Source organism: Acinetobacter sp. GXMZU3951, assembly GCF_054457875.1.
In genome coordinates this window covers 461,373-519,043 of the sequence record NZ_JBTLFO010000002.1, presented here as the reverse complement: position 1 = coordinate 519,043, position 57,671 = coordinate 461,373, and the positions used below count along the sequence as shown (strand labels likewise).

The following is a 57,671-nucleotide window of genomic DNA, read 5'->3' as shown; positions in this document are numbered from 1 at the left end:
TTGGTGCAAGTGCCAATTGATCATCCCCAACCACACAATCCTTGCTCTCAATTTTCAGCCACAGCTGTAAATAATGATTGGCGAGCAAATGTTGATGGGTAATGGTTAATGACCAGATTGCATCATAGAGTAAAGGAATTTTTTGTAGTAACAACTCATCGGGAATTATTCGCACCAATTCCAATAAAGTATAAAAACGCCCTTCTAGGATGAGTTCACGACTCACAGCACTCAGCAACTCTAAAACCAGATGCTGATCTTGAGCATGTTGTGCGTGATAAATCGCTTCCATGAGGTAATGTTGCTGTTGATACCAATACGCAGCACGAATATGTGCTGCTTTGTAAGCATCCAAGTTGATATTTTTAAAACGGTTTTCCAAAAATTCGCGGAATAAATGATGAATACGATACCATGTCCGCTGTTCATCTAAAGCCTGTAAAAACAGCCCTTTATGATTCATCAGCTCGAGCAATTTAGCCGATGCTGGGTTCTGTGCCACTTCAGAAATGTTCGCTAAACAGATTTTCCTTAATACACTGATGTTTAATAAAAAATCCTGCATTTCGTCTGAAAGCTGAATAAAAACCTGCTCACTCAAATAATCTACTATTTGATTATGCGCACCACTTAAACTTTGAATGACCGCACCCGCATCATGGTGATGCTTCAAATACAAATTGGTCAGTTGGATGCCTGTGAGCCAGCCTTCGGTTTTCTCGATTAATTGTTCTGCCAATTCAGGCGTTAAGCTCACGTGATCAAAATTTTGTTGTTGAAGGAAGTGTATTAACTCTGCACTATCTTCCGCCTTTACGCTGAGATGCCCTTCTGTGACTAGCTGTAAGCGCCCTGAAAGATATTCTTTGGTAAAACTCCAATTCGGCTTCACTCTGGATGCAATGACCATATGACAGTTAGAAGGTAAATACTGATACAGCCACCAGAGAATATTTAAACACTCTTGATTTTCAATGGTCTCGAATTCATCAATAAAGAACACAATTTCTGTCTTCATTTCTGAGATTTTTTGGCACAGTTCTATAATATTGGGTTTGTGCACCTGACCATCAGGCACCGAATTGAGCTGATCCAGCCCTAAAAGGGCTAGCCATAAATATTGGTACAGGCGGATAGGATCATTATCATCGTTATCTAAAGTCAACCAACGGACACTTTTTTCTTGGGCAATCAACGCTTCGCTGAGTTGATACATCAGAGTAGTTTTACCATAACCCGCCGCTGCATGGATAAAAACCAGAGAAGATTGACAATATTGCAGCATATGCCCTAATAGCTTAGGACGCTGCATAGCCGTGTCTCCGATTATACTTGGACGGCTGAGTTTAGTTTTTAACACTTGCATTTCAATACATCCAATCTTTCTTATTCAGTTCCATCAGTAAATTTCGACTCCTTGAAATTTAACATCGCATTAACATCACGGTTCAAACAATGAGGTTAGTGCCTTTAACGAAAGTATGTACAAGTTAAAGCAAGGCATAGCCTGCCTACAATATGAAATTAAACCAAAATCATGATTTCTAATACATCTTTCACAGAATTAAAGTGTCTAATTATCGAACAATTGCAAATCCATTCTTTTGAATGGTTTGCTAATTCTGAAACATTGCTATGCTCAAGTACATGGAAATAACAGATAAACGTAAAGTTTGGCGTTCTGATATCTCATTATCAAATAAAGACATACATGGAGTTTGTCATGAGTATTGCACAATCAATTAAGCATCAAGATGTACTTTTAACAGTGAACCTAAAACGTGAAGGCGAAGTCGTTAACGCTTTACCCGGTGTTCACGTAAGCCCATGTTTTTTAGATGCAGACAAAGGTATCTGGGTACTTTATGCGCGCTTTGATGCGGGTACACTTTTACCACGCCACTTCCACACAGGCTCGGTGCATTTCTTAACAACTAAAGGCTCTTGGCATTATGTAGAATATCCTGAAGATGTTCAAACTGAAGGCAGCTATTTATATGAACCGGCCGGTTCTATTCATACCTTCTATACTCAAGAAGGTACTGAAGGTTTCATGTACGTTGAAGGTGCAAACATCAACTTAAACGATGATGACTCATTGATGTTTATCATGGATGCAGGTTGGATTGAGCGTACGATTCACGCAGTTGCTCAACAAACTGGTCAAAAAGTGCCTCGTTACATTAAACCAGGCAATGGCGCAGACTTCAGCCAAAAATAAGTGTATAAGAACCTTTAGCACCCGCTACGGGTTCTTTTTCATTATTAAAATAACAGCTACCAAGGATGAATGAAATGTTTGGCAAAATGATGCATCAATCTTTGTTGATTAGTAACTTACTAGAACATGCAGCAAAGTATCACTCTGACACCCCTATTATTTCACGCGAAGTGAATGGTCAAATTACGACAACCAACTGGTTGCAAGTACAACAAAACAGTAAACGCTTAGCCAATGCATTTACGACGTTTGACCTAGACGCTGGTGACCGTCTCGCAACCATCGCATGGAACAACCATCGCCATTTAGAAACTTGGTATGCTGTTTCGGGTAGTGGTTATGTTTGCCATACCATTAACCCTCGTTTATTCCCAGAGCAACTGGTCTTCATCATTAATGATGCTCAAGACAAAGCGATTTTCTTTGATTCAACATTCTTACCACTGATCCTTGCAATTCAAGGCAAAGTTCCAACGGTTGAACGCTTCATCTGCTATGGTTCACGCGATGATAAAATCGTAGAAGCCTTACCCGATGTACTTTTCTATGATGAATTGATTCAACATCAATCGACCGAATTTGATTGGCCACAATTTAGCGAAGAAACCCCAAGTTCACTTTGCTACACATCTGGTACAACAGGTAACCCGAAAGGCGTGCTTTACAGCCACCGCTCAACCTTATTGCATACCATGGCCATTAGCCTACCAGACTCATTAAATCTGTCTGCTAAAGACATCACCATGCCTGTGGTTCCAATGTTCCATGTAAATGCATGGGGCGTACCTTATGCTGCGGCAATGGTGGGTTGTACCATTGTACTTCCAGGCCCTAATTTAGATGGTGACAGCTTAGTTAGCCTCATTGATGATTACAAAGTAACTGTAGCACTTGGTGTACCTACGATTTGGCAAGGTCTACTCGCTGCGGCGAAAAAACGCGGTACCAAATTAGAAAGTATGACCCGCAATGTGGTTGGCGGCGCAGCTTGCCCACCTTCAATTATTCGTGACTTCAAAAACAACTACGATTGCGACACGATTCACGCTTGGGGAATGTCTGAAACCAGCCCATTGGGTACAGCGAATCAGCCTAAAGCCAAACACTCCGCTTTAAGTGCTGAAGAATTTGAAAAATTACGCTTAACCCAAGGTCGTCCACCATTTGGTGTTGAATTACGCATTGTCGATGGTCATAGCACCACTGCTCTTCCAAATGATGGTCACACTCAAGGTAATTTACAAATTCGTGGTCCATGGATTGTCGATCATTACTTCAACCAAGAAAAAAGCGCATTAACTGCGGATGGTTGGTTCGATACAGGTGACATCGCAACAATTGATGCCGATGGTTATATGAGTATTTGTGACCGTGCCAAAGATTTAATTAAATCTGGCGGTGAATGGATTTCATCTGTTGAACTTGAAAATATTGCGGTTGGTCATCCAGAAGTTTGTATGGCTGCGGCGATTGCAGCCCGTCATCCAAAATGGGATGAACGTCCAATTCTGATTGCGGTGAAACAAGAAAATTCAGGTATCACCGAAGAAGAAGTGCGTGCCTATTTCGAAGACAAAATTGCACGTTGGCAGATTCCTGATGTGGTGATCTTTGTTGATTCACTACCTGTCAATGGTACAGGTAAAATTGTAAAAGCTGAGTTACGTAATCAGTTCGGTGATGTGCTGCTAAAAGATGAAGTTGCTTCATAACAACTTTAGCTTACGAGGATTTTAACATGACAAAAAATTCAATGAAAACAGCTTGGGTCACTGGCGGTAGTAGTGGTATTGGACTCGAGTTGACCAAACGTCTCCTCAAAGACAAATACCAAGTTTGTATCTTTGCCCATGCTGGTATTGAACAAGCCGTAACAGCGCTACAAAAAATCGCACCGGCTGTGGCTGGCTTTGAAGTTGATGTACAAAACGAAACAACCATGGAAACCAAGTTTGCAGAAGCAACTGCGACCTTTGGCACCCCAGACCTTGTGATTAACTCAGCAGGGATTAGTATTGCCAAGAATTTCGATGAAATGACTTCGCAAGAATTCGAAAGACAGATCAATATTAACCTTGTGGGTAGCCGTAATGTCGCACATGCCGCACTACCACACCTCAAACAAGCCGTACAGCAAGGCAAGCGTCCTAAATTTGTCTTTATTGCTTCTGCTGCTGGTTTAGTGGGCTGCTATGGTTACACTGGCTACTGCTCATCTAAATTTGGTGTGGTCGGTTTAGCTGAAGTCCTTCGTATGGAATTACGTAGCCAAAAAATTGATGTTGCCGTGGTTTGTCCACCAGAAGTGGAGACCCCATTGGTGGCTGAAGAGCGTAAGAATGGCTCACCAGTTACAGCAGCATTAAAACAACTGGGTGGCAGCATGCCAGTAGAAAAAGCCTGTAAAGAAATTTATGAGGGAATTTTCTCTTCTGAATTTATGATTATCCCAGGTACACAAGCGCGTATTCTCGCAAAACTTTCACGAGTATTGCCTGATCTTTATCGCAATCAAATCGATAAAAAATTAGACAAAATCATACAAAGATTTGCATCTTAATTGATGTATTGGTTCAGCTATGAAATGTAGCTGAACCAATCCCCTAACAATAATGAACTCAGTACTCGTCATGGGTAAGAGTCTGCGAAAATCTGCTCATATAACGACAGACACGCAAAATTCAGATGCATGTTTGAACGATGTACCGCTATAAAATTGACGTGCCCTTCAATTTTAAATGCCGATTTTTATAAAAATGTCAGAATAATACAGATGCTCAAATGGGCAACAGAAAAAAATGTTCTGAAAAACTGAATTTAAAACAACACTCATAAGGATAATGAGATGACAATCAACACGTCTAAAACCGCATGGATCACTGGTGGTAGCAGTGGTATTGGTCTTGAACTCACTAAACGGTTACTGAAAGATCAATATAAAGTCTGTATTTTTGCCCACGCAGGCATAGAACAGGCGGTCAAAGAATTAACAAAAATCTCGCCTTCAATCTCTGGCTATGAAGTTGACATACAAAATGAAAACACGCTGGACGAAAAGTTTGCAGAAGCCGCTGCAACCTTTGGCACACCGGATCTTCTGATCAATTCAGCAGGTATTGTGGTGGCTAAATCATTTGAAGAGATGACTTCCGAAGAATATCTGCGTCAAATTCGAATTAACCTGATTGGTAGTCGTAATGTGGCTCATGCGGCGTTGCCTTATTTAAAACAAACTGTTCAAAAAGGCAGACGCCCTAAGTTAGTTTTTATTGCTTCGGCAGCAGGCTTGGTCGGCTGTTATGGCTATACTGGCTATTGTTCCTCAAAATTTGGGGTGGTCGGTTTAGCCGAAGTCCTTCGCATGGAATTGCGTAGCCAAAAAATTGATGTTGCCGTGGTTTGCCCACCAGAAGTGGAAACCCCAATGGTGGCCGAGGAACGCCAAAATGGCTCACCAATTACAACGGCTTTCAAACAAATTGGTGGCAGCATGCCTGTAGAAAAAGCCTGTAAAGAAATTTATCTTGGTATTCATTCAAATGATTTTGTCATTATTCCGGGTACGCAAGCGCGCATTTTGGCCAGAATTTCACAACTCCTTCCTGCAACTTATCGCAGCCAGATTGACAAAAAACTTGACCAGATCTTGCAAAAATTAGCCTCTTAAAAGACGACTACTTTAGTGTGTGAATGCATGCCCTAAAATAAAAAAACCGAACACTTAGGTTCGGTTTTTTATCACCCTGAGATGGTGAAACTACATTTCCGCCATCACCCCCATAATGCCATTAATAATCATATCAATCGCAATGGTTCCGATCAGCAGTGCAGACAAACGCCCGACAATATCGACATAGCGGTCAATGTACTTGGCATGTTTATACCTTAAATGATCATGTGAGAACTTCATAAGAATCATTAAACTGCACGTCAGTGCCAGCGTGAAAAAAATCACCAATGCTGCACCACCCATGGGTAAGGACATACCCGTAACCACAGCCGCACTAATTGTTCCTGGTCCAATCATAAAAGGCATGGCAATGGTGCCTGCCAGATGCTCTGGCGCACCGCGCATTTCACCAATGGTATCGGCTCCTTGAAACACGTAGCGATAGCCAATCACCAAGAAAATAAGGCCACCAAATATTTGAAAGGCTTCAAAACGCACATTCAAATATTTACTGAAGATGGTCTCACCTCCCCATGCAAACAACATAAACACCACATAAGCAATCAGACAACCCTGAATTAAAGCCTTGTTAAAGACTTTCGCCTCAGAATTCCGAATCATGCCAATCATATAAATGCTCATCAAAAATGGATTGAGCAGAGAAAAGAACAACGCAAAAGCATGTAAATATGATGTATACATAATTTCCCCCGATTAGCCTTGAGGATCTGGGAACAAAGGACGGTTTCCTGGACTGATGCGATTAATATGCAGGAAGGTCATATGTCGTTCATATCTATCCAGAATATCATTAATCACCTGCTCTTTGGTGTACCCCACCAAATCATTTCCTTGTGAGCCTTCATACAAGTAGGTTTCCAAACGGAAATAAAAGCGTTTACCCAGTTTGCCACGTTCACTAAAGGTTGGTGCAATGTAACGTACAGGCCAGATCTGATAGACAAAGTTCTGCTCTTCTTCCAGATGAATCATGACATCTAAATGGTAAAGATTTGGATCTTGCTCCAAAGCCGTTTGCTGCACATCAATATTGATACCGCGTTTTCGCATTTCATCCGCAACGGCCATCACGGCTGGCTGACAAATCTCATCGAGCATGCGTCTGGTATCTGTTGTTCCGGGGTGATGCATGACTCGAGATAAGCGTTTTTTCCAATTCAGAATATCCACATTACCGACCACGGGTGCAGCATTCAAACTGCTACTGGCTTGACGATAATCTTCCAGTCTTAAAGACTTATACAGTCCCGCCATCACCAAGAACATGACAAAACTAAAAGGAAGTCCCATGATAATAGTGGCATTCTGCAATGCCGTGATGCCATTGGTCATTAACATGGCCAAGGTTAGCAAACCAATTGCCACCGCCCAAAATACACTGAGCCAGCGCGGTGCATCATGATCGACATTGGTAAATTGGGTGGTGAAATTCCCCAGAACCAAGGCACCTGAATCGGCAGAAGTTACATAAAATAAAAGACCCGTAATCGTGGCCACACCTGCAATAAAGGGGAACCATGGATATTGTGCGAGTAGGTCATAAAATCCATGGGCAGGATTGGCAATCACAGTTTGCGCTAATGCGAGATTTCCATCAAAGATTACATTGTGTAGTGCACTATTTCCGAAGATGGACAACCAGGTTAAGGTAAAAAATAACGGAATAATTAAAGTACCGCTAACAAATTCCCGGATGGTACGTCCACGAGAAATACGTGCCAAGAACAAGCCCACAAAAGGCGACCACGCTACCCACCATGCCCAGAAAAATAGCGTCCAACTGTTCATCCATTCTTTGGGTTGCTGAAAAGCAAAACTTTCGAGCGTCATACTTGGGAAACGGCTGATATAGTCGCCAATATTTTGTACAAAGGTATTCAGTAGAAACTCTGTATTGCCGAGGAACAAAATAAACAGCATTAAGCCCACAGAGACATAAATATTGATTTCCGAGAGAATACGCAAACCTTTATTAACACCAGACGTCACTGAAATAATGGTCATCACCACGGCAACGCCAATAAGCGCGGCCTGCATCCATATATTTTCAGGTAAATCAAACAGCACATGCAGACCATAATTCAGCTGTACGACACCAATACCGCAAGTGGTGGCAATCCCGAAAATAGTACCAATCACGGCGGCGGTATCTACACTATGTCCAATCGGACCATGAATTTTTTTACCAAAAATCGGGTAAAGTGCTGAGCGAATCGTGAGAGGTAAATTGTAGCGATAACTGAAGTATCCGAGTGCCATACCAATTAAGGCATACATGCACCACCCAGTCAGACCATAATGAAATAAAGTCCAAACCATACTCTGACGGGCTGCCTCGAAGGTCTGCCCCTCACCCACGGGTGGATGCATATAATGCGATAAAGGCTCAGCCACCGAGAAGAACATTAAGTCAATGCCAATCCCTGCGGAGAACAGCATCGCAGACCAACTGAGCAAGCTAAATTCAGGCTTGGAATGTTTCGGTCCGAGCTTAATATCACCATAACGTGAACAGGCAATAAAAATTACAAAGACCATATACAGTGTGGCAGCCAGCAAATAATACCAACTGAAAGTCGAACTGACCCAAGCCAATACTGCATTTAGCGTTTGGTTGGCAAAGTCATTAAATAAAATGGTTGTAATTGAAAAAATTAAAATAATGAGAGCTGAAATATAAAAGACCACACCATTTAAACGGTCTTTTGGCGCCAATGTTTGATCATCAACTGCTCTTGGATTATCTGTTGCCATACAATCCTCAAGATAGTAAATACAAAGTTGAGTACCAATTTTTAAACTTCTCGTGGTCGAGAGCTTAAAAATCGATAAGTGAAATACGACAGTAATTTTATCTGCAATAAAACTGCTATCTTCATCAAACCTAAAGGTTTGCTGTTTTGGTTAGCTTGAAAAATATGTGCCGCAGTGTAACAAACCGCTGTCCATGACTTGGTATTGATAACATATGGCTACATTCTGACTACAGGAACAAACGATCAATCTCCTTATCTCAGCTTTAGAAGCCCTATTGAGCACGGTGACTTGCTTGCACATAGCTTGAGAAAAATAATCTCCGCCTTTTTGCTGAAGTCATTCCAACCCAAGCTTCTAAATCTATCCTTATGATAAATAAGCATTAAAAATTAAAATACTATTTCTAATTCAACATAAACTGCATTGAATTTAAACAACATGATACTTTTAATTGATTGAACGTTCAATCAATTAAAAGTATCATAAAAAAATGCTATGATGTTTTCTATGTCAATAATTGAATCTAACACCTTTAAATTAAAGGTAAATTTTCTGGATCATCATGAATAAACGTAGAGTAAAACCTGAGCATGAACGCCGTGAAGAAATTATCCGCGCTGCGTTTGAAGTGATTTATGAAGTGGGATTATCGAATACCACCATTGCTCAGATTGCGAAAAAAGCCCAGCTTTCTACAGGAATTGTCAGCCATTACTTTGGCGATAAACAAGGTCTGATTGAAAGCTGCATGCGACAAATGCTCTTTGTGTTAAGGGAAACAGCGGCAGCCTATAAAGCCAAAGTGACTGAACCTACGCCAGAAAATTTACTCAAAGCAATTATTGATGCCAACTTTGACATCAGTCAGGTCAATCGCACGGCAATGCGCGTTTGGTTAGATTTTTGGTCTGCCAGTATGCACATGCCCGATTTAGGTCGCTTGCAACGGATAAATGACCAACGTCTTTATTCCAATTTGAAATTTCATTTCCTGCAATTGATGCCTAAAGACCAAGCCAGCCATGTCGCCAAAGGGCTTGCAGCACTGATTGATGGACTGTGGTTACGCGGCAGTTTAAGTGGACATCAGGCATTTGATCGTGATTTGGCACGTTCAATTGCATACGACTATGTCGATATGCAACTTCGCTTAATTCAACAAATACGGCAGGAACAGCAAAATGAATGATGCGCAATTACATCAATTGTATATCCATGGACAGTACGTCAATGCCACGAGTGGCAAAACGTTTGACAGTATCAATCCTGCAACAGGTCAAATTCTTGCAACCGTACAGCAAGCATCTCAAACCGATGTCGATGCTGCGGTAAAAAGCGCCCAACAAGGCCAAAAAATATGGGCAGCCATGACCGCTGTCGAACGGGCACGCATTTTACGTCGTGCCGTCGATATTTTACGTGAACGAAATAATGAACTCGCTCAGCTCGAAACACTCGACACAGGTAAGGCCTATAGCGAAACCTCAACGGTCGACATTGTCACAGGTGCTGATGTACTGGAATATTATGCGGGGTTGGCCACTGCGATTCAGGGTGAACAAGTGCCCCTACGTGAGAGTAGCTTTTTCTATACTCGTCGCGAACCCTTAGGCGTAGTAGCCGGTATTGGTGCGTGGAATTACCCGATTCAAATTGCCTTATGGAAATCTGCACCTGCACTGGCAGCAGGCAATGCCATGATTTTTAAACCGAGTGAAATTACCCCGCTCACGGCTTATAAACTCGCGGAAATTTATACCGAAGCGGGTGTTCCTGCAGGTGTATTTAATGTCGTGCAAGGTCTTGGGCATGAAGTCGGACAATGGATCACAGAACATCCCGATATTGCCAAAATTTCCTTCACGGGGGGTGTTTCAACCGGTAAGAAAGTGATGGCAAGTGCGGCTGCTTCTAGCCTGAAAGAAGTCACCATGGAACTCGGTGGCAAGTCTCCGCTGATTATTTGTGAGGATGCCAACCTCGACCGCGCCGCTGATATCGCGGTCATGGCCAATTTCTTTAGTTCTGGACAAGTGTGCACCAATGGAACACGTGTCTTTATTCCACGTAACCTAAAAACTGCATTTGAACAGGCTGTGATTGCCCGTGTAAAACGCATTCGTGTCGGTGACCCAATGCAGGCAGACACCAATTTCGGCCCGCTCGCCAGCTTCGCACACATGGAAAAAGTGTTGTCTTATATCGAATTGGGCAAACAGCAAGGTGCGACCCTTTTAATTGGCGGTGAACGTGCGACTTCTGCTGAATTGGCTCACGGTGCTTATGTCATGCCAACCGTTTTCACAGATTGTCATGACGATATGCGTATCGTACAAGATGAAATTTTTGGACCTGTGATGAGCATTTTGACTTATGACAGTCTTGAAGAAGTCATTCAGCGTGCCAACAACAGCCTATATGGTCTAGCCGCTGGGGTAGTGACTCAAGATATTACTCAGGCGCACCGCATCATTCATCAACTCGAAGCGGGCATTTGCTGGATTAACACATGGGGAGAGTCCCCTGCCGAAATGCCAGTGGGTGGCTATAAGCAGTCTGGTATCGGGCGTGAAAATGGTATGACCACCTTGGCACATTACACCCGCATTAAATCCGTTCAAGTCGAACTCGGCGATTATCACAGTATTTTTTAACTGTTCAATACTGACCTTTCTCCTGTCTTTTTCTGTTTTTTACATCCTCAACTCAACATGTCGCCACGCTCTATTCGGGCGTGGTACTGCCATAGAACAAGGATCATTATGCATTCTCAACACTACGATTATATTATTATTGGCGCAGGCTCTGCCGGCAATGTCCTCGCAGCACGCTTAACCGAAGATGCCGATGTCTCCGTTTTATTATTAGAAGCTGGTGGACCAGATTATCGACTCGATTTTCGCACCCAAATGCCTGCGGCTTTAGCTTTTCCCCTGCAAGGACGACGTTATAACTGGGCGTATCTTACTGATCCCGAACCGCATATGAACAACCGCCGCATGGAATGTGGCCGTGGTAAAGGTTTGGGCGGATCTTCACTGATTAATGGTATGTGCTATATCCGTGGCAATGCCATGGACTTAGAACAGTGGTCGACATTTAAAGGCTTAGAAAACTGGAGCTATGCCGACTGTTTGCCTTATTACCGTAAAGCAGAAAGTCGTGACATTGGTGCCAATGACTACCATGGCGCTGATGGCCCGGTAAGTGTGGCAACCCCAAAAGCCGACAACAATGAACTGTTTCATGCCATGGTCGAAGCTGGTGTACAAGCCGGTTATCCGCGTACTGATGATTTAAATGGTTATCAGCAAGAAGGTTTTGGCCCCATGGATCGAACCGTCACGCCCAATGGTCGACGTGCCAGTACTGCCCGCGGTTATCTGGATATGGCCAAACAGCGCGAGAATTTAACGATTTTAACTCATGCCACCACCAATAAAATTTTGTTTAGTGGCAAACAGGCGATTGGGGTGGAATATCTTCAAGGGGCAAATTCTCATGATTTACATCGGGTCTATGCCAATAAAGAAGTGCTGCTCTGTGCAGGTGCAATTGCTTCACCGCAAATTCTGCAACGTTCCGGTGTGGGATCTAGCCGTTTACTGCAGGATTTAGATGTTGAGGTCGTGCATGATCTCCCAGGGGTGGGTGAAAATTTACAAGACCATCTGGAAATGTACCTCCAATATAAATGCACCCAACCTGTATCACTCTACCCTGCTTTAAAATGGTATAACCAGCCAGCTATTGGCGCAGAATGGTTATTTAATGGCACTGGAATTGGCGCCAGCAACCAATTTGAAGCCGGAGGTTTTATCCGTTCTTCCGATGAATTTGCTTGGCCGAATATTCAATATCATTTCTTACCGGTAGCCATTAACTACAATGGCAGCAATGCGGTTAAAGAACACGGCTTCCAAGCCCATGTCGGTTCCATGCGCTCGCCATCCCGCGGTCGCATTCAACTCAAATCTAAAGACCCATTTGCACATCCAAGTATCTTGTTCAACTACATGTCCACCGAACAAGACTGGCGTGAATTCCGCGATGCCATTCGTATTACCCGTGAAATTATGCAGCAGCCTGCGCTAGATCCATACCGTGGTGAAGAAATCAGTCCAGGTAAACACTTAAGTAGCGATGCGGAATTGGATGACTTTGTACGCAATCATGCTGAAACGGCCTACCACCCTTCTTGCAGTTGTAAAATGGGGGAAGATGAAATGGCTGTCGTCGATGGGCAAGGACGCGTGCATGGCCTGCAAAATTTGCGGGTGGTCGATGCTTCGATTATGCCGCTGATTATCACGGGTAATTTAAATGCCACTACCATTATGATGGCAGAAAAAATTGCCGATCATATTCGTGAACGTCCCGCATTACCTCGTTCCACCGCAGCATTTTATCGCGCTGAATGCTCTGTTTAACTTTTATAGAATCAATATGCCTAAGACCACATTATTTTGCATAATAATGTGGTCTTATTCTAATCCAGACTTTATAAAAAATGATCAATAGATATATTTTGAATGTACTTTCATTATTTTAAGCTAGGGACACTTCTCGATTATATCTAGACTAAAATGATACTGTAATAATACTTAAAAAGTTCTATTCAATGGGCATCTATTTGGGTAAACTTGATTTTTAGTAGAAAATATTTCCACATAAATATATGAAATTAATAATAAAAATATAAAACATCACTCAGATTTATACATATTCATTCCACATTCATAATAAAAATTACTTAGTCAATACTTATTTCGTCTAAAATCACACCCGATTGGAAATGTGTGGTTGGTCTAAAAGGTACATTTTTTCTTATGCATAAGAATTCATGTATTTCACTCCCTCTCTTCTGAACTTTTAGATCACCACCATTTCCGTCACCCTCTTTTATATATTTTTGCTGTTGCCCTCTATTCGCTTAGAAGCGATATAAAACACCTACTCCCAAGGTTAAAATTTCATGAAAACGTATTTAAAATACCTCACGGTATTTGTGGTACTGCTTTTGCTTGCAGTATTGATTTTTTTATTTAGACCCGTTGTGTCAAAAAAAATTGAAACCTCAAACAACGAACCTGTTGTGGATGCCGTATTGGTCGGTGGCGGTATTATGAGTGCAACTTTAGGTACTTATCTCACTGAACTTGAGCCAAACTGGCAAATCCGTATGTATGAGCGTCTAGATCAAGTTGCTCAAGAAAGCTCAAATGGCTTCAACAATGCTGGTACAGGCCATTCTGGCTTTATGGAAATGAACTATACCTCTGAAAAAGACGGAAAAATGGACATTACCAAAGCGGTTAAAGTGGCTGAACAGTTTGAAGTTGCCAAACAGTTCTGGTCATACCAAGTCAAACAAGGGGTTTTAGGCGAACCACGCAGCTTTATTAATCCTGTGCCACACATTGCCTTTGTATGGGGCGATAACGTGAATTTCCTTGAGAAACGTTATGCTGCCATGATTCAAAACCCAATGTTTTATGGCATGAAGTTTTCGGAAAATCCTGCTGAAATTAAACAATGGGCACCTTTGGTCATGAACGGACGTGATGCTACGCAAAAAGTTGCTGCAACACGTATGGATGTGGGTTCGGATGTCAACTACGGTGCTATTACCACGCAATTGGTTCAGCACCTAAATAAACAATCTAACTTCAAATTAGAAACATCTACTGAAGTCACAGGCATTAGCCAGAATGATGACAAAACGTGGACCGTGTCTTTCAAAAATGTAAAAACGGGCGCAACAAATCATGTCAAAACACGTTTCGTGTTTATTGGTGCGGGTGGTGCGGCCATTAAATTATTACAAATGACGGGTCTACCTGAAGCGAAGCAATATGCTGGCTTCCCTGTGGGTGGCGTATTCCTAATGACCGACAACCCTAAAATCACGGCTGGTCACACGGCAAAAGTTTATGGTCGTGCCGAGTTGGGTGCACCACCAATGTCTGTTCCACATATTGATACACGTTATATTGACGGTAAAAAATATGTCTTATTTGGCCCCTTTGCCACCTACTCCAACAAGTTCCTGAAGCAAGGTTCTCAACTTGATTTATTAAAATCAACCACCAAGCACAATGTGCTGCCAATGACCGCTGTGGGTCTAGATAATCTTGATTTGGTCAAATATTTGGTAAGCCAAGTCATGATGACCGATGCCGACCGTTTAAATGAGCTGAAGAAATACTATCCAGATGCGAAAGCAGAAGATTGGCGTTTAAATCAAGGTGGTCAGCGCGTACAAATCATTAAAAAAGAAGATGGTAAACCTGCCAAACTGCAATTTGGTACAGAAATTTTTGCTTCGCAAGATGGTGCTGTAACGGCTTTGCTGGGTGCATCTCCTGGTGCTTCTACCTCTCCTTATATTATGTTGAGTTTGCTTGAAAAAGCATTCCCGCAACAGGTGCAAGGTGAATGGAATCCTAAACTGCATGAGATTGTGAAATCGTACCAACAAGAACTCAGTAGCAACCCTGTGCTGCTTGATCAGGTCCGTCAATACACCAGCCAAACATTAGGGCTAAATTACACCCCAATGGCAAAAGCCGCAAATGATGCGTCTGTAATCACAGCCAAAGCACAATAATTTTTCTCCAATCCAAAAGGATGAACTCAGGTTCGTCCTTTTGATTCATTTCGCATGCTGTTTTTATATTTATGTCTTTTTTTCATTCCAATGCTTTTCTAGCCCTGCGATCTCGCGATTTTGCCTTAATCAGCATTAATCAGTTTTGCCTTGTTTTTGCCATCGTTATACAAGAAGTCAGTCTGAGTTTTGCACTGTACCAAATGACTCAAGATCCCTTAAGTTTAGGCTTAATTGCAGTTGTAGAATTAATCCCTTTTTTATGTCTGTCATTATTTGCAGGACATTGGGCTGACCGTTATAACCGACAAAAAATATTACAGTGGAGTTTTATGTGGAGCAGCAGCATCCCACTGCTGTTGGCCTTACTTTTTTATGCCGATGAGCAACACAAGATCCCTCAACACATGCTCCTGCTCGGTATTTATACCCTAATCTTTATCTTGGGGATATTGCGTGGCATATATAGCCCAGCGTTTAATTCATTTCGGGTATTTTTAATTCCGACACATGTACAAAATAATGCCGCCACGTGGACCGCCCTTATCTGGCAAATTGGCGCAATTACTGCACCGCTCTGCGCAGGTCTGCTGATCAGTCAAATCGGCATCATACAGACCTTTATTGGGGTTTTTATTTGTTGCGCTGTGGGTAATCTTGCTTTGCTGAATATTTCGAAGCATAGCTTTCCGCAACTCGCCAACCTCAACATCAGCCAAAGTGTCACTCAAGCCTGTCATTTTATGTTCAAACAACGCTTATTATTTTGGGGCATGTTGTTAGATCTTTGCACAGCTTTATTCTGCAGCATTCTGGTATTGCTGCCGATGGTTGCCCAAGAGCTTTTGCATACAGGTGTAGAAGGATTAAGTTTGCTGAGAGCCGCACCTGCTTTCGGCACGTGCCTGATGATGTTCATTTTGCTACGTTGCTCGCCTATGCAACATGCTTGGCGAAATATGCTCTTGAGCAGCATTGGGATTGCTTTACTGACGTTGTGTTTTGTCCTTTCTTCAACCATTTGGCTTTCTGCCCTGCTGCTTGCCCTCATCGGTGCGCTTGACAGCATCAGCATCGTAATTCGACAAACCTTGCTGCAATGCATTCCGCCCAAAGACTTGTTAGGTCGAGTGGCAGCCATTAATGGGGTATTGGTCACTTCAGGAAACCAGCTCGGCAGTTTACAAAGCAGCCTAACAACACGTTACTTATCCATTATTCCAGCCGTGTTTCTTGGTGCAGGGCTAAGTTTAAGCTTATGTTTATTCAGCTACTTGCGTACACGTGATTTACTAAAACCCTCATCAAGTCATGAGAAATATACAATACTTACAACAGGAAAATAGATGCTTACAGCAAAAATGCCTATGCTTAATTTGTGCGTAATAGATTTGGATAAGGATTGATTTTTATGGCAAAACCAACCGAATTAAGCCCTAAAGTTTATACGCTCTTTTATATGCTGATTATTTTTCTTATATTGGCATACTGCGTGCTAAATGCGACCTATACCGTCATTATTGGGGGCACAACCTTCTATTTCTTTGCCAGCATGATTCTAATCTTGCAATCGATCTTTGCCTTACGTACTTCACTCGACAGCCGTATTTATGCCAGTTTAGGTTTAGTGCTTTTGATCATTGGGCTACTTTATACCCATGGCTTAGATTTCTTAAGCCATTTAAAAGCAATCGTTTTAATTCCTTCATTGATACTGACGCTATTTGGACTGGATAATCTCTATAAACACCCAACCCGCTTACTTTTACTCAAAGTTGCTCTCATCATCAGTTTGCTATTAGTGGCGTATAGCCAATACTACGACTTGGTTGAACTACAAAATTATTATAACTCACTCCATAACGGGGAAACTTGGCAGCAGTTTGGCGCATTGTAAAGGAGATACTACGCACACTTTGGCTGAGTACAACTCAGTTTTAGTCCAGCAGTGAATTCACTTTGGGCTGTTTAAGCTAAAGCCCTTCAAGATGCTCATCCACTTAAGCAACATTGTATTTTCAATAACCAAAAAAGTAATCCATCAATTCTTGCCATGAACATAGAAGCAGAAATGGAGATCATCTAATCATGTTGGATGAAGCAGATTCTGACTCAAATCAAATGTGATTCTCAGCTCAATAAAAAACCGCCTGTGAGGGCGGTTTTTCACTAGTCTAAAATAGCAGACCAAAGTGAATAAAAAGCTTGAATTTCTGATTCTAGAAATTCATCGCCTTCTGCATCATAAACAAAAGATTTTTCTTCTAATAAGTATTCGCCATCTTGTTCAATAAGATATTTTTTTAAGAAAGTTTTAAAGTTATTTGCGCGATCAGGAAAAACTTGCTCTCCATCAAAAAAGATCATAACAACCTCAAACTGACTAAATTAGCTTATATCTTAACCATATATGTGATATACATCAATATGTAAGTAATTTAATGATAACCACATCACTGTTTTAAAAAGAAAAATAAATTGTAACTCGCCAACGTTTAATCATGAAACTTCAATGTAAATGTAATGTATTGCTGGATGCACCATAAAAACACAAATGTATCACATTATTTTATTTATGTGATTTGGTTTGCATTGTTAGTATAAAAATCTAAAATAGAATTAAAAATACGAAGAGAGGTTCAAAATGATGAATTTCGATGTATTCTTTTCCGACCAAGATCAACTTTTAGCGATTGATACTGCAAAACAAATGGTCTTTTTGCCTGAAAATTGTTATTTCTTAGAAAATGTGGCGCCCAATATAAGTTTTTATCAAAATCATGCCCATGAAATTTTTGCCAAAGTTATTGTTTCATATCAAAATTGTGTGACTGAAGACATTACAGAAAAAACTTTTATCTTAAAATTTCATGATCATGGTGCTCACCCATCTTGGGAGTACATTGATAATGGACTCAAAGATAGCTGGATAGTTTAACAGCTGCTTACAATCCAACAGTTTTATTGAATCTCCATATTTCCCCGCCTTGAATAGGCCGTTATTTTTCTTTGCACAGCTCGGTACAAAAAATCTATTATAAAAACTCACCTAGCTTTGCTGAAGCTAGCTAAAAATCACAGCCAGCTGTACGTCATTTTGATGCTTGAAATATCAATAAATCCTTCTTTTTTTGTTTATGGCTGGATAATTTCATGTTCTAGCCCCTCACGCTTAGCTGCTCACGCAAATTTTTATGCGAGTTGGTCAATAAATGTCTTTGTAAGCTTTACTCTTTTTAATGACATCGCTAAAATCTCTAGCGTTATAAATATTTAGCGCGATCACAAGTGTTTTGATGTCAACTTAATGACAACGCCAAAATGACTTGCTTAATGATTTAAATATCGCTAGTATTGCTGACGCTGCAAGTTATTGATTTAATATTATTAACTTGTTATAGGGCCTATAGCTCAGTCGGTTAGAGCAGCGGACTCATAATCCGTTGGTCCCCAGTTCGAGTCTGGGTGGGCCCACCAAATTCAACCTCGTAACTTTTTGAGTTATGGGGTTTTTTAATGCCTATGGTTTTAGCTCATCGGATTCTTAAAAAGCGGGTTGATTGATATTGGTGAGTCATTTGAACAAAAGCATATAGAAAAATAAAAAACTTGAGTTTTGAATTAAGCTCATGAGAATGAAGTGTTTGTTTTTGCTATTGGAACTGGGCTTCAATACCGCATCATAGAATTATTGGGCATTTTTTATGATGATAAAATCGAGTAGCACCGCTTAATCGCGCAGACTGCTATGACGATTTACTGCTATTTATATTTTTGCAAAATAGCGATTTATAGGGTAGTTACATTTTAAGCCAATAAGGTAGTGTTAAACATCAAGATTGGTCGCGAATACCCCCATGTATTATCAATATCATCACACCAAACCCTGCTTTGAGCATGTATTAAAACAAACATTACACTCAACAGAGTTTGGTGACAATTTAAGCGCTTACCAACCTAACTGCTTATTCAAATTGGCAGCATCATAGTAGTCGCCTTGATAAACAATTTTATCGTCTTTCACACGAATAAAGCTGACACCTTCAAAACTGATCGGCTTGTTGGTTGCAGGTGTATCTTTGCCCCACGCGCCAGTATTGTTACCCGTGAATTTCCACTGAAATGAAATGCCATCTTTACTCTCAATTGGTTTACTGGTCATTTCCCACTTCAAGTTAGGCACAGCTGTCACAAATACATTAATGACATTATCCCGCGCAGCAACACGCCCTTTTTGCTCTTCACCTACAGTCACATCATAGTACACCGCATCATTTGCTAAATAAGTCGCTGCTTTATTCGCGTTATGCTCATTCCATGCTTTCATGTAGGATTCTACAACCTGCTTTGGTGGCACAGCAGCGTGTGCAACGGAAACACCTGCCAATACAGGAACTAAAATCAGTGTTTGTAAAATATTTTTCATGTGTCTTCCCTTTTAGAAACAATATATAAACTGCATGATGATCCTAGAGACATCATGCTAAAAAATTAATCTTCGTAAGCACTCATCACGTGTTTAACACGGGTGTATTCTTCAAATCCGTAGCTAGATAAATCTTTGCCATAACCTGACTTTTTAAAGCCGCCATGTGGCATTTCAGCAGTCAAAGGAATGTGGGCATTAATCCATACCGTGCCAAAATCTAAATCACGGCTAAAACGAACACTACGACCATGCTGCTTTGTCCAAACACTAGAAGCCAAACCAAACTCGACATCATTGGCTTTTTCTAAAGCATCTTCTTCATCTGTGAAGGTTTGAATGGTAATAATTGGTCCAAAAATTTCATTTTGAATGGCTTCATCCTGTTGTTCCAAACCACAAATAATGGTCGGCTCAAAATAATAACCATCATATTCTGTCACAGCTTTTCCGCCCGTTACGATTTTGGCATGTGCAGGTAAACGATCTAAGAAGCCTTGAATGTGAACCAGTTGTCTTTGATTGTTTAAAGCACCGTACAAGGCAGTTTCATCATCAGGTAAACCACAGTGGATGTTTTTGGTTTTTTCCACCATTTTTTCCACAAATTCATCAAAAATGCTTTCTTGCACCAAAACACGTGCTGCAGCCGTACAGTCTTGCCCTGCATTAAAGAAACCCGCTAGCGTAATTGCATCCGTGGCTTTTTCCAGATCTGCATCATCAAAAACCACAACTGGAGCTTTACCGCCAAGTTCCAAATGTGCTTTTGCTAAATTGCTCGCAGCAGATGCCGCAACTTGCAGACCTGCACGCACCGATCCGGTAATTGAGACCATTGCTGGCACTGTATGCGAAACCACTTTTGAACCTGCATCAGCCAAACCTAAAATGACATTAATCGCGCCTTTAGGGAAAAATGGAGCCGCAATTTCAGCTAAGCGCAAGGTACTATTCGGTGTTGTGTCACTTGGCTTTAAAACCACGGTATTGCCTGCGGCTAAAGCCGGTGCAATTTTCCAAACCGCCATCATCAATGGATAGTTCCATGGTGCAACTTGTCCAACCACGCCAATTGGCTCACGTCGAATACTGGATGTAAAAGCATCTAGATATTCACCCGTCGCTTTCCCCTCTAAACAACGCGCTGCACCTGCAAAAAAGCGAATATGATCGACTGAAGTTTTAATTTCTTCAGCTGCAATCATGTGTTTCAACTGACCAGTTTCTAGACTCTGAATTTCGACCAACTCATCCGCATGTTGTTCTAATGCATTAGCAAAATCCAATAATGCTTTTTGACGTGCAGATGGTGTTGAGCGTCTCCACAGTTTAAATGCAGCCTTGGCACAGTCATAGGCATGATCCACATCCTGCTGTGTTGCATTCGGTGATTGCGCATAAATTTGACCATTGACCGGGCTAATTAAGTCAAAGAACTCGATCCCTGATGTTTGAACATATTCACCATTAATAAAATGTTTTAATTGTTTAACCTGCATTTGAACAGATTCAATCGCCTGCCCTAAATTTTCACCAATATGAAGGTCTGTCATGCAATTTCCTTATCTCGCAATTAACTAAATAGCTTTTTTTTCACCACAATTGCTTATGTAGTATTTCTATTTTTTCTTGTCAAGGAAAAATATTTTCACATTTAACTTGAAATACAACATATATTTCCTTTATTATATGTACATATTTTAAATATTACTCTCGCTATTTTGACGATAAAAACATAACTAAAATACTGAAAAACATAAATTTAATAAAAATAAACCTCAAACATTACATCTATACAAATATGTACAGTTATTTTTTAAAATATTTACAAAAATAGATATTTTTTCCCTAATTGGCTCCTTGTTAAATTGCCAAATTGGCTCTCGTTTGTATTTCAGAAAAAAGACAAATTTGCCTGTGTAACAACATCGCTGTTGGGAATTTTTTTGTAGAAGTCTTCGTTTTTTACCCAATGTGCGAACAAAAAATATTTTTAATAAATTAAAGTAAATTTAATTAACTCAATATTTTCAGTTTATTAAATTTACCAAAATTAAAAGCTTTTACATCTGAGTAACTCATATTCCCTGAGCAGGATTAGGGTTGTGTTAAGCGTTCTGTCTGGAACTTAATTGCTGAATAAGGAAATTGCATGAAAGACCTTCCTATAGGTGAAAATTTAGGACAAGAGACCAATTCAGTGTCTGTCCAATCTTCACAATTCGAACGATCTATTGGATTAATCTCAAATTTTTCACTTGGTTTTACCTATTTATCACCCCTCACTGCTGTTTATTCATTATTTGCTCTCGCGATCACACTTGCAGGCCCACCATCCATTTGGTGGATCATGATTGCGGCATTCGGACAATTATTGGTTGCAATCGTCTTTGGTGAAACTGCTTCACAATATCCAATTACAGGGGGGCTATATCCTTGGGCGAGACGTCTTTGGGGCAGAAAATATGCATGGATGGCCGCTTGGATTTATTTGTGGGCATTGGTCGTCACCGTGACTTCAATTGCTGAATATAGTGCTGGATTTGTTGCCTCACTGTTCCAATACGAAGCAACCGCAATGAACAGCTTATTGACCAGCATCGTCTTGTTAATCTTATGTATGGTTGTCAATATGTCGGGTACCAAGAACCTTGCACGTGTTGCTCGAATTGGTTTCTGGTGTGAAATTGTGAGCGTTATCGCGTTGGGGATCTACTTATTGATTTTCCACCGTGCACAACCGTTCTCAATTGTGTTTGATACCATGGGCGTATTAGCTCAAAATGGTTCATATACCACGGCATTCTTCTCAGCATCCCTACTTGGCTTATTCATGTTCTTCGGTTTTGAAGCTTGCGGTAACGTCGCTGAAGAAGTCAAAAATCCGAGTCACCAAATCCCTGTTGCTATGATCTTGAGTATCGTGTTTGGTTGTATTTCTGCAATGGTGTCTGTATTAGGTTATTTACTTGCATCACCAAACCTACAAGCAATTGTAAATGGTCAAGTCACTGATCCTATTCCATTTATTTTGCGTGATGCATTGGGAACTCATGGTGCGAATCTTTTCATTGTGATTGCGATTATTGCCATGCTGTCGTGTATCTTATCTTTACAAGCGGCATTGAGCCGTCTGCTGTTCTCTTTTGCACGTGACAAAATGCTGCCTGGTAATCAATGGATTGCGAAATTATCGAAACAAAACGTGCCTGATAACGCCATGATTTTGAGCTGCTTATTGCCTTTAATTTTCTGTGTTGTTGTTTATTTTTCTCCAGACAATTTAGCGCGTATCACTGCCTTTGCAGTCATTGGTATTTATGTGTCTTTCCAAATGGTGGTGTTTGCTGCACTCAAAAATCGCTTAAAAGGCTGGAAGCCTGCGGGTGAATGGAGTGTGGGCGCATGGGGCTTACCCATCAATGCAATTGCCTTGATTTACGGTTTAGGCGCAATTTACTTACTGGCACAACCTGCCGATGTTGCATCGTTCTTCGATCGCTGGATTGTATTAATCGGTTTAGCCGTGGTGATTGGTAGCGGTCTGCTTTATATGTTCATTGCAAAACCGTATGGCAAATCACAAGCACCTGAAAATGATGCACTGGCTTATGCGGCTGAACTTCGTCAAAAACGTAAATCCGTCTAATCAACGCTGAGCATGGGTTAAACAATCGCGCATTAATCCAACCACAGAATGTACTTCTGGCTGAAAAACCTGTAAGTACATTCTAGCGCTCAGACCAATGATGAAAATCAAGCGTGAAGTGGCTCAATCACCGCATATCTATCATGCAACTCAAATGATACTTATGCGTGGTTCTAAGCCATTTATGTCATGGATGAAGAATCTGAAAAGATTCAAAAATTGCAGGTTATAAGAAATGGACAATCACAACCTTAACATTCGTAAACTTAGCTTATGGCAAGTCATTATTGTCGGCATTGCCTATATGACCCCCATGACAGTTTTCGATACCTTCGGCATTGTATCGGATGTCACCAGTGGTCGCGTTCCCCTCGCCTATATCTTTGCACTGGTTGCCATGTTACTTACGGCATTTAGTTATGCCCGCCTCAGCCAGCAAACAGATCGCCCTGGTTCAGCGTATACCTATACCGCGGAAAGCTGTGGCACGGCAGCAGGTTTCTTTGTGGGGTGGTGTTCATTACTCGATTATATTCTACTGCCATTAATCAATGCCTTACTGGCGGGTATTTACCTCAATGCACTGATGCCAGCAGTACCTTATGCAGTATGGGTGTTCATTGCTGCGGGGTTAGTGACATTGGTCAATTGTTTTAGAATTCATATTCTTGCCAACCTTTCCCTGCTGTTCGTGTTTGTGCCTTTAATCATGCTGGTGATCTTTATCTATCTGGTCATTCATGGCGTCAGCAGCAATGGCTCTGAACATGTCTTGACCCTTGCCCCATTATTTAATGGCGATACCAGTATTATTCCTTTAATTACAGGTGCATCAATTCTCTGTTTTTCATTTTTAGGTTTTGACGCAGTCACCACCTTATCTCACGAAACACAAAATCCAAGAAAAACCATCCCGCGTGCAGTAATGCTAACCACATTGATTGGTGGCGTAATCTTCATTTCTGCATCATGGTTTATTCAGTTGTATTTCCCAGACAACTCAAGATTTAAAGACCCTGAAGCAGCATTACCTGAAATTGCCTTATATGTTGGTGGTGCATTATTCCAAGCCGTATTCCTTGTAGGGCAAATCATGAATACCGCTGCATCTGGCCTGGCTTCACATGCCAGTGCTGCCCGCCTGATTCATATCATGGGTCGTGATGGCATTTTTCACAAAGGCATTTTTGGTGCATTCAATCATAAATTAGGCACGCCTTTATATTCCGTACTGACCATTGGTTTGATCTCAATGACTGCCATGTTTTTAGATTTATCCACCGTGGTGAACCTGATTAGTTTCGGTGCCTTGATTGCCTTTACTGCGGTGAATTTCTCCGTGTTTATGAAGTTTTATGTACAAGACAAGCAACGCTCAGGCATCAAATATTTCGCATTGAATCTGTGTTTACCGTTTTTATCGGTCCTATCCATTGTTGCCATGTGGGTCAATTTAGAATCCAGCGCATTACATTTCGGTGGTGCTTGGCTGGCTGTTGGTGCGGTCATGTTTATCTATAAAAAAATCCGCAAACAAAATATCGCACTTAGTAATGCGTAATTTTTTTAAACCTATTTAAAGAGAGTATTGAAATGTCAACCAATGTGACTAAACCCATATTACTCAATGATGTTGAATTTAAAGCCAGTCAATATCAACAAACTGGCAAAGAATGGAACTGGATTGCAGCGTCACGTGGTCAGTTCGAACATCCCGCAAATTATTATGAAAGTTCATTAGAAAATTGGCATACCTTTGATGCCCTAAATGCAGATCTAGAATGTGATGTACTCGTAATTGGCGGAGGACTTTTAGGCACCTCAACCGCACTGCATCTCGCTGAACAAGGGGTTGATACGGTACTGGTTGAAAAAAACCGTATAGGCAGTGCAGCTTCGGGACGCAATGGCGGACAGCTGACTCCGGGCTTAGCGCGCTGGGAAGCTGAAACCATGGCACAGCAGTTCAGCTTTGCAGATGCAAAAAAATTATGGCATTTCACTTCAACCGAAGCCATGTCCGTGATTGATGGCATTATTGAAAAATATGAACTGGATTTACAGCGCAAGCGAGGCCATATTACCGCTGCGGTTCATCCGGGACATTTAGAGGCTTTACGTGAAGGGATGCAGGCACGGCAGTATTTAAAAGAAAATAACACCGTCATGCTGAGCCAAGATGAATTGCGTACGCATATTGATTCTGACAATTATTTTGGAGGTTTGTTGGATCATTTAGGTGGACATATTCATCCCTTGGCGTTGACCCGCGGTTTGGCATATGGTTTTTGCCTAAATGGCGGCAAAATTTATGAACAAACAGAAGTCAAATCTATTCAAGAATATGCCGATGGCATTTATGTCACTACAGCCAACGGCATAATTAAAGCCCGAAAAAGTGTGGTGATGGCGGTACATCATGCGTCATTCAAACTGCTGGAAGATCGTACACAAACCACCATTCCGTTTTATACCTATGTGTGTACGACAGCTCCTTTAGAACTTGATTTAAAAGCGTTGCTCCCCACTGATATGCCGGTGTATGACACACAGTTCCAAATAGATTATTACCGTGGCGTATCTCAGAATCGCTTATTATTTGGTGGTGAGGGAACGGGTTCATGCTGGGATGCACAGCAAACTCATGACTATTTATTAGGGCGGATTAAACACGTCTTCCCGCAACTGAAACAGGTCAAAATTGACTTTGTATGGAGTGGAACAACCGATCTTACAGTCAATGGCGCTACTGATAGCCGTAAATTTGGCGAGAAATATCCAATTTATGCAGTACAAGGCTGGAGTGGTCATGGTGTGGCGCAAACCGTGCGTATCGGAAAGGCCATTGCCGATGATTTTTGTGGTCAAAAAGATGACTTCAATATGTTGACCCGTATTCAGCACATTAATATCCCGATGGGACGCACTCTTGCCCCAATCGTCATTCCGATTGCCAAAAGCATGTATGGCATTGGTGCGATGATTAACCCCGGAAAAATGGTTTCTTTCTAATTTTTCTGAATATTAAAACAGGCTGCATAATTGCGGCCTGTTAATTTTCAAAGCAGCTTAAAATTTATAACAACATCTATTTGCTCGATGCTATAGGAGCATCAAAAATGCTGTAAATCCTGCTTGTGCCCTAACTGAAGTGTTTGAGGAATCTGTAGAAATTCGCTTGAGTCAACACGGATACGATTTCAGAGAAAAATACGAAATCATTTCATGAGTTTTTGATTTTGATTGACTAAATAAAGCGAAATAACAAGAGGAGAAATTGGAAAAATATACAGATCTATTTATTGTTTCAAGGATTTCTTTTTCCGAGACTCAAGATAGAACTCAATACAAGACCAGATAATCACGAGTAGAAATAAAAACAATACCAAAAGAAAAGCTGTCAAAATCATGCTGTTCAACCCTAAACTTGCTGGCACAAAAACCGATATTCGATGAAATTCCGTATCATCTACGACAAAAGTCTAATACGGTTTAGCCCACATGAATAGTGATATTTCAAATAAATTAAGACTTTTTTCCAATCAGTTGATAGTAAAAATCAATATATCCTGTGATTGCTCTCGATTCGTTGAACTCAATCTCAAAATCAAAAATTAAAAAATATACATTTGTACTTTATGGTTCTCATAAAATTCATTCTAGCCATTGACCTTGGTCACAATTCGGCAGAAATTAGCAGGCTTGATTAATCGCATAACATTAAGATTTGCTATGTTAAAAAAAATGCTTGGTGAGTCCGCATTCAAACTTGCGGGTTGGCAATATCACGTAGAACCAAATACGCTAGAAAACAAGCAGGTCATTGTGGGTTTTGAACACACCTCCATGATGGATGCTGTTTTATCGATTGCGTTATTTCAAATCTACGATATAAAAATCCATACGCTCATCAAAAAGGAATTGTTTAAAGGTCCGATGAAGCCCTTGCTGGAAGCGCTGGGTGGGATTGCTGTAGATCGAAAATCCAATCAAGACATTGTTGGACAAATGGTTGACTTGTTTGCTTCACATGAAAAATTTAATTTAGTCATTGCACCCGAAGCAACACGCGCAAAAAATGGGGAAACACGTAAACCAATTCGTACCGGTTTTTGGCATATTGCCAAAGCTGCGAATGTGCCAATTGTGCTGATGTACGCCAATTCTGAGACTAAGCAAGGGGGGATTTTCGGCAAAATTTATCCAACCGAGCTGTATCATGATCTTGCGTTAATGAAAAAGCTGTATAAGGAAAATGTCGGTTTAGACATCATCATTCCTGAACCGCAATAAGTCCATTCAATTGTTTAAAAACTCAAACCTAAGCCCTTCCTCATAAAAAAGGGCTTATGGTAGAATCTGCTCAATTTGATTTGGCATAAAGCCAATCTACAAGGAGCATATTTCGCATGGCGGGTCATTCCAAGTGGGCTAATACTAAGCATCGTAAAGCAAAACAAGATGCGAGCCGCGCTAAAGTATTCACAAAATTCATTCGTGAAATCGTTACAGCTGCCCGTTTAGGCGGTGGTGATGTTGCATCTAATCCACGTTTACGTGCTGTCGTTGAGAAAGCATTAGTCGCAAATATGACGCGTGATACGATCAACCGTGCCATCCAACGCGGTGTGGGTGGTGAAGAAAATGCTGATTTAAAAGAGGTCACTTACGAAGGTTATGGCGTGGGCGGCGTTGCGGTTATTGTTGAAACCATGACTGACAACTTAAACCGTACTGTACCAGATGTTCGTCACTGTTTTTCTAAAACTGATGGCAACCTAGGTACCAATGGTTCAGTAGCATTCTTGTTTACTAAGCGTGGCGAAATTACTTTTGAAGATGTTTCTTTAGAAGATAAAATTATGGACGTGGCTTTAGAAGCAGGTGCGGAAGATATTGAAGTGACTGAAGATGAAATTCTGGTCATTACCACACCAGAATCATTTGGTGACGTTCAAGATGCGCTAACAGCAGCAGGTTTAAAATCTGACAATGCTGAAGTAGTGATGAACCCTTCAACCAAAGCATTAATTTCTGACATTGATCAAGCGAAAAAAATCATTAAAATGATTGATATGTTTGAAGATTTGGATGACGTTCAAAACGTTTATACCAATGTTGAATTCACAGATGAAGTTTTAGCACAACTGGATGCTTAAACCCATCTCAATAAAAAACGCGCATTTTGCGCGTTTTTTATTGCCAAAATCATTATGGTTGAAACTGTGTACCAAGTTAAATTTAAACTTTATTTAACAAACCTCGGCAGTTAAACACATCATATTCTTTAATCACAAAACTAGAATGAAGCGCGACTACATGCTCTATTTTACCAATCCGATTCAGCAAAATCTGACTGTAATTTTCCATATCACGTGCAATCACTTCAACGATAAAATCGGCAGATTGTCCGGTGACCAAAAAAGCATTAATCACTTCAGGAATATTTTCTAATTCTTCTAAAAATTTAGAAAAAGTATCGCTATCATGTTTACTCAACGACACTTGCAGCAACACATGCAAACTAAACCCAAGTTTTTGATAGTTAATATCACGACGAATATGGGTCATGACATTGGTATCGATCAAATGTTTAATACGACGATGTACCGAACTCACTGATAAATTAATGCGCTCAGACAGTTCATTCAGATTCACATCTTCATGGGTTAATATTTCCAGAATCTGTTTATCAAAACGATCTAATTCCATCACAAGCTCCAAAATTTTAAACAGTTATAAAACACATATTCGTTATTAATTTTCTGCTGAATACGTGACTGACTTCAGGTTTGATTATTTCGCTAATTGTTTTAAAAATAAAGCTATAACTGAGATTTATTTTTAAAAATTTAAAGATTTATAGAATTTTAATAGAATAAAAATCGTATTTTATAAAGTCTATTGCACTTTTTAGCTCAAGTTGCGATTATCTTTTCAAACTCACATACCACGCCAATCTACCCGAGCATTCCGTTCGGTTAAATAAACACGCTGAACATATTGCCCCAACGGCAAGTCTAAAAATTGTTGCTTGAAGCTATAAAACTCTTCTGAACTACCAGAAGTATAATCTTCTTCACGCTCCCAAGGCGTGCCTGCAATTTCTAATAAGGGAGCAAGCATCGAACAAACTGAAATGTCTGCCAAGCCCAAGCGCTCCCCCACAAAATAACGCCCGCCATTTTCCAACAATTTCTGATTCAAAATGGTGATGAGTTGTTCCATTTGATGTTTAGAATATTGAACTTTTTCAGCATCGAGTTGATAACTTTTCGAAACGAGTGTTTTTAAAATCGGTTTCGAAAATTTTTCAAATTGGCGTAAGTACCCTTTTTCACCAATCATGATATCCAAGGTTTCATCACTTTCTGACAGGCTCTGTGCCAAGCCCCAACGGCGTACATGTAGACCTAGTTCGGATGCCAAGGCATTAATTTCAAGAGCCATTTCCCTTAAATGCGGATCTGCTCTTAATAACGCATGTTCAGGGTAAGTCTGATCCAGATACAACGCAATTTGCGTAGAGTCCGCCACCCAATAATCTTGATCACGCAAAATAGGCAGCTTGTTCTGCCCTGTTTTAAGTTGTGCAAAAGCACGATGTACACCCGGAATAAGGTTCTGTGCTACAAAGTCGAGTTGTTTATGATCGAGCAACCAGCGAGCTTTCTCACAATAATGAGACAAAGGGAACTGGTATAAAATTCGCATAAACACTCCATAAAAATGATTAGAACGTTGATTTCCTAAGAAAACCTACGCTTTCAGTCTGATACTTTAGTCAGTCATCAGCATAAACACAATGTACTTTTTATCCAAAAATAATCTGTGACTCACCTTGTAAAGTTATACATTTTTATGTCTTGCATATCTCTAAATACGATATTCCATTTGATCTTATGTCTTAGCACTGACATAAATTTAGTTTTTACATTTAAAATCAAATATTTAATATATCATTTTTTTTAGTATCTTTTGCATTTTAAATTTTTAATAGGCTTTTTCATAACGACATAGAAATCCTTGATTTAGTTTTTGACTCGAGCCGAATTAAGGTGATGGCAATACTTTATAGGTGTCATCATGGCTTATTTTAATTCCAATAATATTCAGATTCTTGAAAATGATCAGGATGCAATTAATGCGGCCTATCAAGTTGCAGACTTTGCCCTTGAAGGACGCAATCATCGTGATCAAACCCGCTCCCTTCCCTTTGCCGAAATTGAACACTTTAGCCAGAAAGGCTTAGGTGGACTGAGAATACCCAAACCCTATGGCGGTGCTTATGTCTCGAACAAAACACTGGCACGGGTATTTCGCATACTGAACAAAGCAGATTCTAGCGTGGGACAAATTCCGCAAAATCAAATTAGCTTGCTGAATCTGATTGACCTGATGGGAACCGAAGCGCAAAAGCAGTTTATTTTTCAAGAAATACTGGCTGGTAAACGTCTTGCCAACGGTGGACCTGAACGTCATACACACGATTCAAAAACACTACATACCAGCTTAAGTATTCGTGAAGGTCGCTATTTTGTTCAAGGTGAAAAATTTTACTCCACGGGGAGCAGTTTTGCCGATTGGCTAGCAATTAAAGCCATTCACCCAGAAGGTCATGTGGTACTGGTTTTGGTGGAGCGTGAAGCTCAGGGCGTTGAAGTCATTAATGATTGGGATGGTTTTGGACAGCGTACCACATCGAGTGGAACAGTCCGTCTTAAGCAGGTTGAAGTCGATCCATTCTTGATTTTTGATGAACGAATACTGACTGCTGCGCCAACGTATCGCGGGGCTTATTCACAGCTTTTACAGGTTGCGATTGATGTTGGTATTGCCGAAGCCGCTTTTGAAGATACCTTGTCCGTTGTTAAAAAAGCCCGTCCAATTGTGGATGCCCAAGTGGAAAAAGCCAGCTTTGAACATTACACCCTGCAAGAAATTGGCAAACTACAAATTCAACTCGAAGCCGCGATTTTACTGCTCGATGAAGCCGCCGAATATCTAGATGAACTAGACCAGCTTAATGCCGTGACCGATGAACAAGCGGCACGCGCTTCGATTTTAGTCGCAGAAGCCAAAATTTATGCCAACGATGCCGCGCTGAATATTGCCGAAAAAATGCTCGAACTGGGTGGCAGTCGTTCCAGCTTAAGCCAATTCAACCTAGATCAGCACTGGCGCAATGCCCGTGTACACACCCTGCATGATCCTGTGCGCTGGAAGCTCCATGCACTGGGGGATTATTACCTGAATCATAAACTTCCAGCTCGCCATGCATGGATTTAAGGAGAATAACATGACGTCCTATCAAAGTATTTCCCCTGCTCAAGCGGCTCAACTTGCTCCCGCACATATTATTCAATCGGATGCTGAAGCCTTAGAAATTGCACAGGCCTTAGCGGAGCAGTTTAAACAAAAAGCGATTGTGCGTGATGCTGAACGGATTTTACCATTTGAGGAAATAGACGCCTATAGCCAGTCGGGATTGTGGGCCATTACAGTGCCTAAACAATATGGCGGAGCTGAAGTTTCTAGTTATACCGTAGCGCGAATTATTGCACTCATGAGTGGTATAGATGGTTCCATCGGTCAGATTCCGCAAAACCATTTCTATGCCTTAGAAGTTCTGCGCAACACGGGAACTGAGCAACAAAAGCAAAAGCTTTATCGTGAAGTATTGCAAGGTGCGCGCTTTGGTAATGCCCTTGCCGAATTTAAAACCAAGAATGCCACACAAAAGCAGACCGCGATTTCACCCACTACTGATGGTTTTATCGTGAATGGTGAAAAATTCTATTGCACAGGCAGTTTGTTTGCGCACCGCATTCCAACCTTGGTAAAGGATGAACAGAATCGAGAGTTTCTGGCATTTATTCCACGTGACAGTATCGGTTTAGAACTGATTGATGACTGGTCGGGATTTGGACAGCGCACCACCGGTAGCGGAACAGTCAAATTCAATCAGGTCTTTGTCGCTACGGAAGATGTGATTCCTTTTGATCAAGCCTTTTCACAGCCCACGCTGGTCGGGCCCTTTGCCCAGATTATGCATGCTGCCATCGAAACAGGCATCGCCCGTGCAGCTTTTGAAGAAACATTGCTGCGAGTCCGTCAGGCCCGTCCTTGGATTGATTCAGGCGTTTCTACGGCAAACCAAGACCCATTAACGCTATTGGAACTGGGGCGCATCGTGGCGGATGTACGTGCCAGCGAAGTGCTATTAAAACAAGCTGCACGTTCTATTGATGCCGCCAAACCACAACCCACCGAAGACAACATTACTCAAGCGTCTTTAGATGTTGCTAAAGTTCGGGCGCATAGCACTGAAACAGCACTGAAAGCTTCTTCAAAACTGATTGAGCTTGCAGGCAGTCGAGGAAGCCAGTGTGCAGATGGTTTAGACCGATTCTGGCGTAACGCTCGGGTGCATACCCTGCATGATGCGGCACGCTGGAAGTATTACTTCATTGCCAATTACACCCTCAACGGCATTCGCCCTCCACGTCGGGGGACCTTGTAATGACACAACACACGCCAAAAAAGATTATTTTAAATGCCTTTGATATGAACTCGGTTGGACATATTAATCATGGCTTATGGACACATCCACGTGATCAATCGCATCGTTTTAATGAACTCAGTTATTGGACTGAATTGGCACAAACACTGGAGCAAGGCTTATTTGATGGTTTGTTTATTGCCGACATCACCGGTGTGTATGATGTCTATCAAAACGGCATTGAGTTAACCCTAAAAGAATCCATTCAACTCCCCAGCCATGACCCGAGCACTTTGGTCTCTGCGATGGCGGCGGCCACGCAACATTTGGGATTTGGCGTCACAGTCAATTTAAGCTATGAAAACCCATATCAGTTTGCCCGACGTTTTGCCAGCTTAGACCATCTAACACAAGGTCGTATCGGCTGGAATATTGTGACGGGTTATTTAGATAGCGCGGAACGTTTAATTGGTCATCAAGGTTTAAAAGAACACGACCAGCGTTATGCTCAAGCCGAAGAGTTTCTTGAACTTTGCTATAAATTCTGGGAAGGCTCTTGGGAAAATGACGCGGTACTGAAAGATAAAGCACAGCGTATTTTTACCGAACCAAGTAAAGTACACGCCATTCAACATCAAGGACAGTTTTATCAAAGTCAGGGGGTGTTCCAAGTTTCACCCTCGCCACAGCGCACACCGGTTTTATTTCAAGCGGGTGCTTCTCCACGTGGTTTAAACTTTGCCACGCAACATGCCGAAGCGCTGTTTATCGGTGGTGATCGTCCTGAAAAAATCAAACAGCAAGTAGAAAAAATTCGGGCGCTCACCGTGGCTCAGGGCCGTCCAGCCGATGCCGTTAAAATCTTGGTCGGCATTACTGTGGTTACAGCAGAAACTGATGCGCTAGCGCAGGAAAAATTGGCTGAATATATCCGTTATGCCAGTCCTGAAGCGGGTTTAGCACATTACTCTAGTTCTGTCGGAATCGATTTATCCAAATTTGCTGATGATGAAGCCATTCCCTATCAAAAAACCAATAGCATTGCCTCGGTCAATCAAAAATTTAAAGAACAAAGCATTACCCGGAATGACCTCAAAGCGCAGCATGTCCTAGGTGGCCGTTATCCCCTCATTATTGGAAGCGGCGCTGCTGTGGCAGAACAATTGATTCAGTGGCTGGATGAAACGGGTATTGATGGTTTTAATCTGACCCGCACGGTTGCCCCTGAATCACATCAAGACTTTATCCGCTATGTCATTCCTGAATTACAGCAACGCGGACGCTATAAAACAAGCTATAGCACAGGCAGCTTAAGACGGAAATTGTTCCAACAAGGGGATCATCTGGCAGCCAACCACCCTGTGCAACAGTTCCGATGTTTAAGTTCAAATACAACTCAAGACCTTAAGACACATTCAGAAAAACAGACCGCATAAGCGCGGCTCAATTTTATAAATACGAGAGATAACATGGCTTTAACTGCAAAAAATAAATTTACCTTTTTAGGGGTACTTGTTGCTGCACTGGTGATTGGGCTAGTGGCGTGGAGTTACCATAAAAAGTCCAGCAATACCGAATTGGTGATTGGTATTAGCCCACCCTTCGCCAATCCTTTAAAAGTCGCGGTGGAAGAAGCGAAACAACAAGGCATCAATGTCAAACTGGTGGAATTTTCTGACTGGAATACCCCCAACATAACCCTCAATCATGGCGATATTGATGCCAACTATTTTCAGCATCAACCCTTCTTGGACAATGCCATTAAAGAAACCCAATTCAAGTTGAAAGCATTAGATAAAGGCGTTACCACCCATGTCGGTTTATATTCTAAGAAATATCATTCACTGAATGAATTACCAGATCAAGCCCGTGTGGTCATTCCCAATGATCCAGTCAATCAAGGGCGTGCGCTGCTTTTATTACAGCAAGCCAAATTGATTGGCTTAAAAGATCCGGACAACCACTTATCCAACTTACAAGACATTGCGACCAATCCTAAACAGCTGCAATTTATTGAAGTTGAAGGTCCACAAACTGCGCGTGCTGTAGACGATGCTGACCTTGTATTCAGTTATCCGCACTATTTACGTTTGGCCAAAACCATCGACCCGAATGATGCGCTGATTTTAGATGACAATACCAATACTCGTTATTCGATTTTATTTGTGGTGCGCGATGACTACCCACAGCAACACCCAGAGAAAGCAGCACAATTAGAAAAATTTATCAAAATTTATCAGACTTCTGCCAAGGTTAAACAGACTTTGAACGAGGAAATTGGCTCCAAACTCTGGTTCCCAGGCTGGAAGTGAGATTGAGCGATGACAAATTCAGTTTTTACAAGCAAAAATCGCAAGACATGGCTGATTGCAGTGGCCGTCGTGATCCTTATTGCAGCTATCGCGGTTTTCCGCTATAGCAAAAGTCAGGCACAACAAGATGTTTTAACCATTGGCATTAGTCCGCCTTATACCGAACTCTTACAAAGTGTTGCCGATGAAGTTCAAAAGCAAGGCATTCAGGTCAAGCTGGTCGAATTCTCGGATTGGCATGCACCCAATGTCGCGGTACAAAACGGCGATATCGATGCGAACTTTTTCCAGCAAAGTGTATTTTTACGCAATGCCATACGTGAAACTCAATACGACCTGCATACTTTTGCAACAGGTACAGGTAGTCATGTTGGACTCTATTCGAAAAAATATAAATCCTTGCAAGAACTTCCAAACAAAGCGCGTGTGGTGATTCCAAATGACCCTGTGAATTCTGCACGTGCTCTGATTCTGTTACACCGTGCAGGCTTGATTCAGCTAAAAGATGTGAATAATGAGCTTTCAACGCTACAGGAAATCGTAAAAAATCCGAAACAACTGCAATTTATTGAAGTTGAAGGTCCACAAACTGCACATGCTTACAATGATGCCGATCTCATCTTTGGTTTTCCGCATTACTTAAAAATGGCGAAAGTCACTGACCCACATAGTGCGCTTTTCCTAGACCCTGTAGATAAAAAATACGCGATCTTATTTGTGACCCGTAACGACTATAACGATCACAATCAGAAACTGGCGACCTTCGTCAAAGCCTTTCAAAACTCAAAACAGGTTCATGCAATTTTAGATCGAGATTTTGGCAGCAATATGTGGTTTCAAGGTTGGAAATAAGGAGAAAGACAATGGTGAGTTTTGGTTCTCATGTGGATTTTTCCATTCCACATATCAAAATACGTAATCTCAATAAATATTATGCAGTTCAAGATCAGCAGGTTCATGCCCTCAAGAATATTAATTTAGATATTCCCAAAGGCAAGATTTTCGGCATTATTGGTAAAAGTGGTGCAGGGAAATCATCCCTGTTACGTACCCTAAATGGCTTGGAAGCAGTCAATGACGGCAGCATTCACATTCATCAGCACAACTTGGCAGAACTCAATCATGCGGAACTGATTCAACTGCGTCAGCGTATCGGTATGATCTTTCAGCATTTCAACTTAATGTCTGCCAAAACCGTGTGGGACAATGTCGCACTACCGCTCAAAATTGCCAATTACAGTGCTGCTGAAATTAAACAACGTGTCAGCGAAGTCCTACAACTCGTTGGTTTAAGCGATAAGGCACAGCACTACCCTGCTCAACTCTCTGGCGGGCAAAAACAGCGGGTTGGCATTGCCCGTGCATTGGTGCATCATCCTGAAATTTTGTTATGTGATGAAGCTACTTCGGCACTCGATCCAGAAAGTACCTCCGTGGTGTTATCGCTGCTCAAACAAATTAATCAAACTCTGGGCATTACCATTGTCTTGATTACCCATGAAATGCAAGTGATTCGCGAAATCTGTGATCAGGTGGTGGTGATTGAACATGGTGAAATTGTGGAATCAGGGCAAGTCTGGTCGGTTTTTTCGGCCCCTCAACAGCACATTACCCAAGAGCTGCTGAATTTAGAACAACTGGAATTACCCTTTCAGCTTCTTACCGAGCCGACAGCAGAATCCGACCATGTGTTCCTGCGCTTAAGCTATGCTTCACCCCTTCAGCAAGCCCCTAATCTGAACGCGATATTCTCTGAGGTGGGTCGCGCTGTATATCTCTATCAAAGCCATATTGATTCCATTCAAGCACATTTAATTGGCAAATTCGTTGTTGCAGTGCCTCAAGCCAATCTGGATCTGCGACAACTCAAACAACAATTACAAGTACATTTTGCAAACATAGAGGTACTGGGCTATGCACGAGCAACTCATTGAATTATTACTCACGGGTACCATGGATACCCTGCTTATGGTTGGTGTATCCGCGCTTTTGGCATTTTTAATTGGCTTACCGATGGCGGTGGTTTTGGTCAATACCAGTGAACATGGTATTTATCCCTCTAAGCCCATTAATCAAGCCTTAGGTTGGGTGGTCAATATCACGCGCTCAGTACCTTTCCTCATTTTAATGGTCGCACTAATTCCTCTAACACGTTTGATTGTCGGCACCAGTTATGGCGTGTGGGCAGCGGTCGTCCCGCTGAGCTTGGCTGCAACCCCTTTCTTTGCCCGTATTGCAGAAGTCAGTCTGCGAGAGGTTGATCAAGGTTTAATTGAAGCCGCTCAAGCCATTGGCTGTAACCGTAAACAAATTATCTGGCATGTATTACTGCCTGAAGCCTTACCGGGCATTGTGGCAGGTTTTACCGTCACTATCGTGACCATGATTAATTCCTCTGCGATTGCAGGCGCGATTGGCGCCGGTGGATTAGGCGATATTGCTTATCGTTATGGTTATCAACGTTTCGATATGCAAATCATGTTGGCGGTGATTGTGGTATTGGTGGTTTTAGTTATGTTGGTACAAGCCACTGGCGACGCACTAGCGCAACAACTGGACAAACGAAAAGTCTAACAATCATGCACTTGAAGCTGCCCCAAAGAAAGATGCGAGCCATGACCTGACTTTGTCATGGCTTTCATGTAAAATCAGCGCCAATTTTTAAATAATACGTTGTGAGTCATTTCATGGGTTTTAATTGCGGTATTGTCGGCTTGCCGAACGTTGGTAAATCTACCCTTTTCAATGCGTTAACTAAAGCAGCAATTGCGGCAGAAAACTTCCCGTTCTGTACCATTGAACCAAACACAGGCATTGTTCCTGTACCAGATCCACGTTTAGACAAATTAACTGCAATCGTAAAACCACAACGTGTGATTCCAACTACGATGGAATTTGTAGACATCGCAGGTTTGGTTGCTGGTGCATCTAAAGGTGAAGGCCTAGGCAACCAGTTCCTTGCCAACATTCGTGAAACGGATGCGATTGCACACGTGGTGCGTTGTTTTGAAGACGAGAACGTCATTCACGTGAATGGTAAAATTGACCCATTAGATGATATTGCTACCATCAATACGGAACTTGCACTGGCTGACTTGGAAACTGTAACTAAAGCCGTTACACGTTTAGCAAAATCAGCGAAAAGTGGCGACAAAGAAGCCATTGCAACGAAAGCTGTTTTAGACAAAATTCTGCCATTATTAGATGAAGGCAAACCAGCACGTGCTGCTACGCTAGATGATGATGAACGTAAATTGGTACGTGGTTTTGGTTTAATGACTTTAAAACCAACCATGTACATTGCCAACGTGGCTGAAGATGGTTTCGAAAACAACCCGCATTTAGAAGCAGTGCAAAAACTCGCTGCTGAAGAAAATGCGATTGTGGTGCCGCTTTGCAACCAAATCGAAGCAGAAATTTCATTACTTGAAGATGAAGACCGTGCAGAATTCCTAGAAGCTTTGGGTATGGAAGAACCAGGTCTTAACGTGGTAATTCGTGCCGGTTACGCGTTGCTTGGTTTACAAACTTACTTCACTGCGGGTGTGCAAGAAGTTCGTGCTTGGACAGTTAAAGTAGGTGCAACTGCACCACAAGCCGCGGGTGTGATTCACACTGACTTTGAAAAAGGCTTTATTCGTGCTGAATGTATTGCTTATGATGATTTCATTCAATACAACGGCGAAGCGGGTGCCAAAGAAGCGGGTAAATGGCGTCTAGAAGGTAAAACATACGTGGTACAAGACGGTGACGTTTTACACTTCCGTTTCAATGTCTAATTTCATTTAGATGTTTCAAAAAGCCAGTGAAATCACTGGCTTTTTTATACCTCGAAAATGTCCCAGCTTACTCAAAAAATGGCTCAGTTAAGTCCTTTAAAAATCAGATCAGTCCCCAAAAAATCTACTCAACTTCCCTTCTTACCTCCACTCAGAATTTTCAAATCATTCAAAAAAAAACTTCTTAAAAGCGTGCAGTTATTTTAAATTAAATATAATGATAATAATTATCATTATATTTACAGAGATCTAAACTTCCTCTAGACTTTATGTCATATAGATAAATACTGATTAAGGAATACTGTTATGGCGTACGTTCTTCCTGCATTGCCTTATGCCTATGATGCACTCGAACCACATATCGATGCCAAAACCATGGAAATTCACCATAGCAAACATCATCAAACCTATATCAATAATATTAATGCCGCGATTCAAGGCAGTGTGTGGGAAAAACTCAGTGTTGAACAATTGGTATCTCAAGTTAATGACATCCCCGCAGACCTGAAAAATAATGTCATCAACAATGCCGGTGGGCATGCCAACCATAGTCTGTTCTGGACAGTGATGAGTGCTCACGGCGGCGGAGAACCTGTAGGGGCTATCGCTCAAGCGATTAAAGCGGAATTAGGCGGCTTTAATGCCTTTCAGGAAGCTTTCACCAAAGCAGCTCTGACTCGATTTGGCAGTGGTTGGGCATGGCTAACTGTCACCCCTGATAAGAAATTATTGGTTGAAAGTACTGCCAATCAAGATTCCCCGCTGATGCATGGACACATCCCGATTCTGGCTTTAGATGTTTGGGAACATGCGTATTATTTACATTATCAAAACCGCCGCCCTGAATATATTGCTGCATTTTTTAATGTGGTGAACTGGCAAGCAGTGAATCAGCGTTATGAACAGGCGCTTGAATCACATGCTGTCAGTATTTGAAATGCCTATGTCCTCATTTCATCGCCTGCGTGTTAAATTCGGCTGGCTGATCTTGAGTGGTGGACTGTTACTCTGTCTGGAAAAACTCAGCACGTACTTTCTTTAACATAAACATGCACCAACCACCCTGTCCAATATGTTTATACACAACACATTGGACGGGTATTTATTTTAGTTTGAGGAAAGATGTCGTGGCTTGGCGTCCATGGCTGATCTTTGCTTTCTTGCCTGCTCGAGTATGCGCTGTTGTAGTCCTTGTCGAAAACCAAGCAAGAACACGGCTTCTGCCAAGACAAATAATGGGCCGATCATTAATCCCACCAAATCATCCACAAATGCCGGTTTTTTCTTTTCATAAAAATGCCCGACAAACTGGAACACCCACCCCACCACAAACAGACCGATACTCCATATCAACCATGCACTTAAATTCAATGCTGCAATCTTCAAGGCCAAAGGATACACGGCAGAAAAGATTAGGAGCATGATGCCACCAAACCAAATATCTAATTTCAAATAATAGACACAGCTCAGCACAATCAGCAGCAAGGCTAAGGTCAGTTGAAATCCTGAAATATTCAATCCTGCACGTGCAGTCAAACACAGGATGGAAAATACAATCAGCGGAATACCAATAAAATGGGTAAAAATATTTTTATGATCAAGATGATAAGCTGCATATTGGCTTAGCAACTGTTCTAATTTGCTCATTCGGGTCATCCTTGCTAAATTCATGCCTTCACTATATAAAAAACTCATTTTTCCAGTTGTCAGCTACACGACATTTGTGCCTAGAAGGATGCAACAGATGCTCCACCCCAATGATATTCAGCATCTTGCCAATAACCGCTGGTATTCAGCCCTGCCCCCCATCTTTCAAGATTTTATTTTGCAGCAGGCCCAAATTCGGCACTATGACAAAGAGCAAGCCATTTTTCATTCTGGTGAAGCATTTAATGGCATATATGCTGTTTTAGATGGTGCTGTACGCTTGGGCTATGTTGATATAGAGGGTACGGAATCAATCGCTGCGATTGTCGAGCCAATTATGTGGTTTGGGGAAATCTCGTTAATTGACCAACAGCCACGCTCACATGATGCAATTGCGGTTCAGAAAGTTCGCATCTTACATATTCCCAGTGCGGCCATATATCGCTTATTACAACAACAACCACAGTTTTGGTTTCATATTGCGCAACTCACCAGCCAAAAACTGCGCATGGCATTCTTAGAATTAATTTCCATTCAGACTCAAACCATTCGTCAAAGGTTAGCATTACGTTTAATGCTGATTCTGCAAGGCTATGGGAATCATGTGCTGATTGAAAATAACGTCATTCAACTGAGTCAGGAACAGTTGGCGCAAATGTTGACCTGTTCAAGACAGACCGTAAATCAGGAATTACAAGCTTTAGAAAAGCAAGGCATCTTAAAACTTGCCTTTAGAAAAATTGAAATTATTGATCAAGCACTGCTGCATCAACTGGCATATACAGCACAAAGCTAGCATCCAATAATTTGGGTTTGTCCTTTTTGGTGCATTACTCTTCACTTAATTGGTGCATAGAAATTCAGGTGCACTAAAACATATCAACTTAAGAATTTAGCTTGCACACATTTACGTCATCAAAACCATTGCTACATGGGGCAACTTCATGTGCAACAGCATAATGTAAAGCAAGATGTGATTTTGGCTGCATCATTCCAGCATTCACTGTAAGACTCAAGAGAAATAAAACACTAAAACCAAGAAGTGATAATTGACGCACTGTACGATAACCTTGTAGCAATAAAATGAGATATTTCACATAAATTATACTCTTTTTATCGCGATGGGATAATGCTTTGATTTTATCTTGTAATTCTTATTTCCTATTAATCATGTCGCGCATAGAAGTTGTATGGTAAGCCTTAGGCAGACCATACAACAGTTTACGTTTACTCCGTTAAGAGCCCGAGCTAAAGGCTTTTTTCTTTGGATCGGTATTGCCGAGTTCTGGATGTTCTATAGCATCTCTACACTGGGCTTTATCACGCTCGTAATCGGCTTTTTTCTGCGAAACTGTTGCCGAATTATCCATCGTTTCACGCGCCCAAACATCTAGGCTAGTCAGTGCTTTGCGGCATAAGGCATATTTGCCTTCCGTTACAGAGTCCGTCATTTTGACGTTAATGCGCCAGTCTGTACTCAGTTTACGTGCAGGTTTCCGGACATTATCTTCAATCAAATTGCGCTGCTTACGGTAAACATAAGGGTCTGCTTCATTCATAAAACGCCATGCTTCATGAGCATAACTGGTTGCATCATTGCTTAACTTTGGCGCAGCTTTAATTTCGGCTTTCTTTTCAGCATGATCTGAGGACTGACCACAGGCTTGTAATAGCAAACTGCTACACAATACTGAAACTACAAGAACAGGCGCGCTAAGTATTCGCATTTGGGCATCACCACAACAATCTATTAGGTACTATGCTAGTAAATTCAGATACAATACACAATCTTATTTGACCTATCGTTTAACTCTAACAAGGTGTGTCGTGTCACAACACAAATTAACACCCACGCATCAGGCAGGTTTTTGGCAGGGCGCCAAAGATAGCCAAGCGATTATTTTTACTTATCTTCCTGTTTCTTTTGCTTTTGGGGTGTCTGCAACCCAGTTCGGTTTTAGTGCTTGGGAAGCGTTATTTCTGTCGTGTACCATGTATGCCGGTGCCAGCCAGTTTTTAGTGGTTGCCCTGCTGGGTAGTGGAACTTCCATTTGGATGACGGCTTTAACCGTAATTGCTTTGGATATTCGACATTTACTCTATGGTCCCGCCCTGCAAAATTTAATTCAAGACCGCTTAAACCTAAAAAAAACAGCCATCTGGGCTTGGGGACTGACGGATGAAGTCTTTGCTTCAGGCATGATTAAACTGTCGCAGAGACGTCAGGAATGGTCCGAATCTTGGATGCTGGGACTGAGCTTGTTTAGCTGGTTGTCGTGGGCAGCAGGGTCATTCTTAGGTGGCCTATTTGCCGATCAAGTCAGCAATCTACCGCAATTTTTACAAGCAGCACTGGATTTCTTATTACCTGCGTTATTCCTCAGTTTCTTGCTCGCCGCCTTCGAGAAAAAGCATACTTTTGTGGTGAGTGTGACCATTTTAGTATCCGCGGTCGCCTGTTATTTCATTGATTTATCTGCGGCAATTTTTATTGGGATTTCGTCTGGAATTTTTGCAGGTTTGTTCAAACATTATGTGTTAAAGCAACCAGATGCTGAACATGCAGGAGACATTCATGAATCTTGAAATTATTCTGGTTGGTATTGTGGTCGGAATTGCCAACTTTGCCTCACGTTTTGGGCCTTTTTTTGTCATTCAAAAATTCCAGCAAGGTTCACAAAAACGCGGTGCACTCTGGTTAAAAATTGCTTTGGGATCAATCGGGATTTCAGCCATCAGTTCCATGCTGGTAGTCGCCACCCTACCGCCATTACTGGAAACACCGAATAAGAGTTTAGCAATGCTAATTGGCTTCTTGGTACTGACTGGCTTGTATTTTAAATTTAAAAGAATTGTAGCTGCGACCTTAACTGCGGCATTGGTCTATGGCTTGATTTATACCTACGTCCCCTTTCATTTTTAATTAATTTTGAACGGACAATTCATAACCAAATTGATCACTGGCGGTCTTGCACCACAGTGATCAACTTTCCATATGAAATAAACTTACTTTATGAAAGTAAAGGTTTTTTCCTTTCAATCACAGCCCTTGCCAAAGTTTAGACTTAACAAAAATTGTTCGACAATCGTAGGATTTTGTGTGAATCCGACCTGAACACAACTCTGAGTTCTGCTATGCTTAAAGCCCATTTACGCAAGGATGAATCACATGAGCGTGACTATTGGTACTCCCCTTCAATCTTCTGCATTTAAAGTTCTACTTTTAGGGTCAGGTGAACTAGGAAAAGAAGTGGTGATTTCACTGCAACGTTTGGGTGTTGAAGTACACGCAGCTGACCGATATGACCATGCTCCTGCCATGCAAGTTGCTCATTATCAACATACTTTAAACATGGCAGATCCTGAAGAATTAAAACAATTAATCGCACAAGTACAACCGCATCTGATTGTTCCTGAAATTGAAGCCATTGCAACTGAAGTTCTGGTCGAAATTGAAGCGCAAAACACCGCCACCGTTATTCCTTCTGCAAAAGCCGTAAACCTCACCATGAACCGTGAAGGCATTCGTCGCCTAGCCGCGGAAGAACTCGGCTTGCCGACTTCGGCTTATCGCTTTGCTGATTCATTGGAATCGTTCCGCGCAGCGTGTGATGACATCGGTTATCCAAACTTTGTTAAACCAGTTATGTCTTCTTCAGGTAAGGGACAATCTCGTGTCAAAAGTTTCGCTGAAGTGGATGCTGCATGGGAATATGCGCAAACTGGCGGTCGTGTGAATCAGGGTAAAGTGATTGTTGAATCACAAATTGATTTTGATTTTGAAATTACGCTTTTAACTGTCCGTGCGAAAAATGCAGAAACGGGTGAAATTGAAACGCAATACTGCGACCCAATTGGCCACCGTCAAGACTCTGGCGACTATGTAGAAAGCTGGCAGCCCCAAGCCATGACTGCCGTGGCTTTAGAAGAAGCAAAACGCATTTCGCACAAAGTCACCACAGCCTTGGGCGGATGCGGTATTTTTGGTGTGGAATTGTTTGTCAAAGGCGATAAAGTGTGGTTTAGTGAAGTTTCACCACGTCCACATGATACTGGCCTAGTGACTTTAGCCTCTCAATATCAAAGCGAATTCGAACTGCATGCCCGTGCAATTTTAGGCTTGCCGGTAAATACGGCACGTCACAGTGTTGCTGCGAGTGCTGTCATTTATGCAGGCGTTGATGACACCAATCTTTCCTTCTCTGGCTTAAATCTTGCTTTGGCAAACCCGAACATTGATTTACGTCTGTTTGGAAAACCTGAAGGGTTTAAACGCCGCCGCATGGGTGTTGCAACAGCACGTGCTGAAACAACTGATCAAGCACGTGAACTGGCACAACAAGCCGCAGATCAAGTCACTGTGAACCAGAACTAACTTATACCTATTACGGACCACTGTTCATGATCAATACTTCTCCTTTGTTGAATTACGTCAAAAGTAACCATGATATCCAAGCGATTAACCAATGGCGTACCGATGTAGAAAAGCAACTACAGGAAGGTTTTGAACATGGACAGCCGATTCGTGAAGTGATTTCAGCACGTTCAAATCTTATTGACGAAGCACTGCAGTTTCTTTGGCAACATGCTGAACTCGACCAAACCAGTCTCGGTCTGTTTGCTGTCGGGGGGTATGGTCGCCGTGAGATGCTGCCTTATTCCGATGTCGATATTATGATCTTGTCGGAAGATGAAATTACCGAAGATCAAGAAAAATTGATTTCGACCTTTATTTCATCGTTATGGGATGTTGGTAATTTTAAGCCAGGGATTAGTGTCCGCAGCATTCGCCAATGTGTCGAAGAAGCCACCAATGATTTGACCGTTGCGACCACCCTGATTGAAGCTCGCCTGATTATCGGCAATGAACATTTGGCTCGTTGGCCACGCCGTATTGTGTCGCAAACCTGGACCGATAAAACCTTCTATGATGCCAAAATGGAAGAACAACATCGACGCTACGCGCAACATAACAATACTGAAAGTAATTTAGAACCCGATATTAAAAATGCCCCAGGTGGCATCCGTGACATCAACCAAATTGGCTGGATAGCCAAGCGTCATTTCCGTGTAAATCGTATTTATGACTTGGTGCATTTAGGCTTTATTTCTGAATTTGAGTTGGGCGTACTTGAAGAAGCCGAAAGCTTCCTGTGGGAAATTCGCCATCATTTACATCGCCTCACCAAGCGGGATGAAAACCGCCTACTGTTTGACTATCAACGTGACATTGCGGCCATGTTTGGCTACGTTCGAGAAGAAGATAAATCCCCCAATTATCCAATTGAACAATTCATGAAGCGGTACTACCGCACTGCACAACAGGTGTCTACCCTAAATGAAATGTTACTGGCCTATTTTAATGAGTCAGTGATCACGCCTCGACTGCCGCAGTATGAGCGCCAAATTGTCGAAATTAACGACAACTTTAAATTGGTCGATGGCAAATTAGCCGTTCAACACCATAAGATTTTTTCAGAAAACCCAAGTGCGATTTTAGAATTATTTTATTTACTCGCTAATCGACCAGACATTGAAGGTATTCGTGCACGAACTTTACGCTTACTGATTTTAGCGGCTAAACGTATTGACCAAGCCTATCGCGACAATCCTGAGCATCAAGCGCTATTTATGGCGATTATTCGCTCACCCTATCGCTTATATGACACCATGGTTGCCATGAAGCGTTATGGTGTTTTAGGTAACTACATTCCCGCATTCGGGCAAATTATGGGCCTAATGCAATATGACTTGTTCCATATTTATACCGTCGATGCACACACGCTGTTATTGTTACGCAACTTAAACCGCTTTAAAGAGCCTGAGTTTGCTAAAGATTTCCCTGTCGTCAGTTCAGTCTTTCAGCGTCTAGCTCGACGTGACATTGTATTTTTAGCTGCATTATTTCATGACATTGCCAAAGGCCGTGGCGGTGACCATAGTGAACTGGGTGCGGAAGATGCGATTGAATTCTGTCGAGTACATGGCTTTACCGAACGTGAATGTAAACTGGTGGCATGGCTCATCCACAATCACTTACTCATGTCGCTCACCGCACAGAAAAAAGATATTTCTGATCCTGATGTGGTCAAAGATTTTGCGGAAAAACTCGGAGATATGGAGCATTTAGATTATCTCTATACCCTCACTGTTGCCGATATTAATGCCACCAATCCAAAACTCTGGAACTCTTGGCGCGCCTCTTTAATGCGCCAGCTCTACACCCACGCCCGCGACATTATTCGTACAGGTTTGGGACGTCCAGTCGATTATCAAATGCTGATCGAAGACACCAAATTTGCCGCCAGTGAAATGCTGGTGAATGACTTTGCTTTGGCTGAAGTGGAAAAAGTCTGGCAAGAGCTTGGTGATGAATACTTTATTAAAGAATCTGCCGATGAAATTGCTTGGCATACCCGTGCCATTTTAGAACATGGCGATAATCCTGATCCATTGGTGTTAATGCGTGCGCACCGTAAGTCCGCACAAGATGCCGTTCAAATCTTTATCTATACACGTGACCAGCCAAACTTATTTGCAACTACGGTGGCGATTTTAGACCGCATGAATCTGGATGTTCAGGATGCGCGCATTATCACTGCCAGTACGGCCTTTAGCTTAGACACCTATGTGGTCTTAGATCGCTTTGGAACATTGCTCACAGACCCTGAGCGTGAAGCCACAGTAATTCACGCATTAACGTCTGCCTTGCGTCAATCGGATAAATACCCAGGCTTAATGCAGCGCCGTATTCCGCGCCAACTGCGCCATTTTGATATTGAAAATACCGTTGATGTCACCCTAAACGAAGCTTTACAGCAGAATATGGTGGAAATTTCTACACTTGACCACCCCGGATTACTTGCCAAAATTGGTGGGCTGTTTATGATGCAGGGCTTAGACATTCATTCTGCTAAAATTGCGACCTTGGGTGAGCGTGCAGAAGATATTTTCTTTGTGACCAAAAAAGATGGGTCACCTATGACAGAAACCGAAGCAGCGCTTTTCTCCAACCAATTAAAACTGGCTTTGGATGAAGCATCGAATCAAGTGTGTAGTCATCATTAATTTTTAACGTTCGGGTATTTGTTTCATGAACTCTAGTTTGTCTTTATTACATCCTTATCCATTTGAAAAGTTAAATAAACTTTTTCAGGATGTACAACCAGCAGATTTACCTTTGATTCCCCTTTCAATTGGTGAACCAAAACACCCTGCACCTGAGTTTGTGAAACAAGCCATCATTGATAATTTTCATCACTTATCAACTTATCCAAACAGCAAAGGTCTGCCAGAATTACGCCTCAGTATTGCTCACTGGCTCACACGTCGTTTTCATCTCAATCAAATTAATCCTGAACAAGAAATTCTGCCTGTTTCAGGTACGCGTGAAGCGATTTTCTCATTTGTGCAAGCCTTGATTAATCGTGAAGAAAAACCTTATGTGGTGATGCCAAACCCGTTCTATCAAATTTATGAAGGTGCAACCTTATTGGCGGGTGCAGAACCTTATTTCATTAACTGTACTGAAGAAAATAATTACCTCGGTGACTTTGATGCTGTACCCGCTGAAGTCTGGGAAAAAACGGCATTACTCTTTGTTTGTACACCGGGCAACCCAACAGGCGCAGTCCTGTCGAAAGAACAATTTAAAAAACTAATTGCGCTTTCTGATCAATATGGCTTTGTCATTGCATCAGATGAATGTTACTCAGAGCTCTGGTTTGATGAAGCTCCAACAGGTCTATTAGAAGTCTGTGCCGAGATTGGGCGTCATGATTATAAAAACTGTGTGGTGTTCCACTCTTTATCCAAACGCTCGAATTTACCAGGCATGCGCTCAGGTTTTGTCGCGGGTGATGCCGCTTTGTTAAAGCCATATTTGCAGTATCGCACCTATCACGGCGCAGCAATGCCTGTGCAGCATCAACTAGCCTCTATCGCAGCATGGGACGATGAAGCCCATGTCGAAGAAAACCGCAAACAGTACCGCGCGAAATTTGACTTATTCCAGTCGGAATTGGGTCACTTATTGCCGCTAAAAAAACCAGATGCAGGCTTTTATTATTGGCTCAAAGTCGACAATGATGAAACTTTTGCCAAAATGCTGATGGAAAAAGCACATGTCAAAGTGCTTCCAGGACGGTATTTATCACGTGATACCGCAACAGGCAATCCGGGTGAAAACCATGTGCGCCTGGCATTGGTTGCGGACATTGCTCAATGTGAGCAAGTGATTGCACGTTTAAAAGCGATTTTATAAGTCTTCGACCGTTAGCGAGGGTGATTTTTCACCTTCGTTAACCCTCAATGGGTTGCGCAAAAATAATCACCATTAAGTACAGCACAGCCACAATCAAAGAAAAAATAAACTTGAACCCATGCTGCTTGTATTGCACTAACATTGAGCTGATACACTGTAAAAAATAATAAATTGCAAATCCCTTGGATGCCGAGCGCAATCAGCAGCAATAGCAAGGGAAAAAATGGCATTCAGACTCTCGTTAAAATCTTCTCTGTAATTTTTTTTGTTATGAATCACCCATAATTTGAGCATTAGGATTTTAGTCGAGGAGTTCTAAATTTCAGTCACCCCTCCTCGCTTCACTTAAACTGCAATGCGCTAAGCTGTAATGACAATAGTTAAGGCGTGAATAGCATTAAGATTAAAGCAAATGCAACAAAGCAACAACCTGTGGCTCGATATAAAAGCCGAGAGCGTGTCTTTAAGAAGGAACGCCAGCCATTCCAAGCCAGAAGCTTGAGTAAAACTAAATTCCAGAGTAAAACAACACTCACCATCCACAGACTAATCAAAGCCAACTGCTGCGGATTAAATTGAGCATACACCAATAAAATCAGGCTGCTATAAAACATCACATTTTTAGGATTCAGCACACTGGACTGTAAACCTTGAGTAAAACACAAAGTCCGTGACACTTTTATTCGCATTTCATGCTGAGCCGAAATCAGGCTATTTTCAGCATGCTCACGAAAACATTGCACCGCAAGATATAACAAGTAGAGGATGCCTAACCAGCGCAACAATTGTAAAATCAAGACATCGATTTGCCCCAACCACCACAACAAAATAAAGATCAGTATTAAAATCAGTGCATTCCCAACTGCAATTCCATACACGGTATAGCGAGTCGATAGCGTTCCGTATTTCATTGAATTGATGAATATGAGGAAGAAGTCTGGTCCGGGAGCAAGCAGAGCAATAAAATGGGTCAATGCGATAAATAAAAATAATTCCATAACTCATCTCAAATAAATCGTGAGACAAGCCTAGAGCGTGCTTAAATTAAATTCTTGTATAAAATTGCGCGACGGTGCTGCTTTTGATAAAGCTTTGGCGTCGTACCCGATAACTGTTTAAAAACACGCTGAAAATGACTCTGGTCGCTAAAACCCAATTGATAACTGAGTTCAGCAATATCAGCCCCCTGCCGCAACAAGCTACGAGCCTGATTAATTTTTTGGTTAAGTTGGTAGGCATGCGGCGTTAAGCCTAGCTTCGTCTTAAATAAGCGAATAATCGCATAGCGACTCAAGCCACACTGTTCCGACAACTGCTGTAAAGACAGTATTTCCTCACTTGTATTCACCCATGCGAGTAGCGATTGAAACTCCTGTTGTGCATAGCTATTTTCGTCAAGTAACTCTAAGTGCAGCTGTGGAAACAACAATGTGGTTAAGGTTTGAATCAACAACTGTTCTTTATGCCAATAAGATAAATCTGTATTGAATAAACTTTCATTTAAATTACAAAAAATGAAATAAAGCTGCTTATTTTTATAAAGTTGAGGCTTGTATTGGGGAATAGCATCACAGCGAAAATCGTGTTGTGTTTCTTTTAACAATTGCGCCAACCAGAGCTGATCCAGATGCATCATCTGGTAACTCCAAGTCTGATTAGATTCAGGGTTACAGGCATGCTCAACATGGGCAGGAATTAAAACCAGTGTTCCCGACTCAATATGCTGAGTCCCCACAAAAGAACTGGAGAAAACACTTTGACCAATGTCTACCGCACCAATAGAAAATGTTGGATGACTGTGTGCACGATAGCAGGCTCGGCTATGACATGCCTTACGTGTTTCCACATAAGGCATATTTGAATCACTCCAAAACTCAAGCTGAGCTTTGCAGACGTCTTGGGAATGCTGCAATCTATTCGACATTACCTTTACTGCTGTAATGCCTTTTCGATTTCTTCTTCTAAGGCTTCTGGTTTTGTGGTGGGTGCAAAACGGTTTAAGACCGTTCCATCTTTACCCACTAAAAACTTGGTAAAGTTCCATTTAATACCGCTGCCTAAAATGCCTTTGCTGTTATTGGTTAAATAGCGAAAAATGGCGTGTGCTTCGGGGCCTTTCACATCCACCTTGGCAAACATTGGAAAAGTCACCCCATAATTTTTCTGGCAGAAAGCGCCAATTTGGTCGTTTGAACCTGGGTCCTGCCCACCAAATTGATTACATGGAAAGCCAAGCACCTCTAAACCCTGTGACTTATATTTCTCATATAATTTTTCCAAACCAGCAAATTGCGGGGTAAAACCACACTTACTCGCTGTGTTTACGATTAATAAAACCTTCCCCTCATAATCGGCAAAAGATTTAGGTCTTCCATCTAACAACTCAGCTTCAAGCTGATATATGCTGGTCATGGATAGGTTTCCTCGTCATTTTTTTCTTGTGATTGTAATTCTAATGAAGCCGAATTCACGCAATAGCGTAATCCTGTCGGCTGTGGACCATCCTCAAAAACATGCCCTAAATGTGCGTCACAATGATGACAAACGATTTCCGTTCTTTCCATACCATGTGAGCTATCTGGCATTTCATCAATTGCCCCTCCAACAATGGGTTTAAAAAAGCTCGGCCAGCCGCAACCACTGTCATATTTCGTCGTCGACGAAAATAACGGTGTTCCGCAGCAACGACATACATACGTTCCTTCTTGCTTGGTATTCCAGTATTTCCCCGTAAAAGCTGGTTCTGTTCCTTTTTGTCGAGTTATACGAAATTCTTCTGGAGATAACTCTCTTTGCCATTCACGGTCTGTTTTATTGAGTTTTCCCATGATTACTTCCCTTTCTATCTTGCTGTTTAAAAATAGGATAATCTTATATTTACGTGATTCACTCTAAAATTTCTAGTCTTTACTTAACAATTTACAAAAGACTTATACTTTCACCAAAAGCAAAAAGTAAGCAAACTAAAAATAAAAGTGAGCATTTTTATTTTAGAAATGCTTTTTTGTGAGCAACATTGGTGCTATTCTTATGGGCATTCTTGCTCAGGATTAAAGAATGTCGCAAAAAAAGAGCGTTATGTTTAAACATCTATTGCCTGTGATTAAACAATATCAACAGGCGGGATATACGCATGAAAAAATTGTTGCATTACTCAGAGATGAACATAATCTCGACCTTGTAACAACTGAAACATTCAAAAGCTATTTATATCGTTATGCAAAAGTGACCCCCACTCTTTCCGAGAACATCAAAATGCCAAACACTATTCAAACTCCACGCGAAATAAAAAAATCGTCTAAGCTCGAGCATGTATGCTACGACATTCGCGGACCAGTGTTACGAGCGGCCATCGAGATGGAAGAAGCAGGTCACAAGATTATCAAGCTGAATATTGGTAACCCCGCGCCCTTTGGCTTTGAGGCGCCACAAGAAATTATTAATGACGTTGCTTTAAACCTGCCGAATGCGGTCGGTTATACAGACTCCAAAGGGATTTTCCCTGCACGTAAAGCCATTTGCCAGTATTACCAGCAAAAAGGCATCTTTGATATGCATGTGAATGATGTGTATATCGGTAATGGTGTTTCTGAACTCATCGTTATGGCGATGCAAGGCTTATTGGATGATGGCGATGAGATGCTGGTGCCAATGCCTGACTACCCACTATGGACTGCGGCAGTCAACTTATCGGGTGGTACAGCGATTCATTACAAATGCGATGAAGAAAATTTCTGGTATCCAGATATTGCCGACATGGAAAGTAAAATCACGTCAAATACGCGTGGTATTGTAATTATTAACCCCAATAACCCAACTGGGGCAGTATATCCACGTCATGTACTCGAACAAATTGTTGCCTTAGCGAAAAAACATGATCTGATTTTATTCGCAGACGAAATTTACGACAAAATTATTTATGACGGCATTGAACATGTTTCAGTCGCAGCTTTGGCTGGCGATCAACTATGTATCTCGTTCAATGGTTTGTCTAAAGCTTACCGTATTGCAGGCTATCGTTCAGGCTGGATGGCAATTACGGGCGATAAATCACGTGCACTCGACTATATCGAAGGTTTAGACATGCTGGCGTCTATGCGTTTGTGTGCCAACCATCAAGCACAGTACGCGATTCAGACTGCATTAGGGGGCTATCAATCGATTAACGATTTAATCCGTCCGGGTGGTCGTTTGTACGAACAACGCAATATTGCGTGGGAAATGCTGAATGAAATTCCTGGTGTGTCTTGTGTTAAACCTGAAGGTGCAATGTACTGCTTCCCTAAACTTGATCCAGAAGTTTATCCTATTCAGGATGATGAAAAGCTCATGCTAGATTTACTGCGTGCTGAAAAAGTTTTGTTGGTTCAAGGCACAGGCTTTAACTGGCCGACTCCAGATCATTTCCGTGTGGTGTTCTTACCTGCCGAAAATGAATTACGTGAAGCCTTAACCCGCGTCAGCCGTTTCTTGGCAAAATTACGAGCTTAAATCCAGCTTGTCGTCTTTGTCATAAAAGCCGTATCAAATGATGCGGCTTTTTTTATTGGCATTTCCAGCAAAGCCGTCAATTACCCTATACGCATAGAGAAAGCAGCATGAGCAATGCTACACTGCAACAAAAGATAGCAAGAGCGCAGAACATGTCGTATCAAGTCCATATCATTGATGTCAAAAACCAATTACAAAACTATATTTGGTTACTCGAACATAAAGATACACATGAGGTCATTGCGGTTGACCCGACCGAAGCTCAATTGGTGGAGGACTACTGCAAAGACCATCAACTTCATCTCACACAAATCTGGCTCACCCATTGGCATAAAGATCATATTGGTGGGGTACAAGAACTTTTGGCCAATCGTAATATTGCTGTTTATGGACCACGCGAAGAACTGAGTAAAATCCCTTTTATTACTCATCCACTTAGCGATGGTGATCATTTCAATTTTCATCATTTAAAAATTGATGTGATTGCGGTACCGGGACACACCTTGGGTCATATTGTGTATTTTAGTGATGAATTGGATCTGGTCTTTTGCGGAGATACGCTGTTTGCGATGGGGTGTGGTCGAGTATTTGAAGGCACTTATGAACAGATGTATCACTCGCTCAATCGCTTGGCTGCCCTACCACCCAGAACACAAGTGTATTGCACCCATGAATATACCCTTTCAAATGCAAAGTTTGCGCTGCATGTTGAACCCGATAATCTTGAAATTCAGCAACGCTTTGAACATGTGGAAGCATTACGCATGCTGGGTCAGCCTACACTGCCGAGTACAATTGCACTGGAACTAGAAACCAATCCTTTTTTAAGAGCAGACAGTGTGGCGGAATTTCAACGCTTACGTGAGCTTAAGGATAATTTTTAATGTACGGCATAACAAAAATCACCATTTCTGGGGATAGAGCAAGATCCAAATTCACGGTTTAATACAGTCATAAAAGCAATAAAATACAACGATAAACCGAAAGATTTTGTTTATTTTCAATAAGAATAACAAAAACAGAAAATAAACATGACTCTCTAATTTTTTGCGCTAACCACAAGGGCAATGTGGGCAAAAAATTAGAGAGTCTTTCAATTCAAGCATCCCTATTTTTAAGCAACCAACACCACAACAAGTGCTTTAATTTATGTTTATACCGCAATAAAAAAAGCCCAGAGAAAGGTCACTCTAGGCATTGGAAACTTGTTTTATCTAAAGCAGAACAAGACACGATAAAATCCGAGAGCCATACTACAGTAGAAGTTTCGGATCGGCTAGTTACTTTTTAAAATTAACATGAAAAATAAACCTTCATGACCAAATAAAGTTCAAAAATAACATAATCTTATATCCACCTGACCTAATCAATATTAATAGACAAATGTACTTTAATGAAATGAGCGATTAGCTTGGAATTTTATCTAAGGAACGAGACTTTAAGCTCAGGTTACCTCGTGCAATATCAGTCAGCATACGCCAGTCAGAAATAAAGCTGTATAAAGGCTGCTTGAATGACGCGGGTTTATTCTTTTCAAATAGAAAATGACCCACCCAAGCACATGCATAGCCTGGAACTAAACCGTATAGCACATACTTCGGTTTACGCTGACGAATTGCTTTGGCAATCCAATATGCTCCAATGCTACTGCCCAAGACATGCAAACGACGACTGGTGATATTGCGGTGTTCAGTTAAATAAAAACGATAAAACTCCTGATAGTTTCGAATCGGTAATTGGGGCGTCTGCACCTGTTCTATACTGTGCTGTGGCTCTACGATGGCATTCATCTTTGTATCTTCCTGATAGTTATTCATTCTTAAATCGTATTTCGCTCAATTATCATTGGTTTTTCAGTGGAATTGATCAATTACATTTCTGCTCATGTTCAAGCATTTAAATTGGCAAAAAATGACTTTTCAAGGTTGAGTTTTGGTCGGACTAAGCAACCAAAACATCCCTTTATGATTTTAATCACACATCTGAAGATTTTTTGTGAGCGCTGCACATTGCCCTGTATTTGACGTAAAAATGTGTTAACTGCCGATAAAATCACTTCTGGCAGCGTACAGCTCAGGCTTTTTCCGCTAGAATTTATGCTTTAGGTTGTTCTGCTATGCAGCATCATCGCAAACAACCCTTTTTCTCTATAACTGTCTAAGGCAAAATTATGATTGAAGTTGAATTAAAATTTCAAATTCCAGCACCAAGAAGAACAGCACTGCTTAAAGCCTTAGACCCAAAGAAATCTAGTCAAATCCACCTTCAAGCCAAGTATTTTGATACGCCTGATAAATTATTGTCACAACATGGGGCTGCGTTGCGTCTTAGACGTGAAGGTGAGCAATGGGTTCAAACCTTAAAAGCGGCAGGTAAAAGCCATCTGCATCGCTTTGAACATAACCATGAATTTGCTGTAACAGATCCAGCCCCTGAGTTGGATTTGAGTATTTATCAAAACTCCCCTGAGGCGTTGGCAATCTTGCAACAAGCATTGGGTGATCAGCTTGATGGATTAAAATTACAATTTGAATCCGATATTCAGCGCACCTATCGCGTGATTAGTTTTGAAGATGCCGAAATTGAAGTCAGTCTAGATATTGGTCGTCTCGCAACAACAACTGAAGAACGTGAGGTACACGAAGTTGAATTTGAGTTAAAGCAAGGTTCAATTCAATCCTTACTCGCTTTTAGTTTCGAATGGGTAAAAAAATATCACTTGTGGTTAGATGTGCGCAGCAAAGCAGAAATGGGACATTTGCTCTCAACGCAACAGCTGGTCAGCCCTGCCCAATATGCCAAAGCATTCCAGTTGCAAAAGAAAGACAGTGCAGACTGTAATATTCGTTTACTGGTCGCTCAAGAGCTGCAGCATTTATTACCCAATATTGCTGCAATTTCAGCAGGCGTTGCAGAAGCAGGACATCAACAGCAAGCCTATATTGCACTTGATCATTTGTATTTAACCGTTGCACTGTTTAAAGACTGGAGCAAGGATGTCTCGGATAAATGGGCACATCAACTTGCTGCGTTCAAACATCACTTTGAGAACTTACAACAACTTGAGCACATGCAAACCACCTTGGGTGCATTACTCCAAAATCCGACCACGGCCGCCAGTCTGACCAAAGACATTTTGTATGCTCAAGAAAAGCTGAATAATTTGGTTCGCTCGACACAAAATGTACATCATTTTCTGGAATTGCTGATGTTTAGCCTAGCGCCAGCAAAAGAAGGTCAGGAGCTGGATTTAAAAGCTTATGCACAGAATACCTTACAGCAACAATACAAACAGATTCATGAGCAGCTTGCACTGGCTGATGTGACGCAATTTGAAACGTTGGAACAGCTTTCGCAGCGTATTCGCGAATTAAAATTTAGCTTTCCAATTCTGACCTCAATCTATGATGTGAAAAACCTTCAAAAATACAGTAAGGCACTGAATGAAGCGCATCTCGCTGCTGAAGAGTACCTAACGCTCAGCTCATCTGCGGCCTATATTCAACAAACTGAACTCGAAGCCAGTGACTGGTTTGTCTTAGGTTGGCTCACTGCCAAGCAGGAAGTATATGCCCAAGCCTTGCTAGATGCGACCGAACAGTTTATGGTCAGCCGAAAATTCCTGAAATTTTAAATCCTGTAATCCATTTCATGACTCCCCCACAAGACCATTTTGACAACTGGCTTGATGGGGGGAAGAATTCTCAAAAAATAAGCTTAAAAAAACACCATAATTTTTGCTGGACTTATAGTCCAAGTTTAGCCAAGATAGAATTTTAGCGACCTTAAAATAATTTTAAAAATCAGCACGAGGGCTAGAGCATGTCAGAAATTGAACTTAAATTTCAGATCCCGACAGCATTTCAGGACATGATTTATCAAGACTTTTGTGCATCCAAAGTCTATAAGCAACGCTTACTCGCCCATTATTACGACACACCTGAATTTTTACTGGCACAAAAATCTATTGCCTTAAGACTACGTTTAGAACAAGGGCATTGGATTCAAACCCTGAAATACAAAACCGAACAGCATATTGAGCGTTTTGAGTTCGAAACAGATTTGGGTAAAAAGAAACGCCCTCAACTTGATTTAACCGTCTATCAAGATCACATTGACGAGCTTCCTGAATTTCTCACTTCTACAGATGCGGCACAAAATTTTAAAATTAAGTTTTCTACCGATGTAAAACGCATGTCCAAAATTCTGCTGTTTAATCAGTCTGAAATTGAAGTCTGTCTAGACATTGGCCATCTCGTTTTTGAGCAGGAAAAACTCCCCATATTCGAGATTGAATTTGAATTGGTACAAGGCTCCATC

Annotated in this window: 51 protein-coding genes and 1 tRNA gene (2 of these 52 cut by a window edge); 36 read left to right on the top strand and 16 right to left on the bottom strand. The window is 41.5% G+C overall.

All coding sequences use genetic code 11. From position 1 onward, the window contains the following. Positions 1 to 1,312: the 5' end (the start) of a LuxR C-terminal-related transcriptional regulator gene (locus ACX17N_RS05545; protein ID WP_458891560.1), read on the bottom strand. Its footprint begins 1,331 nt before the window's first position; 1,312 of the gene's 2,643 nt are visible here — the first part of the coding sequence; it begins with the start codon at positions 1,310 to 1,312; the stop codon falls past the left edge of the window. A 411-nt stretch (positions 1,313 to 1,723) separates the two neighbouring features. Here ACX17N_RS05545 and ACX17N_RS05540 point away from each other — a divergent pair, with 411 nt between their 5' ends. From ACX17N_RS05540 to ACX17N_RS05525, 4 genes are all read left to right on the top strand, one after another. Then, positions 1,724 to 2,221: a 2,4'-dihydroxyacetophenone dioxygenase family protein gene (locus ACX17N_RS05540; protein ID WP_458891559.1), complete on the top strand. Its 498-nt coding sequence runs from the start codon at positions 1,724 to 1,726 to the stop codon at positions 2,219 to 2,221. 74 nt (positions 2,222 to 2,295) lie between these two features. Continuing rightward, a complete protein-coding gene (locus ACX17N_RS05535; RefSeq protein ID WP_458891558.1) occupies positions 2,296 to 3,933 on the top strand; it encodes a long-chain fatty acid--CoA ligase in 1,638 nt (545 codons plus the stop codon). A gap of 26 nt (positions 3,934 to 3,959) precedes the next feature. Continuing rightward, a complete protein-coding gene (locus tag ACX17N_RS05530) occupies positions 3,960 to 4,781 on the top strand; it encodes an SDR family NAD(P)-dependent oxidoreductase (protein ID WP_458891557.1) in 822 nt (273 codons plus the stop codon). 285 nt (positions 4,782 to 5,066) lie between these two features. Then, positions 5,067 to 5,888, top strand: coding sequence for an SDR family NAD(P)-dependent oxidoreductase (locus ACX17N_RS05525; protein ID WP_458891556.1), 822 nt, complete (start codon positions 5,067 to 5,069; stop codon positions 5,886 to 5,888). 90 nt (positions 5,889 to 5,978) lie between these two features. On the opposite strand, the gene ACX17N_RS05520 is transcribed toward ACX17N_RS05525, so the two are convergent. Both ACX17N_RS05520 and ACX17N_RS05515 read right to left on the bottom strand, forming a co-directional pair. Beyond that, positions 5,979 to 6,593, bottom strand: a complete 615-nt coding sequence (locus ACX17N_RS05520; protein ID WP_458891555.1) for a MarC family protein — start codon at positions 6,591 to 6,593, stop codon at positions 5,979 to 5,981. Between the two features lie 12 nt (positions 6,594 to 6,605). Continuing rightward, on the bottom strand, positions 6,606 to 8,666 hold the full coding sequence (locus tag ACX17N_RS05515) for a choline transporter (protein ID WP_458891554.1): 2,061 nt from the start codon (positions 8,664 to 8,666) through the stop codon (positions 6,606 to 6,608). Between the two features lie 565 nt (positions 8,667 to 9,231). Between ACX17N_RS05515 and betI the strand changes: the two genes are divergently transcribed. From betI to ACX17N_RS05485, 6 genes are all read left to right on the top strand, one after another. Then, entirely contained in the window at positions 9,232 to 9,858 is a 627-nt protein-coding gene (gene betI, locus ACX17N_RS05510; RefSeq protein WP_458891553.1) for a transcriptional regulator BetI, read from the top strand. Further along, positions 9,851 to 11,323 carry a betaine-aldehyde dehydrogenase gene (gene betB / locus ACX17N_RS05505; protein ID WP_458891552.1) on the top strand — a complete coding sequence of 491 codons (1,473 nt, stop codon included), beginning with the start codon at positions 9,851 to 9,853 and terminating at the stop codon, positions 11,321 to 11,323. The genes betI and betB overlap by 8 nt, the downstream gene beginning before the upstream one ends. A gap of 108 nt (positions 11,324 to 11,431) precedes the next feature. Beyond that, a complete protein-coding gene (gene betA / locus ACX17N_RS05500) occupies positions 11,432 to 13,099 on the top strand; it encodes a choline dehydrogenase (RefSeq protein WP_458891551.1) in 1,668 nt (555 codons plus the stop codon). Between the two features lie 545 nt (positions 13,100 to 13,644). Beyond that, positions 13,645 to 15,279 (top strand): malate dehydrogenase (quinone), encoded by a 1,635-nt coding sequence (gene mqo / locus ACX17N_RS05495; protein ID WP_458891550.1) that lies wholly within the window; start codon positions 13,645 to 13,647, stop codon positions 15,277 to 15,279. Positions 15,280 to 15,350: 71 nt separating this feature from the next. Then, positions 15,351 to 16,625, top strand: coding sequence for an MFS transporter (locus ACX17N_RS05490; protein ID WP_458891549.1), 1,275 nt, complete (start codon positions 15,351 to 15,353; stop codon positions 16,623 to 16,625). Positions 16,626 to 16,690: 65 nt separating this feature from the next. Next, positions 16,691 to 17,176: a hypothetical protein gene (locus ACX17N_RS05485; protein WP_458891548.1), complete on the top strand. Its 486-nt coding sequence runs from the start codon at positions 16,691 to 16,693 to the stop codon at positions 17,174 to 17,176. Positions 17,177 to 17,448: 272 nt separating this feature from the next. Here the strand turns inward: ACX17N_RS05485 and ACX17N_RS05480 are convergent, their stop codons facing one another. Continuing rightward, complete coding sequence (locus ACX17N_RS05480) at positions 17,449 to 17,646, bottom strand: hypothetical protein (protein ID WP_458891547.1); 198 nt, start codon at positions 17,644 to 17,646, stop codon at positions 17,449 to 17,451. 277 nt (positions 17,647 to 17,923) lie between these two features. Here ACX17N_RS05480 and ACX17N_RS05475 point away from each other — a divergent pair, with 277 nt between their 5' ends. After that, on the top strand, positions 17,924 to 18,217 hold the full coding sequence (locus ACX17N_RS05475) for a hypothetical protein (protein ID WP_458891546.1): 294 nt from the start codon (positions 17,924 to 17,926) through the stop codon (positions 18,215 to 18,217). A gap of 462 nt (positions 18,218 to 18,679) precedes the next feature. Next, positions 18,680 to 18,756 (top strand) — tRNA-Ile (locus ACX17N_RS05470). Between the two features lie 472 nt (positions 18,757 to 19,228). Here the strand turns inward: ACX17N_RS05470 and ACX17N_RS05465 are convergent. Together ACX17N_RS05465 and ACX17N_RS05460 are read right to left on the bottom strand one after the other, a co-directional pair. Beyond that, positions 19,229 to 19,705: an ester cyclase gene (locus ACX17N_RS05465; RefSeq protein ID WP_458891545.1), complete on the bottom strand. Its 477-nt coding sequence runs from the start codon at positions 19,703 to 19,705 to the stop codon at positions 19,229 to 19,231. 65 nt (positions 19,706 to 19,770) lie between these two features. Further along, positions 19,771 to 21,207: a gamma-aminobutyraldehyde dehydrogenase gene (locus tag ACX17N_RS05460; RefSeq protein WP_458891619.1), complete on the bottom strand. Its 1,437-nt coding sequence runs from the start codon at positions 21,205 to 21,207 to the stop codon at positions 19,771 to 19,773. A gap of 653 nt (positions 21,208 to 21,860) precedes the next feature. On the opposite strand from ACX17N_RS05460, the gene ACX17N_RS05455 reads away from it, so the two are divergent. The 5 genes from ACX17N_RS05455 to ACX17N_RS05435 all read left to right on the top strand — a co-directional run bounded on the left by ACX17N_RS05455 (position 21,861) and on the right by ACX17N_RS05435 (position 28,516). Next, the gene (locus ACX17N_RS05455) at positions 21,861 to 23,357 is read left to right on the top strand and encodes an APC family permease (RefSeq protein WP_458891544.1); all 1,497 of its coding nucleotides are present in this window, start codon (positions 21,861 to 21,863) and stop codon (positions 23,355 to 23,357) included. A gap of 235 nt (positions 23,358 to 23,592) precedes the next feature. Beyond that, a complete protein-coding gene (locus ACX17N_RS05450) occupies positions 23,593 to 24,918 on the top strand; it encodes an APC family permease (RefSeq protein ID WP_458891543.1) in 1,326 nt (441 codons plus the stop codon). Positions 24,919 to 24,950: 32 nt separating this feature from the next. Next, positions 24,951 to 26,369, top strand: a complete 1,419-nt coding sequence (locus ACX17N_RS05445; protein WP_458891542.1) for an NAD(P)/FAD-dependent oxidoreductase — start codon at positions 24,951 to 24,953, stop codon at positions 26,367 to 26,369. Positions 26,370 to 27,089: 720 nt separating this feature from the next. Continuing rightward, positions 27,090 to 27,650, top strand: coding sequence for a 1-acyl-sn-glycerol-3-phosphate acyltransferase (locus ACX17N_RS05440; RefSeq protein ID WP_458891541.1), 561 nt, complete (start codon positions 27,090 to 27,092; stop codon positions 27,648 to 27,650). 116 nt (positions 27,651 to 27,766) lie between these two features. Continuing rightward, entirely contained in the window at positions 27,767 to 28,516 is a 750-nt protein-coding gene (locus ACX17N_RS05435; RefSeq protein ID WP_458891540.1) for a YebC/PmpR family DNA-binding transcriptional regulator, read from the top strand. Between the two features lie 82 nt (positions 28,517 to 28,598). On the opposite strand, the gene ACX17N_RS05430 is transcribed toward ACX17N_RS05435, so the two are convergent. Together ACX17N_RS05430 and ACX17N_RS05425 are read right to left on the bottom strand one after the other, a co-directional pair. Beyond that, positions 28,599 to 29,069: an Lrp/AsnC family transcriptional regulator gene (locus ACX17N_RS05430; protein WP_458891539.1), complete on the bottom strand. Its 471-nt coding sequence runs from the start codon at positions 29,067 to 29,069 to the stop codon at positions 28,599 to 28,601. A gap of 231 nt (positions 29,070 to 29,300) precedes the next feature. After that, positions 29,301 to 30,071: a glutathione S-transferase family protein gene (locus ACX17N_RS05425; RefSeq protein WP_458891538.1), complete on the bottom strand. Its 771-nt coding sequence runs from the start codon at positions 30,069 to 30,071 to the stop codon at positions 29,301 to 29,303. 372 nt (positions 30,072 to 30,443) lie between these two features. Here ACX17N_RS05425 and ACX17N_RS05420 point away from each other — a divergent pair, with 372 nt between their 5' ends. The 9 genes from ACX17N_RS05420 (at position 30,444) to ACX17N_RS05380 (ending at position 39,886) form a co-directional block, all read left to right on the top strand. Beyond that, the gene (locus ACX17N_RS05420) at positions 30,444 to 31,646 is read left to right on the top strand and encodes an SfnB family sulfur acquisition oxidoreductase (RefSeq protein ID WP_458891537.1); all 1,203 of its coding nucleotides are present in this window, start codon (positions 30,444 to 30,446) and stop codon (positions 31,644 to 31,646) included. A gap of 10 nt (positions 31,647 to 31,656) precedes the next feature. Further along, positions 31,657 to 32,880 (top strand): SfnB family sulfur acquisition oxidoreductase, encoded by a 1,224-nt coding sequence (locus ACX17N_RS05415; RefSeq protein WP_458891536.1) that lies wholly within the window; start codon positions 31,657 to 31,659, stop codon positions 32,878 to 32,880. Continuing rightward, positions 32,880 to 34,295: an LLM class flavin-dependent oxidoreductase gene (locus ACX17N_RS05410; protein ID WP_458891535.1), complete on the top strand. Its 1,416-nt coding sequence runs from the start codon at positions 32,880 to 32,882 to the stop codon at positions 34,293 to 34,295. Before ACX17N_RS05415 ends, ACX17N_RS05410 begins: the two co-directional genes overlap by 1 nt. Positions 34,296 to 34,328: 33 nt before the next feature. Further along, on the top strand, positions 34,329 to 35,171 hold the full coding sequence (locus tag ACX17N_RS05405) for a MetQ/NlpA family ABC transporter substrate-binding protein (protein ID WP_458891534.1): 843 nt from the start codon (positions 34,329 to 34,331) through the stop codon (positions 35,169 to 35,171). Between the two features lie 9 nt (positions 35,172 to 35,180). Then, positions 35,181 to 36,023: a MetQ/NlpA family ABC transporter substrate-binding protein gene (locus ACX17N_RS05400; protein WP_458891533.1), complete on the top strand. Its 843-nt coding sequence runs from the start codon at positions 35,181 to 35,183 to the stop codon at positions 36,021 to 36,023. A gap of 11 nt (positions 36,024 to 36,034) precedes the next feature. Continuing rightward, positions 36,035 to 37,105, top strand: coding sequence for a methionine ABC transporter ATP-binding protein (locus tag ACX17N_RS05395; protein ID WP_458891532.1), 1,071 nt, complete (start codon positions 36,035 to 36,037; stop codon positions 37,103 to 37,105). Next, complete coding sequence (locus tag ACX17N_RS05390) at positions 37,086 to 37,745, top strand: methionine ABC transporter permease (RefSeq protein ID WP_458891531.1); 660 nt, start codon at positions 37,086 to 37,088, stop codon at positions 37,743 to 37,745. The genes ACX17N_RS05395 and ACX17N_RS05390 overlap by 20 nt, the downstream gene beginning before the upstream one ends. 113 nt (positions 37,746 to 37,858) lie before the next feature. Continuing rightward, positions 37,859 to 38,950, top strand: a complete 1,092-nt coding sequence (ychF, locus tag ACX17N_RS05385; RefSeq protein ID WP_458891530.1) for a redox-regulated ATPase YchF — start codon at positions 37,859 to 37,861, stop codon at positions 38,948 to 38,950. A 306-nt stretch (positions 38,951 to 39,256) separates the two neighbouring features. Next, complete coding sequence (locus tag ACX17N_RS05380; RefSeq protein ID WP_458891529.1) at positions 39,257 to 39,886, top strand: superoxide dismutase; 630 nt, start codon at positions 39,257 to 39,259, stop codon at positions 39,884 to 39,886. A 171-nt stretch (positions 39,887 to 40,057) separates the two neighbouring features. Here ACX17N_RS05380 and ACX17N_RS05375 read toward each other — a convergent pair whose 3' ends face one another. Continuing rightward, on the bottom strand, positions 40,058 to 40,597 hold the full coding sequence (locus ACX17N_RS05375) for an Mpo1 family 2-hydroxy fatty acid dioxygenase (RefSeq protein WP_458891528.1): 540 nt from the start codon (positions 40,595 to 40,597) through the stop codon (positions 40,058 to 40,060). Between the two features lie 97 nt (positions 40,598 to 40,694). Here ACX17N_RS05375 and ACX17N_RS05370 point away from each other — a divergent pair, with 97 nt between their 5' ends. After that, positions 40,695 to 41,393 (top strand): Crp/Fnr family transcriptional regulator, encoded by a 699-nt coding sequence (locus tag ACX17N_RS05370; RefSeq protein ID WP_458891527.1) that lies wholly within the window; start codon positions 40,695 to 40,697, stop codon positions 41,391 to 41,393. Between the two features lie 88 nt (positions 41,394 to 41,481). On the opposite strand, the gene ACX17N_RS05365 is transcribed toward ACX17N_RS05370, so the two are convergent. Then, a complete protein-coding gene (locus tag ACX17N_RS05365) occupies positions 41,482 to 41,694 on the bottom strand; it encodes a hypothetical protein (protein WP_458891526.1) in 213 nt (70 codons plus the stop codon). A gap of 138 nt (positions 41,695 to 41,832) precedes the next feature. Continuing rightward, positions 41,833 to 42,324 (bottom strand): hypothetical protein, encoded by a 492-nt coding sequence (locus ACX17N_RS05360; RefSeq protein WP_458891525.1) that lies wholly within the window; start codon positions 42,322 to 42,324, stop codon positions 41,833 to 41,835. A gap of 100 nt (positions 42,325 to 42,424) precedes the next feature. Between ACX17N_RS05360 and ACX17N_RS05355 the strand changes: the two genes are divergently transcribed. The 5 genes from ACX17N_RS05355 (at position 42,425) to dapC (ending at position 48,860) form a co-directional block, all read left to right on the top strand. After that, positions 42,425 to 43,183, top strand: coding sequence for an AzlC family ABC transporter permease (locus tag ACX17N_RS05355; protein WP_458891524.1), 759 nt, complete (start codon positions 42,425 to 42,427; stop codon positions 43,181 to 43,183). Continuing rightward, on the top strand, positions 43,173 to 43,520 hold the full coding sequence (gene ygaH / locus ACX17N_RS05350) for an L-valine transporter subunit YgaH (RefSeq protein WP_458891523.1): 348 nt from the start codon (positions 43,173 to 43,175) through the stop codon (positions 43,518 to 43,520). The genes ACX17N_RS05355 and ygaH overlap by 11 nt, the downstream gene beginning before the upstream one ends. A 237-nt stretch (positions 43,521 to 43,757) precedes the next feature. Next, on the top strand, positions 43,758 to 44,972 hold the full coding sequence (gene purT, locus ACX17N_RS05345) for a formate-dependent phosphoribosylglycinamide formyltransferase (RefSeq protein ID WP_458891522.1): 1,215 nt from the start codon (positions 43,758 to 43,760) through the stop codon (positions 44,970 to 44,972). A gap of 26 nt (positions 44,973 to 44,998) precedes the next feature. Further along, positions 44,999 to 47,665, top strand: coding sequence for a [protein-PII] uridylyltransferase (gene glnD / locus ACX17N_RS05340; protein WP_458891521.1), 2,667 nt, complete (start codon positions 44,999 to 45,001; stop codon positions 47,663 to 47,665). A gap of 25 nt (positions 47,666 to 47,690) precedes the next feature. After that, positions 47,691 to 48,860 carry a succinyldiaminopimelate transaminase gene (dapC, locus tag ACX17N_RS05335; protein WP_458891520.1) on the top strand — a complete coding sequence of 390 codons (1,170 nt, stop codon included), beginning with the start codon at positions 47,691 to 47,693 and terminating at the stop codon, positions 48,858 to 48,860. Positions 48,861 to 49,240: 380 nt separating this feature from the next. On the opposite strand, the gene ACX17N_RS05330 is transcribed toward dapC, so the two are convergent. Genes ACX17N_RS05330 through msrB form a run of 4 tightly spaced genes read right to left on the bottom strand, consistent with a single transcriptional unit; the run spans position 49,241 to position 51,688 of the window. Beyond that, the gene (locus ACX17N_RS05330) at positions 49,241 to 49,858 is read right to left on the bottom strand and encodes a LysE family translocator (protein ID WP_458891519.1); all 618 of its coding nucleotides are present in this window, start codon (positions 49,856 to 49,858) and stop codon (positions 49,241 to 49,243) included. Between the two features lie 41 nt (positions 49,859 to 49,899). Then, positions 49,900 to 50,784, bottom strand: a complete 885-nt coding sequence (locus tag ACX17N_RS05325; RefSeq protein WP_458891518.1) for an AraC family transcriptional regulator — start codon at positions 50,782 to 50,784, stop codon at positions 49,900 to 49,902. A gap of 5 nt (positions 50,785 to 50,789) precedes the next feature. Beyond that, entirely contained in the window at positions 50,790 to 51,272 is a 483-nt protein-coding gene (locus ACX17N_RS05320; RefSeq protein ID WP_458891517.1) for a glutathione peroxidase, read from the bottom strand. Continuing rightward, positions 51,269 to 51,688: a peptide-methionine (R)-S-oxide reductase MsrB gene (gene msrB / locus ACX17N_RS05315; protein ID WP_458891516.1), complete on the bottom strand. Its 420-nt coding sequence runs from the start codon at positions 51,686 to 51,688 to the stop codon at positions 51,269 to 51,271. The genes ACX17N_RS05320 and msrB overlap by 4 nt, the downstream gene beginning before the upstream one ends. Before the next feature lie 229 nt (positions 51,689 to 51,917). On the opposite strand from msrB, the gene ACX17N_RS05310 reads away from it, so the two are divergent. Together ACX17N_RS05310 and gloB are read left to right on the top strand one after the other, a co-directional pair. After that, the gene (locus ACX17N_RS05310) at positions 51,918 to 53,351 is read left to right on the top strand and encodes a pyridoxal phosphate-dependent aminotransferase (RefSeq protein ID WP_458891515.1); all 1,434 of its coding nucleotides are present in this window, start codon (positions 51,918 to 51,920) and stop codon (positions 53,349 to 53,351) included. A gap of 152 nt (positions 53,352 to 53,503) precedes the next feature. Then, on the top strand, positions 53,504 to 54,235 hold the full coding sequence (gloB, locus tag ACX17N_RS05305; protein WP_458891514.1) for a hydroxyacylglutathione hydrolase: 732 nt from the start codon (positions 53,504 to 53,506) through the stop codon (positions 54,233 to 54,235). Between the two features lie 522 nt (positions 54,236 to 54,757). Here the strand turns inward: gloB and ACX17N_RS05300 are convergent. Then, complete coding sequence (locus tag ACX17N_RS05300) at positions 54,758 to 55,141, bottom strand: Mpo1-like protein (RefSeq protein WP_458891618.1); 384 nt, start codon at positions 55,139 to 55,141, stop codon at positions 54,758 to 54,760. Positions 55,142 to 55,521: 380 nt separating this feature from the next. On the opposite strand from ACX17N_RS05300, the gene ACX17N_RS05295 reads away from it, so the two are divergent. Both ACX17N_RS05295 and ACX17N_RS05290 read left to right on the top strand, forming a co-directional pair. Continuing rightward, positions 55,522 to 56,985: a CYTH domain-containing protein gene (locus ACX17N_RS05295; protein ID WP_458891513.1), complete on the top strand. Its 1,464-nt coding sequence runs from the start codon at positions 55,522 to 55,524 to the stop codon at positions 56,983 to 56,985. Between the two features lie 188 nt (positions 56,986 to 57,173). Beyond that, a protein-coding gene (locus ACX17N_RS05290) for a CYTH and CHAD domain-containing protein (protein WP_458891512.1) crosses the window boundary here: on the top strand, positions 57,174 to 57,671 show its 5' end (the start). 963 nt of this gene lie beyond the right edge of the window; 498 of the gene's 1,461 nt are visible here — the first part of the coding sequence; it begins with the start codon at positions 57,174 to 57,176; its stop codon lies beyond the right edge, outside the window.

Excerpts from the sequence above, each read along its gene's own strand:
- ACX17N_RS05540 (WP_458891559.1), top strand. The coding sequence starts at position 1,724 with ATGAGTATTGCACAATCAATTAAGCATCAAGATGTACTTTTAACAGTG.
- ACX17N_RS05535 (WP_458891558.1), top strand. The coding sequence starts at position 2,296 with ATGTTTGGCAAAATGATGCATCAATCTTTGTTGATTAGTAACTTACTA.
- ACX17N_RS05530 (WP_458891557.1), top strand. The coding sequence starts at position 3,960 with ATGACAAAAAATTCAATGAAAACAGCTTGGGTCACTGGCGGTAGTAGT.
- ACX17N_RS05525 (WP_458891556.1), top strand. The coding sequence starts at position 5,067 with ATGACAATCAACACGTCTAAAACCGCATGGATCACTGGTGGTAGCAGT.
- ACX17N_RS05520 (WP_458891555.1), bottom strand. The coding sequence starts at position 6,593 with ATGTATACATCATATTTACATGCTTTTGCGTTGTTCTTTTCTCTGCTC.
- ACX17N_RS05515 (WP_458891554.1), bottom strand. The coding sequence starts at position 8,666 with ATGGCAACAGATAATCCAAGAGCAGTTGATGATCAAACATTGGCGCCA.
- betI (WP_458891553.1), top strand. The coding sequence starts at position 9,232 with ATGAATAAACGTAGAGTAAAACCTGAGCATGAACGCCGTGAAGAAATT.
- betB (WP_458891552.1), top strand. The coding sequence starts at position 9,851 with ATGAATGATGCGCAATTACATCAATTGTATATCCATGGACAGTACGTC.
- betA (WP_458891551.1), top strand. The coding sequence starts at position 11,432 with ATGCATTCTCAACACTACGATTATATTATTATTGGCGCAGGCTCTGCC.
- mqo (WP_458891550.1), top strand. The coding sequence starts at position 13,645 with ATGAAAACGTATTTAAAATACCTCACGGTATTTGTGGTACTGCTTTTG.
- ACX17N_RS05490 (WP_458891549.1), top strand. The coding sequence starts at position 15,351 with ATGTCTTTTTTTCATTCCAATGCTTTTCTAGCCCTGCGATCTCGCGAT.
- ACX17N_RS05485 (WP_458891548.1), top strand. The coding sequence starts at position 16,691 with ATGGCAAAACCAACCGAATTAAGCCCTAAAGTTTATACGCTCTTTTAT.
- ACX17N_RS05480 (WP_458891547.1), bottom strand. The coding sequence starts at position 17,646 with ATGATCTTTTTTGATGGAGAGCAAGTTTTTCCTGATCGCGCAAATAAC.
- ACX17N_RS05475 (WP_458891546.1), top strand. The coding sequence starts at position 17,924 with ATGATGAATTTCGATGTATTCTTTTCCGACCAAGATCAACTTTTAGCG.
- ACX17N_RS05465 (WP_458891545.1), bottom strand. The coding sequence starts at position 19,705 with ATGAAAAATATTTTACAAACACTGATTTTAGTTCCTGTATTGGCAGGT.
- ACX17N_RS05460 (WP_458891619.1), bottom strand. The coding sequence starts at position 21,207 with ATGCAGGTTAAACAATTAAAACATTTTATTAATGGTGAATATGTTCAA.
- ACX17N_RS05455 (WP_458891544.1), top strand. The coding sequence starts at position 21,861 with ATGAAAGACCTTCCTATAGGTGAAAATTTAGGACAAGAGACCAATTCA.
- ACX17N_RS05450 (WP_458891543.1), top strand. The coding sequence starts at position 23,593 with ATGGACAATCACAACCTTAACATTCGTAAACTTAGCTTATGGCAAGTC.
- ACX17N_RS05445 (WP_458891542.1), top strand. The coding sequence starts at position 24,951 with ATGTCAACCAATGTGACTAAACCCATATTACTCAATGATGTTGAATTT.
- ACX17N_RS05440 (WP_458891541.1), top strand. The coding sequence starts at position 27,090 with ATGTTAAAAAAAATGCTTGGTGAGTCCGCATTCAAACTTGCGGGTTGG.
- ACX17N_RS05435 (WP_458891540.1), top strand. The coding sequence starts at position 27,767 with ATGGCGGGTCATTCCAAGTGGGCTAATACTAAGCATCGTAAAGCAAAA.
- ACX17N_RS05430 (WP_458891539.1), bottom strand. The coding sequence starts at position 29,069 with ATGGAATTAGATCGTTTTGATAAACAGATTCTGGAAATATTAACCCAT.
- ACX17N_RS05425 (WP_458891538.1), bottom strand. The coding sequence starts at position 30,071 with ATGCGAATTTTATACCAGTTCCCTTTGTCTCATTATTGTGAGAAAGCT.
- ACX17N_RS05420 (WP_458891537.1), top strand. The coding sequence starts at position 30,444 with ATGGCTTATTTTAATTCCAATAATATTCAGATTCTTGAAAATGATCAG.
- ACX17N_RS05415 (WP_458891536.1), top strand. The coding sequence starts at position 31,657 with ATGACGTCCTATCAAAGTATTTCCCCTGCTCAAGCGGCTCAACTTGCT.
- ACX17N_RS05410 (WP_458891535.1), top strand. The coding sequence starts at position 32,880 with ATGACACAACACACGCCAAAAAAGATTATTTTAAATGCCTTTGATATG.
- ACX17N_RS05405 (WP_458891534.1), top strand. The coding sequence starts at position 34,329 with ATGGCTTTAACTGCAAAAAATAAATTTACCTTTTTAGGGGTACTTGTT.
- ACX17N_RS05400 (WP_458891533.1), top strand. The coding sequence starts at position 35,181 with ATGACAAATTCAGTTTTTACAAGCAAAAATCGCAAGACATGGCTGATT.
- ACX17N_RS05395 (WP_458891532.1), top strand. The coding sequence starts at position 36,035 with ATGGTGAGTTTTGGTTCTCATGTGGATTTTTCCATTCCACATATCAAA.
- ACX17N_RS05390 (WP_458891531.1), top strand. The coding sequence starts at position 37,086 with ATGCACGAGCAACTCATTGAATTATTACTCACGGGTACCATGGATACC.
- ychF (WP_458891530.1), top strand. The coding sequence starts at position 37,859 with ATGGGTTTTAATTGCGGTATTGTCGGCTTGCCGAACGTTGGTAAATCT.
- ACX17N_RS05380 (WP_458891529.1), top strand. The coding sequence starts at position 39,257 with ATGGCGTACGTTCTTCCTGCATTGCCTTATGCCTATGATGCACTCGAA.
- ACX17N_RS05375 (WP_458891528.1), bottom strand. The coding sequence starts at position 40,597 with ATGAGCAAATTAGAACAGTTGCTAAGCCAATATGCAGCTTATCATCTT.
- ACX17N_RS05370 (WP_458891527.1), top strand. The coding sequence starts at position 40,695 with ATGCTCCACCCCAATGATATTCAGCATCTTGCCAATAACCGCTGGTAT.
- ACX17N_RS05360 (WP_458891525.1), bottom strand. The coding sequence starts at position 42,324 with ATGCGAATACTTAGCGCGCCTGTTCTTGTAGTTTCAGTATTGTGTAGC.
- ygaH (WP_458891523.1), top strand. The coding sequence starts at position 43,173 with ATGAATCTTGAAATTATTCTGGTTGGTATTGTGGTCGGAATTGCCAAC.
- purT (WP_458891522.1), top strand. The coding sequence starts at position 43,758 with ATGAATCACATGAGCGTGACTATTGGTACTCCCCTTCAATCTTCTGCA.
- glnD (WP_458891521.1), top strand. The coding sequence starts at position 44,999 with ATGATCAATACTTCTCCTTTGTTGAATTACGTCAAAAGTAACCATGAT.
- dapC (WP_458891520.1), top strand. The coding sequence starts at position 47,691 with ATGAACTCTAGTTTGTCTTTATTACATCCTTATCCATTTGAAAAGTTA.
- ACX17N_RS05330 (WP_458891519.1), bottom strand. The coding sequence starts at position 49,858 with ATGGAATTATTTTTATTTATCGCATTGACCCATTTTATTGCTCTGCTT.
- ACX17N_RS05325 (WP_458891518.1), bottom strand. The coding sequence starts at position 50,784 with ATGTCGAATAGATTGCAGCATTCCCAAGACGTCTGCAAAGCTCAGCTT.
- ACX17N_RS05320 (WP_458891517.1), bottom strand. The coding sequence starts at position 51,272 with ATGACCAGCATATATCAGCTTGAAGCTGAGTTGTTAGATGGAAGACCT.
- msrB (WP_458891516.1), bottom strand. The coding sequence starts at position 51,688 with ATGGGAAAACTCAATAAAACAGACCGTGAATGGCAAAGAGAGTTATCT.
- ACX17N_RS05310 (WP_458891515.1), top strand. The coding sequence starts at position 51,918 with ATGTCGCAAAAAAAGAGCGTTATGTTTAAACATCTATTGCCTGTGATT.
- gloB (WP_458891514.1), top strand. The coding sequence starts at position 53,504 with ATGTCGTATCAAGTCCATATCATTGATGTCAAAAACCAATTACAAAAC.
- ACX17N_RS05300 (WP_458891618.1), bottom strand. The coding sequence starts at position 55,141 with ATGAATGCCATCGTAGAGCCACAGCACAGTATAGAACAGGTGCAGACG.
- ACX17N_RS05295 (WP_458891513.1), top strand. The coding sequence starts at position 55,522 with ATGATTGAAGTTGAATTAAAATTTCAAATTCCAGCACCAAGAAGAACA.